Here is a 57,069-nt window from a genome sequence, read left to right on the forward strand (position 1 = left end):
ACGAGGGCGTGCTCATCACCATCAGCCACGACCGGCACTTCCTCAACTCCATCTGCACGCACATCGCGGACATCGATTACGAGGCCATCATCCAGTACAACGGTGGCTACGACGACATGGTGCGGCAGAAGGCCCAGCTGCGCACCCGCGTGGAGTCCGAGACGGCGGAGAAGAAGAAGAAGATCGCCCAGCTGCAGGACTTCGTCGCGCGATTCCACGCCGGCACCCGCGCCTCCCAGGTGCAGAGCCGCATCAAGCAGATCGAGAAGCTCAAGACCGATGACCTGAAGCGCTCCAACATCGCGCGCCCGTTCATCCGCTTCGACCAGAAGGTCGTCAGCGGCAAGCAGACGCTCATGGTGGAGGGCATCAGCAAGTCCTTCGACGGCCAGGCCGTCATCCGGCCCTTCAACGCGCTGGTGTGCAAGGGCGAGAAGGTCTGCGTCATCGGCCGCAACGGCGTGGGCAAGTCCACCCTGGTGCGCATGCTCGCCGGCCAGTTGGAACCGGACACGGGCAAGATCGGCTGGGGCCACCAGGCCTCCGTGGGCTACCTGCCGCAGGACCACCACGGCGTCGTGCGCAAGGGCACCACCTGCTTCGGCTGGCTGCGGGACCTGCACGACAAGCTCACCAACGAGGAGATCTCCGGCGTGCTGGGCCGCATGCTCTTCTCCGGCGAGGAGCGCATGAAGAACACGGACACCCTCTCCGGTGGTGAGACGGTGCGCCTGTTGCTCTCCAAGCTGATGATCATGCAGGACAACGTCCTGGTGCTCGACGAGCCCACCAACCACCTGGACCTGGAGTCCATCTCCGCGCTCGCCGAGGGCCTGCAGAAGTACGAGGGCACCGTCATCGTCGTGACGCACGACCAGGAGCTCATCTCCGAGGTGGCCACGCGCATCTGGTCGCTCCAGGCCGGCCAGGAGGTGCTCGACTTCAACGGCCCCTACTCGGAGTTCCGCGAGAAGCACGCGGACGTCACGGCCCACCGCCGCTGACGCACCGCTTCTTCGAGTCGAAGCGCCGGGGCCCTCACACCCCGGCGCTTGGCCCGCCCCGCGGAGGCTTGATAGAGGCCCGGCCATGGCTGAAGGCCCTTCCCCCGCACCGCAGGCCGCGCTCCTCGCGATGGAGGAGCACCGCACCGCGCTCACCGGACACTGCTACCGGATGCTCGGCTCCATCGCCGAGGCCGAGGACGCCGTCCAGGAGACCTTCGTGCGCGCGCTCGGCCACCTGGAGCACTTCGAGGGGCGCTCCAGCGCGCGCACGTGGCTGTACCGCATCGCCACCCACCGCTGCATCGACGTGCTCCAGGAGCGCGCCCACCGCGTGCGGCCCATGGAGCTGGGGCCGCCGGGCCCGCTGGACGCGCCCCTGGGCGAGCGCCCCGGGGAGGAGTGGCTGGAGCCCGTGCCAGACGCGCTCGTGGTGCCGAGCCACGCCACGCCCGCGGAGCTGGTGATGATGCGCCAGAGCATCCGGCTGGCCTTCGTCGCCGCGCTCCAGCACCTGCCGCCCCGGCAGCGCGCGGCGCTGCTGCTCACGGAGGTGCTGGACTGGTCCGCCGCCGAGGTCGCCGACGCGCTGGAGCTGACGGTGCCCGCCGTCAACAGCGCGCTGCAGCGGGCCCGCGCCACGCTGGCCACCAAGGACGTGAGCACGCCCAGGGCGCCGCTGTCGGAGAACCAGGCCTCGCTGGTGGACCGGTACGTGGACGCGTTCGAGCGCTACGACATGGCCGCGCTCACCGCCCTGCTCCACCAGGAGGTCAACATGTCCATGCCTCCGCTCGCGCTCTGGGTGCGCGGCCCGGAGCAGGTGGCCCTGTGGATGGAGGGACGGGGCGCGGCGTGCCGGGGCTCGCGGCTGGTGCCTGTGTCCGCCAACGGGGCCCCCGCGTTCGGCCAGTACAAGCCGGGCGGCCCGGACGGGACGCTCACCCCGTGGGCGCTCAACGTGCTCGAAATCGAGGGGGAGCGCATCGTCGGGCTCAACTACTTCCTCGACGCGAAGACGCTCTTCCCGCGCTTCGGGCTGCCCCCCTTCCTGCCGGCGCGCTGAGGGCCCGGGCCTTTTTCTGGGGGGCACCGATGATTCCGGGCCCCCTTGTCCGTCCATGCCAGGGAACCCACCCGAGGTGGAGGCATCCATGGCCATGACCGGCTCGCGCAAGCTCTTCGTCAACCTGCCCGTGAAGGACCTGAAGCGCACGAATGCGTTCTTCACGAAGCTGGGCTTCACGTTCGATGCCCGCTTCTGTGATGACCACGCGACGTGCATGGTGGTCAGCGAAGAGGCCTTCGTGATGCTGCTCACGGAGGCGCGCTTCCAGGACTTCAGCAAGAAGGCCCTGTGCGACACGCGCACGACGGCCGAGGGCATCTTCGCGCTGTCGGCCTCCAGCCGCGAGGACGTGGACCGGATGGTGAGGACGGCGGTGGCGTCCGGCGGCTCGACGGCGGGGGAGCCCCAGGACCACGGCTTCATGTACGGCTGGAGCTTCTTCGACCCGGATGGCCATCACTGGGAGGTCATCCACATGGACCTGAGCGCGCTGCCGCACTGAGGCTCAGCCGGACTGCCCGAGGGAGGGATTGAGCGCGCGGAAGCGGGCCTCCAGCTCCTCGGACATCTGGGCGACGGTGGTGCCCTCCAGGCTCTTCTTCAGCGCGGCCTCCGCGCGGCCGAAGACGCCTTCCAGGTACTCGGCCACGCACGGGCCGATGGTGCAGTCCGGCGCGGGGCCCACGGGGTGACGGCCGAAGAGCTCGCCCTCCTCCACCGACTCGTAGATGTCGCGGAGGGTGATGGCTTCGGGGCTGCGGGCCAGCGTCACGCCGCCCCGCGCGCCGCGCTTCGTCTCGATGAGCCCCGAGCGCGCCAGGTCGCCCAGGAGCCGCCGCACCACGACGGGGTTCGTCTGGATGCTGCGCGCCATGACCTCGGACGTGAGCGGACCCTCCGCCTTCGCCGAGCACTTCGCGAGCATCGCGACGATGTGCGCCGCCATGGTGAATCGGCTGTTCACTCACCCTCCGGGCTGGGATGCAGACACCTCCAGGTTACCTATCGTCCGCCCTGGCGGCGTGCAACCCGGCAAACCCCGGCCCTGGGGCGTCCGCCCGCTTCCGGACGGGCCTCAGCGAGACGTCTTGCGCAGGAAGAAGACGCCCAGCCCCAGGCCGGCGGCCCACTTGGCGGCGGCGGCCAGGGGCGTCTGCCCGAGCTTCGGGGGCGTGTTGGTGACGGGCTGGCCCGTGGCCGGGTCCAGTTGGGGTCGGAAGTCGCGCGAGCCGGGCAGGCCCGCGCCGCCCTCCTCCAGCTCCGTCTTGGTGGCCGTCAGGGCCTTGCCCTGGCCCGGCACGCGCTGGCCCGGCGCCTTCCCCTCCGGAGAGCGCTGCTCGAGGATGGCGTTGATCTCGGCGCCCAACAGGACCACCTGCGAGGACAGCCACATCCACAGGAGGAGCACGATGACGCCGCCGATGGCGCCGTAGTTCACGTCGTACTTGCCGAAGTTGGCCACGTACTTGGAGAAGGCCCAGGACGCGGCCACCCAGATGAGCACGCCCACGACGGAGCCCGGGGTGATGAACCGGAACTTCTGCTTCGCGTTGGGCAGGACGTAATAGAGCACCGCCCACAGGAACATCATCAGCAGGCCCGCCACCGGGAGGCGCAGCCACAGCGCCACGGTGGACACGGGCCCGGGCAGCTTGCTCGCCAGCGCGGGCGTGGCCACCGCCGCCAGCGCCGCGACGATGGCGACCACCGCGGCGATCAGCGTCGTGGAGACAGCGATGAGCCGCAGCTTCCACACCGGCCGCGTCTCCTCGACGCCGTAGGCGGTGTTGAGCGCGTTGATCAACGCGACGATGCCACCGGACGCCGCCCAGATGGCGCCCACGCCGCCTACCGTGAGCAGGCCCACGGGGTTGCTGCTGGCGAGCGACTCGATGCGCTGGCTCAGGATGGCGGTGACCTCCTTGGGAGCCACCTTGCCCAGCTCCTGGATGAGCACCTGCGCCTGGTTGGGGTCGATGATGACGCCCGCGAGTGACACCAGGAACAGCAGGAACGGGAACAGCGCGAGGATGGCGCGGAACGTCAACGCTCCCGCGACGTCGCCCACGTCATCGCGTTTCCATTCGTCCTTGAGGAGCTTGAAGAACTCCAGCCATCCCATGCCCTTGCCCGGCAAGACCATCGCGCAGTCCTCATCCCATGGAAGTCCCAGGGGATATTGGCCATGCGCGCCCTCGGTGGCGCCCCTGCCCGGAAGGACAGCCTCCTCGCCCGCTCCCCCAGGGAGGACGCCCGAGGGCAGGCATCCAGGGGAGCGCTCGCGAAGGAGGGCGCCTGGCTCAGCCCGCGGAGCGCTGTGCCGCGTCGCCGCTGGAGAGGCGGGCGTGGGCCTGGGCGAGCAGCTCGTAGGAGCGCAGCCGCGCGGTGTGGTCGAAGATCTGCGAGGTGACCATCAGCTCGTCGGGCTGGACCTCCGCGATGAAGGAGCGCAGCCCCTCCTCGACCTGCTGTGGGTTGCCGACGATGGAGCAGGCGAGCATGGACTCCACCTCCGCCAGCTCGTACTCGGTGATGCGTCCGTCCATGCTGTCCACCGGAGGCGGCAGCTGGCCGGGGCGTCCGCGGCGCAGGTTGATGAAGGCCTGCAGGAGTGACGTGAACAGCTTCTGGGCCTCCGGCTCCGTGTCGGCGGCGAAGACGTTGAGGCCGACCATGGCGTAGGGCTTGTCGAGCGCCGCGGAGGGGCGGAAGTTGGCGCGGTACACGCGCAGGGCGGACAAGAGCTGCTGGGGCGCGAAGTGCGAGGCGAACGCGTACGGCAGGCCCATGACGGCGGCGAGCTGAGCGCCGAAGAGGCTGGAGCCGAGGATCCACAGGGGCACCTTGAGCCCCATGCCCGGCACGGCGCGCACGGCCTGTTGGGGTTCGGGGTCCTGGAAGTAGGCCTGGAGTTCGGCGACGTCCTGGGGGAACGCGTCGGAGGTGTCCACGCGGCTGCGGCGCAGGGCGGAGGCGGTGCGTTGGTCGGTGCCGGGGGCGCGGCCCAGGCCCAGGTCGATGCGACCGGGGTACAGGGTTTCGAGCGTGCCGAACTGCTCGGCGATGACGAGGGGCGAGTGGTTGGGCAGCATGATGCCGCCGGCGCCCACGCGGATGCTCGAGGTGCCCTGCGCGACATGGCCGATGACGACGGCGGTGGCCGCGCTGGCGATGCCGGTCATGTTGTGGTGCTCGGCCAGCCAGAAGCGCCGGTAGCCCCAGCGCTCCGCGTGCCGGGCCAGGTCCAGCGTGGAGCGCAGGGCGTCCGCCGCGTCGCTGCCCTGGCGGATGGGGGAGAGGTCGAGAACGGAGAAGGGAATCATCGGAGGACCTCAGGGCGCGCACGCGCAACGAGGGACGGGCCCGTCCCTTCCCGGGCGGCGCCATCCCCGGAAAGCCCTTGCGTTAACGCAGGGCGCGCTCCCGTGCACGGGAAACGCAGGAGGGCTCGGACGCCCCCCTCGTCACCGCGTCGTCGGGGGCGACTCGAAGCGGTGGGGGGCGAAGAGCCCGGCCCGCTCGTGGTTGCGCACCCAGGGCCGCTCGCCCTTGTCCAGGGACACCGTCTCCTTCAACAGCCCCTGCTCGTACTCGTAATGCTGCTGAATGCGGTAGGTGTCGAAGGGCGCGAAGGAGCTCAGCTCCGGGTGGAACACCAGCTTCGCCTCCCGGAACGCGCGGTCGGTCGTCCCCTCGCCCGGGCCCAGCGTGGAGACCAGCTTCAGCGCCACGCTCCCCGAGGACTCCACCGCCCCCAGGTCGACCCGGAAGAACATCGTCTGCTCCCGCGGACCCGCGCTCCCGTCATAGTCCGGGTGCCGCCGACGCAGGTGCTTCACCGACTCCCAGTGGTTCCCGAAGCGACGCTGCTCCACCGTGAACTCGTAGTCGAACGCCGGCACCCTCTTCCACGCCCCCTCCTCGAAGCGCTCCGCCTGCGCCTCGCCCACCCACAACAACGTGACCTCCGGCTCCGGCCCCTTCTCCGCGCGCAAGGGCAACGCGCCCGGAACGGTGCTGGCGCAAGCAAAGGTGAACAGCAACCACGCGACGACGACCCAACGCTTCATGGGAGGCAACCTCCTCGGACTCGATGGCGCGACATGCGCGAGCCCCACCATGCGTCCGTCCTCCCCCATCAACAATGCGAGGAAACGCAACCCATCGTTGTAGAATCCGCAACGATGAACCTCAACCACCTGACCGTCTTCCTCGCGGTGGCGCAGACGCGCGGCTACACCCAGGCCGCGAAGCGGCTCGGCGTGGACAAGGGGCACGTGAGCCGGGTGGTCCGCGCGCTCGAGGCCGAGCTGGGCGTGGTCCTGCTCACCCGGACCACCCGCGCGGTGGCGCTGACCGTCGCCGGAGAGCAGCTCCTCTCGCGCATCGCCGAGCCCCTCGCCGCGCTCGAATCCGCCACGACCTCGCTGGAGGACCGGCCCGTGACCCCCTCGGGGCTGGTGACGGTGACGACGACGCCGGACCTGGGCCGCACCGTGGTGGCTCCCCTGGTCGCCGCCTTCCGCGCGCGCTACCCGCTGGTCCGGGTGAGGCTCATCCTGGAGTCCTCCGTGGTGGCGCTCGCGGCGACGCGCTCGGACCTGGCCCTGCGGGTGGGCGCGCTGCGCCCCGGGCCGTACAAGGCACGCAAGCTGGGCACCCTGGAGGCGGGCTTCTTCGCCTCGCCCCGCTACCTGGCCTCACGCGGGAGCATGAAGTCCGAGAGCGAGCTGGCCCGGCATGACGGCCTGTGGCCCTCCACCCAACCGGGGCGCAAGAGCTTCGCCGCGAAGAAGGACTCGCCTCCCCCAGCCGTCGAGTGCGAGGACTTCGGCGCCCTGTTGGAGCTGGCCCGGAACGCGGGCGGCGTGGCGCTGTTGCCCACGTTCCTCGCCGCGCGGGACGTGGCGCAGGGAACGCTCGTTCGGGTGCTGTCGGACCTCACCTTCCCCGGCACCCCACTCTCCCTCGTCACCCTCCCCGAGCGCCCCCTCGCGCCCCGCGTGGTCGCGATGCGAGACTTCCTCATCGAGCACGTTCCGACGGCGCTCACGATGAAGCCCCATTGAGCCTTCGAGCCCCATGTCCGACGAGATCACCCAACAACAGATGGTGGAGCAGCTCCGCGCGCTCGGCGTGCGCGAGGCGGGCGTGCTCCTGGTCCACACGTCCTTCCGGGCCGTGCGCCCCGTGGAAGGCGGTCCGCTCGGACTGGTGGCCGCCCTGCGCGCGGCCCTCGGACCTCGCGGGACGTTGGTGATGCCGACGATGACCGATGGCGAGTCCGTCTTCGACCCGCGCTCCACGCCCACCACGGACATGGGCATCACCGCGGAGCTGTTCTGGCGCCAGCCGGGCGTGGTGCGCAGCACGCATCCGGGCGGCTCGTTCGCCGCGGCGGGTCCCCACGCGGTGGAGATCTGCCGTCCCCAGCCCCTGTCTCCGCCGCACGGCCCCGACAGCCCCGTGGGTCAGGTGCACGCGCTGGGTGGACAGGTCCTGCTCCTCGGCGTGACGCACAGCGAGGACACCACGCTGCACCTCGCCGAGTCGCTCGCGGGTGTGCCCTACTCCATCTCCCATCCCTGCGTCGTCGAGGTCGACGGTGTCGCGAGCACGGTGGACATCGCCGAGACGGACCACTGCTGCATCGGCTTCCGACGCGCCGACGCGTGGCTCCTCGCTCGGGGACTGCAACGTGAGGGCAAGGTGGGCCACGCCGACGCGCGACTGGCGGACGCGCGGGACATCGTCGCCGTCGCGCTGGAGCAGCTCGCCTCGGACCCGCTCGTCTTCCTCTGCGGGCCAGACGCCGGCTGCGAGGAGTGCACGCTCGCCCGTGACAGCGTCTCGCGCTGAGTGCCCCGCACCCGGAAGCACGGCGCCCGACGCTCGCGCGCCCGAGTGAGCACAGGCGATCACCCCGGGTGTCGCCGAAGCGACAGGCACCAACTCCCACGCGGAATGCACGTGCCACGCGCGCCCGAGTGACCTCAATAGCTGCGCGCTTCGAAGCGCGTCAGCATTGGGGGAACAAGGATGAAGAAGAATCGTGGGAAGGTCGGCTGGGTGTTCCTGGCCACCAGTCTTGCCATGGCGCAGGGGGCCTGCTCGAAGAGCAAGGACAGCGGCCCGAACATCAACCAGAACCAGACGAAGGACGGCCCCGCGGACCAGGGCCCGGACCTGCCGCGCCTGACGGGCGGCGACAGCACCCGGGGCCAGCAGGTGTTCCGCTTCGAGACCTTCGGCAACGAGGGCTTCTGGACGGACGCGGTGCGCCTGCCCGCGGGCATCGTCGCCGCGCGGCTCACCCCGGTGCAGGCACTGCAGGCGGGCCTCAGCGTCAACGTGGACGCGCTCGATGACGCCACCAAGGCCGCCGTCGCGGCGGAGCTGGCCTCACAGGGCACCAGCGGTCCGCTGCTCAATGACCCGGCCACCACCGTGGCGCTCATCAACGCCAACGCGGTGATTGGCGTCGTGGTCAAGGACACCAACGGGGACGGCAAGCTGGACGTCGCCAGCGGCGACAAGGTGGGCGTGTCCTGCGCGCTGTGCCACGCCATCACGGATGGCTCGGTGGTGAAGTCGCCGAACAACCTGGGCGGCGGCTCCGTCGGCAAGCAGATCGACGGCCCCACGCCGCACAACCTCAACGTGGGCGGCATCTTCGCGGTGGCGGCCAACACGCGCGCGCTCTACCCGCTGCTCCAGGTGAAGCTGACCGCCAACGGCGACAGGTCCATCGGCCGCGCACCCTCGGAGCAGGGCCTCACGGAGAAGTCCACGGAGGCGGAGGTCGACGCCTTCGTCAGCAACCCGGCCTTCTACCCGCTGGGCTCGTTCGACGACGCGCCGGACGGCACGGGCGCGCAGCAGCACATCGCGTCGTTCTTCCGCACGGACCTGGCCGCGCCCTGGGGCACGCCCGGCGACATCGCGCGGCTCGAGAACTTCAACAACCTCGTCTACACCGTGCTGCTGGACCTCACGAGCCTGGTGACGCCCGGGGGGCGCACCTTCCTCCAGGCCCTGGGCGGCAAGGCCGCGGGCACCGAGCTGGCGGACGACTACCTGGCCATCCTCAAGGAGACGCAGGTGGTGGGCAAGGGAGGCGTGGTCGGCGAGGGCTTCCCGTACATCACCGCGACGGCCGTCCCCGCCGACCAGGTCGGCACCGAGGCCGCGCCCGTGGGCCTGCGCGTGGACGAGAGCGCGCTGAGGGACCTCAACGCGTACACCGACAGCCTCCAGGCGCCCGCGCCGGTCGCCTTCGACGCCACCCGCGCCGCGCGTGGGCGCGAGCAGTTCACCGCGCGCTGCACCAACTGCCACAACGTGGACCAGAGCAAGCGCGTCCCGTCCTTCATCGTGCCGATGAAGAGCATCTACCCGGGCTACAACCCGACGGTGCTCGCCGAGCGCCCCGTGGAGCCCGGCATCCGGACCATCGCCTTCGCGCCCATCCAGGACGACCCGACCACCATCTTCGACGACAAGACGGTCATCGTGGAGGCCAGCCGCCGCGGTGAGCCGCGTGGCTCCGCCCTGCCCCTGCTGTTGGACCTGGGGCGCAAGGACCGCTTCCTCCACGACAGCGAGGTGGCCGGGCTGGACTCGCTGCTGGACCCCGCGCGCGGCGACAAGGCACCCCACCCCGTCTACGTGCAGGACGCCACGCAGCGGGGTGATTTGGTGGAGTTCCTCAAGAGCCTGTAGCCGCGAGTCCAGCGGGCGTCAGTCGTCTTCCACGTCCCGCTTCAGCTTCGACAGGAGGCCCACCGCCTCCCGTGCATAGGGGGAGATCCACCGCTCGTGGATCTCCTGGAAGGGCGTGACGTCGAGGTAGTTCCAGCGCGTGCGCCCTTCCTTCACCGCGATGACCAGGCCCGCGCGCTCCAGCACCTTCAGGTGCTGCATCACCGTGCACCGGTCCAGCGAGCCCTCGAACCGCTCGCACAGGTCTCCCGTCGTCCGCGGCGCCTCCTTCAACAAGTCCAGCATCGCCCGCCTCCGCGAGTCCGCCAGCGCCTTGAAGATGAGGTCATCCCGCTCCGCCCTCGACATGTTATAGTTCTATAACATATTGTCCGGCCGAAACCCAGCGAGAGGAGCAACGAGATGGAGCCCAGGTTCCAGGTGCAGCTGAAGGTCCAGAAGCCGGTGGCGCAGGTGTTCGACGCGGTGGTGGACCCGCGCAAGCTCAGCGGCTACTTCGTCCAGACCGCGAGCGCGCCGCTGGTGGCGGGCACGACGGTGAAGTGGAGCTTCGCGGAGGTACCGGGCGAGCACGACGTCGTCGTCCGCGAGGTGGAGAAGGACGCCCGGCTCGTCTTCGAGTGGGAGGCGGGCCCGGGCGGCTATCAGATTCGGGTGGAGATGCGCTTCACGCCCATCGATGCCGGCAACACCATGGTCCAGATTCGCGAGTCCGGCTGGAAGGACACCCCGGCGGACGTCCAGGCGTCCTACGGCAACTGCGGCGGCTGGATGCACATGATGTCGTGCCTCAAGGCCTACCTCGAGTACGGCATCAACCTGCGCGCGGGCGGAGCGATGTGAGCGGGCCCGTCGCCCGCCCACCCGTCAAGGCGACGACTACAGCGAAGGCAGCACCTGCGCGTCCTTCAGCCGGGGGGCGCGCAGGTCCTTCGGGGACATGAGCGGCTCCGTCACCGGCCAGGGGATGGCGAGGTCCGGGTCGTCCCACGCGATGCAGCGCTCGACCTCCGGCGCGTACAGCGTGGTGCACTTGTAATGGAAGTCCGCGGTGGCGCTCGTCACGCAGAAGCCGTGCGCGAAGCCCGGCGGAATCCAGAGCTGCCGGCGGTTCTCCGCGGACAGCTCCACGCCCACCCACCGGCCGAACGTCGGCGAGCCGCGCCGCACGTCCACGGCCACGTCGAACACGCTGCCGGCGAGCACCTGCACCAGCTTCCCCTGCCCCTGCGGCTCCTGGAAGTGCAGACCGCGCAGGGTGCCCTTCGCCGAGCGTGAGTAGTTGTCCTGCACGAAGGGCCCGGGGATGCCGGCGTCCGCGTAGCGCTTCGCGTGGAACAGCTCCATGAAGAAGCCCCGGTCGTCACCGAAGACCTTGGGCTCGAGCAGCAGCAGCTCCGGAATCTCCTGGGGGATGACCTTCACGACACCGCCCCCCGGTTCTCCGCGACGGCCAGCAGGTACTCGCCGTACTCGTTCTTGCGCATCGGCTCGGCGAGCGCCACCAGCTGTTTCGCGTCGATGTAGCCCATCCGGTACGCAATCTCCTCGGGACACGACACCTTGAGGCCCTGCCGCCGCTCGATGACCTCGATGAAGTTGGAGGCCTCCATCAGCGAGCTGTGCGTGCCCGTGTCCAGCCACGCATAGCCGCGCCCCATCAGCTCCACGTCGAGCTGGCCCCGGCGCAGGTACTCGATGTTGACGTCGGTGATCTCCAGCTCGCCGCGCGGGCTCGGCTTGAGCTGCGCGGCGATGTCGAGCACCTGGTTGTCGTAGAAGTACAGCCCGGTGACGGCGTAGCTGGACTTGGGCTTCGCCGGCTTCTCCTCCAGGCTCACCGCGCGGTTCTTCGCGTCCAGCTCGACGACGCCGTAGCGCTGCGGGTCCTTCACGTAATAGCCGAACACGGTGGCGCCGGAGGACGTGCGGCGCGCGGCGTCGCGCACCAGGTTGCTGAGCCCGTGGCCGTAGAAGATGTTGTCGCCCAGGATGAGCGACACCGGGTCCTTGCCCACGAAGTCGCGGCCGATGATGAACGCCTGGGCCAGGCCCTCGGGCCGGGGCTGCTCGGCGTACTCGAAGCGCATGCCCCACTGCGAGCCATCCCCCAACAGCTCCCGGAAGCGCGGCAGGTCCTGCGGCGTGGAGATGATGAGCACGTCGCGGATGCCCGCCAGCATCAGCGTGCTGAGCGGGTAGTAGATCATCGGCTTGTCGTGCACCGGGAGCAGCTGCTTGCTGACCACGCGGGTCAGCGGATACAGCCGGGTGCCCGAGCCGCCGGCGAGGATGATGCCCTTCATGTCCACCTCTCCACGTCAGTGCCCCCGCGCGGCCTTCCACGTGGCGTGGAAGCGCGCGAGCGACTCGGCCAGCTCCAGGGGCTTCGCCTCGAGCTGGGTGCGAACCTTGTCCGTCCTCAGTCCCCCCTTCAGCGGACGGGGGCTGGGCAGCTTCAGCTCCGCCATGCGCGTGGGGACGATGAGCTTCGGGTCGAACCCGAACACCTCGCACAGCGCCCGGCCGTAGGCCACCCGGTCCACCACGGCGGCGCCGCAGGTGTTCCAGACGCCGCCGAGCTTGCGCTCTCCCAGCTCCACCAGCATGGCCGCCACGCTGTCCGCGAGGCTGGGCGAGACGACCTGGTCCTCGAAGAGCTTCGCGGGCTGGCCCTTCTCCAGATTCGTCACCAGCCACGCGCCGAAGTTGAGCCGCCCCTCCACCGGAGGCCAGCCGTACACCACCGCCGTGCGGGCGATGGCGCAGCCGGGCGCGAGCACCCGCGCCGCCTGCTCACCCATGTGCTTGGTCACCGCGTAGACGCCGCGCGGGTTGGGCACGGCGTCCTCGTCATACGGGCCCGCCTCGCCGTCGAAGACGTAGTCGGTGGACACGTGCACCAGGTGCGCCCCGGCCTTGCGAGCGCCCCGCGCGACGAACTCGGTGGCGCGCACGTTGCCCGCGTAGGCGGCCTCCGGGTCCTTCTCGCAGGCGTCCACCTCCGTCATGGAGGCGCAGTGGATGACGACCTCGGGCGCCGCGGCCTCCAGCGCCGAGGCCACCTCCGCCTCGCGCGTCAGGTCCACCGCCGCGTAGCCATACGCGCCGCCGGTGCGACGGGGACCTCGCCCCAGGCCCACCACGGTGTGGCCGCGCTGCTCCAACTGCAGACAGGCGCGGCTGCCCACCAGTCCATTCGAGCCCGTGACGAGCACGCGCATGTCACGCCCTCCCCTGGAGGCGGTGCTGGTACTGCGTCTCGAAGTACTGGCGATACGCGCCGCTCATCACGCGGCCCCACCACGCCGGGTGGTCCACGTACCAGCGCACCGTCTGGGCCAGGCCCTCCTCGAAGGTGTGCGCGGGCGTCCAGCCCAGCTCCGCGCGAATCTTCGACGGGTCGATGGCGTATCTCCGGTCATGTCCCGGCCGGTCCTTGACGTACTGGATGAGCGACTCGGGCTTGCCCACGAGGCCGAGGATGGCCTTCACGATGTCGATGTTGCGCCGCTCCGCGCCGCCGCCGATGTTGTAGACCTCGCCCGCGCGGCCCTTCTCCAGCGCGAGCAGCAGCGCCCGGCAGTGGTCCTCCACGTGGAGCCAGTCGCGCACGTTGGCGCCGTCGCCGTACACCGGCAGGGGCTTGTCGTGCAGCGCGTTGACCACCATGAGCGGGATGAGCTTCTCGGGGAACTGGTAGCGGCCGTAGTTGTTCGAGCAGCGCGTCACCACCACGTCCATCTTGAACGTGTGGTGGTAGGCGAGCGCCACCAGGTCCGAGCTCGTCTTGCTGGCCGAGTACGGGCTGGAGGGGTTGAGCGGCGAGGACTCGGTGAAGGCGCCCGTGGGGCCGAGCGAGCCGTAGACCTCGTCGGTGGACACCATGACGAAGCGCTGGATGCCGCGCGCGCGGCTGGCCTCGAGCAGCCGCTGGGTGCCCAGCACGTTGGTGGTGACGAAGACCTCGGGGCCGAGGATGGAGCGGTCCACGTGGCTCTCGGCCGCCAGGTGCAGCACGGCGTCGATGGCGTGCACGGACATCAGGTGCTCCACCAGCTCGCGGTTGCCGATGTCGCCGCGGACGAAGACGTGGCGGGGGTCGCCCTCCAGGTCGGAGAGGTTCTCCAGGTTGCCCGCGTACGTCAGCTGGTCGAGATTGAGCACCGTCCAGTCGGGTCGCTCGCGTCGCAGGTACCGCACGAGGTTGGAGCCGATGAAGCCACACCCTCCTGTCACCATTACGTTCATGTGCCGCGGGCCTCGGGTGCTCAGAGAGGGTGCCTGCGTATCGGAGAGGTTCTTGACGGTCAAGGCGCCAGGGGCCTCGGGCTTGTGTGCTCCCCCTCGCGGCGCTAAGGGAGCCTCCGCGTGAGTGAATCCAGACGCAGCCCCCCGACGACGGGTCTCCCGGCGGTCCACCAGCTCCTGCCCCGGCTCGCCTGGGGCGACGCGGTGGGCAACCAGGTGCGCTACCTCCAGGACCTGCTGCGTCGCTGGGGCCACGCGTCGGACATCTACGCCGAGGACTGGGACGACGCCTGCAAGGACCAGGTCCGCCACGCGCGCGAGTACGCGAAAGACGCCCGCCCGGACTCCCTCCTGCTGGTGCACCACAGCTTCCAGTCACGGCTGGTGCCGCTCATCGTCCGGGCGCCTGGTCGCAAGGTGCTCGTGTACCACAACGTGACGCCCGCCCGGCTGTTCGAGGGGTTCGAGCGGAAGGTGGCCGCCGCGTGCGACGCGGCCCGGGAGGAGCTGCTGGAGCTGCGGCCGCACATCGAGCGGGCGTTCGGCTACTCGCGCTTCAGCGCGGAGGAGCTGGTGGCCGCGGGCTACGGCTCCGTGGCGACGCTGCCCTTCGCCATCGACTGGAGTGCGTTCGACACGGCCCCGGACCCGGCGCTGCTCGCGGAGCTGGGTGATGGGTGCGCGAACGTCCTCTTCGTGGGACGCGCGGTGCCGAGCAAGAAGGTGGATGACGTGCTGCGCGTCTTCACCGCGTACCAGCGGCTGTACCAACCGAGGAGCCGGCTGGTGGTCGCGGGGTATCTGCATCGGGACGGGGCCTATGGTGCGTATCTGCACGGGCTCAAGGAGGTGCTTGGCGCGGAGCGGGTGCTGTTCCTGGGGCGCGTGAGTCCGGCGCAGCTCTCCGCGTGCTTCAGGACGGCGTCCGCGTACCTGTCGATGAGCCGGCACGAGGGCTTCGGTGTGCCCTTGTTGGAGGCGATGTACCGCGACGTGCCCGTGGTGGCGTATGGGGCCGCGGCGGTTCCGGAGACGATGGGTGGCGCGGGGCTGGCCACACTGACGGATGCGCCGGAAGAGGTGGCGCAGTTGCTCGCCGTGCTGGACCGAAACCCCGCCCTGCGCGCGGAGGTGCTCCAGGGACAGCGCGCCCGGCTGGCGTCGCTCTCGCAGGAGAGCGTGGCCGAGCAGGTGCGCCAGGCGTTCGAGGCGCTGCTCACGGCGCGCCCGGGCGGGCCCGCGCTGGGACACGAGAAGGCTGCTGTCGACGTGGTGTGTCCCGCGTTCACCGTGCGCCCCGAGGACGCCTCGTCGCGACTGGCGCGGCGACTGGTGGAGCGGTTGCCCGGAGCACGGGTGCTGGCGTTGCGGCCTCGGGGACAGGAGGCGTCCACCACGCTGGGGCCCGAGGACGTGGAGGGGGTGCCCGTGTGGCACTTCACGCCGGACCAGCCGGTGAGCCCGGGCCCTGATGCGCTGCCTGGGTCCTCGTCGCTGGAGACCGCGGCGCGCGTGTCCGCGGCGCCGGTGGTGCTGTTGGGAGTGGAGACGTTGGTGGCGCAGGCGCTCCTGCCGCACGTGGGAGCCAGGGCCTGTGGCACGCATGTTCCGTCGGCGCCGTCGACGGTGTTGGAGCCCGCGCGTCGTCAGTTGGGAGCGCGGCTGGTCGCCATGGAGCCTGCGCATCCGGAGCAGGCCGTGACGGCGTTGGTAGAGGCACTTTCTTCTGCCCGAGGTGGCTCGAATGCGCGCTGAGGACTTGTTGACCCGGGCGCCCTCCGCCGAGACGGTGGCGAGGGAGACCCAGAAGCTTCCGGAGCCCTCGGACGAGGCGAGGGAGTCGCTTCGCCAGGTGCTCGAGGCGTCCGCGAGGCCGGCGGTCACCACGCCCTGGCCCGCGCTGCTCACCGAGGCGCGCGGGAAGATGGACAGTCGCTACGCGGGCCCGGTGACGTCGCACCGCGGCGGCGTGACGGGGCCTGCGCTGGTGCTGGCGAAGCGCGCCTTCCGGCTCGTGTTCCAGCCGTTCATCAACGAGGCGCTGCGCAAGCAGGTGGAGTTCAACGAGTCCATCCTCGATGCGCTGGCGACGATTCACGACGTGCAGCGTGAGCACGCGCGGACCCAGGCCACCTGGCGGCAGGACGTCGAGCGGCGGCTCGCGCGCATCGAGGAGGCCGCGCGCGGAAGCGGCACGCAGGCGCAGTCCGCGTCGGCGCAAGGCAACGCGCGCGAGGTGGCTCAGGACGCGCCTTCGTTCACGTCACCGCAAGGCAGCGACGCGATGGATTCGTCTCGGACGCCGGAGCCCATCGCCAAGGGCACCGGCGCAGCCACGCCACGTCCGTCCGCCGACACTTCGCGACGTCGCCGTTCGGGTAAACGGTAGCCCTTCGCTTCCGAGGTCTTCGTGCGCATCTGCCTGGTCCGCCGAGCGCTGCCTGTCAGCCCCGCCGAGGGCATCGGCCACCATGCCCTGCCGATGAGCCGCGCGCTCGCGGCCTCGGGCCATGAGGTGCATCTGCTCACCGCACCGCATCCGGCCCTCGAACAGACACGGGCGCTGCTGCCCGGCGTCCGCATCCACACCGTACCGTCCGAGCTGACGCCGGGGTTCGCGGGGGCCTTCCCCTTCCCGCCCCTGCGTCACTCGATGGCGGTGTATCTCGCGCTGCGCGAGCTGCACGCGAGCCACCCCTTCGACGTCATCGAGTTCCCCGAGTACGAGGGAGAGGGCTACTTCTCGCTCCGCGCCCGACGCACCCTGGGCCACTTCGCTTCCGCCGTGCTCGCGATTCGGCTGCATGGCCCCACCCACGAAGCCCGTGCGCTCAATCGCGTCGCCACGATGGACATGGACGCGGCCCAGCTGGAGCACCTGGAGGACACGTCCATTCGCGAGGCGGACCTGCTGCTGTCCCCCACTCGCGCCCTGCTCGCGCAGGTGAGCACCCGGCTGAAGCTCGACACACGGGGTGTCGTGGTGCCCCCGCCGTTCGTCGCGCGAAACGACGCCTCCCCGACCCGGCGCACGCAGACGCCTCGGCCACGCGTCGTGTATGCCGGCCGGCTCGAGTATCGCGCGGGCCTCCACCTCCTCATCGAGGCCATGCAGGCGCTCTTCGAGCGAGGCGTGGACGCGGAGCTCCGCCTCATCGGAGACGACACCGAGACCGGCCCCTTCGGGCGCTCCTTGCGTGGCTGGCTGGAGCGGCAGGTCGCTCCCGCGTGGCACGAGCGCATCCACTTCGACTCCGCGCTTCCCGACGCCGAGCTGGCAGCGGCATTCGCCGCGACCACCGTGTGCTGTATCCCAGCGCCCTCGGGGCCAGTTCCGGATGCCTGTCTCGAAGCGATGTCCTCCGGCGTGCTCGTGGTCGGCGACGATGCGAGCGGACTGGCGGACCTCATCGAGGACGGCCGCAGCGGCCTGCTCTTCCGCTCTGGCGACGTGGGACAGCTGGCGGCCACGCTGGAGAAGGCACTCACCCGCCCCGAGCTTCGACAGACGGCACAGCGCGAAGCCCCGCTCCGTGTCGCCGACGTCCACGCCCCCTCGCGAGTCGTGAAGCAGTGGGAGACCGCCGTGGAGGGCGTGGCGCACGTGCGAAACCACGTGCTCCCCCGACCCGCTCGCGAGCGGTCCGACACGCCACGCGTCTCGGTGCTCCTGCCCTACTTCAACATGGGGCGATACCTGCCGGAGACGCTGCGCTCCATCCGCGCGCAGACCTTCACGGATTACGAAATCCTCCTCGTGGACGACGGCTCCACCGACCCGGAGAGCATCGAGCTGCTCGACAGGGTCCAGGCCCCCGACCTGCGCATCATCCGCAAGCAGAACGGAGGACTGAGCTCCGCCCGCAACGCGGGTTTGAAGGCCGCCCGAGGGCACTACATCCTGCCGTTGGACCCGGACGACCTCATCGCCCCGACCTTCCTGGAGAAGTGCCTCACGGTGCTGGAGGGCACGCCGGGGCTCGGCTACGTGACGTCCCTGGTGACCTACTTCGTCGAGGACGCCACCCACGTGACGGGGGGCTGGGCTCCGTGGGGCGTCGAGCGTGACGCGCTCTGGGTCGCCAACGTGGCCTCCACCTGCACCGCGCTGATGCGGCGCAGTCACCTGGAAGAGGTCGGCGGGTACGACGAGTGGCTCACCGGCTTCGAGGACTGGGATGTCTTCTGCTCCCTCGCGGAGCGGGGACTCGGCGGCTCCGTCATCCCGGAGCCCCTGTTCCAGTACCGGCTGAGACAGGACTCGATGACGCGGACGTCGATGGTGGCAGACCGCCCTCCACTGATGGCCTACCTGCGTCAGAAGCACCCACGCCTCGCGCTCCACCCCGAGCGCTCGCTGTGCATCCTCCAGGGCGAGGCCCTCAAACTGGAGTCATTGGCGCTCGCGAGGGCCGCGGAAGCAGCCCCCCATCCCCTGCTCGACAAGGTGGTCGACCGGGTGAACGGGACGCTGAAGCGCCTCGACTTCGTCCACCACGCGCTGCGCGGCGTCGCGACACGCGTGGTGGGGACGGAGGACACCTCGCGCCCGCTGCGTCAGCAGCTCGTGGACCGCCTGCGCGGTCGGCGCTGAAGGACGCCCGGAGGACACCGTGACGTGTCCTCTCCGGGCGCCGCCGGTTCAGCGACGGCTGAGCCCCCACTGGCTGGTGGTGCGAACCACCTGCTTCATGCGGGGATGCACGGCCGGCATCCGCTTGAGGGTTCGGTTGAGCAGGTCCACCAGCGAATAACGGATGGGCCGGACCTCCTCGCCCTCCGGCGTCAATCCGGCCGCGGCGACCTTGAGCATCCGGTGCACCACGGGCACGCGCTTCAATGCCCGGTTGACCTTGTCCACCACGTCGTAGCGCAGGGGCGCCTCGCTCGCCGCCGCCGTCGACACCGCCTCGGTGGTCGCCGCGTGGAGCGCGTGCTCCGGCTGGGCCAGCAACAGGAACATGGCCAGCTGCGTACCCGCGGGCAGCGGCCGGGGAAGGCCCTGGTGGAGCTGGTACAGGAGCTCCAGGTGCCGGTGCCGGTTGACCCCGGTAATCATCGAGCCCTTGCGCCGCCGGTAGTGGAAGTGCAGCGCGTTGGTGACCAGGAACCGGCTGCCGGAGTGGGCCAGCCGCAGGTAGAGGTCCCAGTCCTCGTAGCTCGTCAGCTGCTCGTTGTAGCGGATCCGCTCGAACACCGAGCGGCGCATCAGCGACGTGGCGCACGCCAACCGGTTGGCGACCATTCCAAGGGATGGGCAGTCACCGATGAAGAGCGCGTAGTCGATGAAGCGGCGCTGGGCCCGCGCTTCGTCGGAGTCGAAGTAGCCCGTGGACGGCACCACCACGTCGAACTCGCGGTGACGCTCGAGCGCCTCCACCGCCATGCGGATGAAGGTGGGGCTGATGCAGTCATCCGCGTCCAACGGCAGGATGTAGTCGCCCGTCGCGGCGCGCAGGCCGATGTTGCGCGAGGCCGGCAGCCCTCGATTGACCGGGTTGCGGATGAGCTTCACCCCGCTGTCACCGGCGCGGATGGCCTCCTCGATGTGCGCCAGCACCTCGTGGTCGAACGCCCCCGTGGAGGCGTCATCGACGATGATGACCTCGATCTCCGGATGGTCGCTGTCCGCGATGCTCTCGAGCGTCTCCGGGAGGAAGCGCCCCAGGTTGTGGTTGGTGATGAGCACGCTGACGCGAGGCCGCCGCTCGTCGGGCGGGTTCCCGGGCCGCTCGGGCTTCGGCTGGGGCCGCTCCCAGTACGGCGCGTCCGCCGTCCACTCCACCGGATGGAGCGCACCGGAGCGCCACGCGCGCTCCATGGCATCCACCAGCCCCTCCACCGAGCCATCGAAGGTGTGGCAGTTGACGCCGTCCACGAAGGGGCTGCCCGGGGCGAAGGCCACGCACGCCGCGTTGAGCACCAACGTGGCGCCCGCGCTGGCGGCCTCGTACGCGGTGAGGTTGAGGGACTCGTAGGCGGACGGGATGACGACGATGCCCTGTCGCATCAGCGCGTCCCGGTCCTTGCTGGGACCGGTGAAGACGAACCGCGGACGCAGGTCCTCCGGAATCAGCGCCTGGACCTGGGCCAGGTACGCCGCGCTCGCGACGTGGCAGGCCAGCACCGCCTTGCCGCGGTACTCGGAGCAGCGGCGCATGAAGGCGGCGGCTCCGCGCACGAAGACGTCCGCGCGCTTGATGCTCTGCACCTTGGTCACGAACAGCAGGTCCGGCTCACCCTCGCCTCGCAGCGGCACCAGCTCCCGCTTCGGCGCGACGGGCGGAAACTCCCGGATGACCTTGTCCAGCCAGCCACGCGCGAAGCCGTAGTGTGAGCAGTTGAGCTCGGCGACGCCGGGGATGTGCGCGACGATGAGGTCCGCGTCCAGCAGCGCCTTGCGCTCCAGCTCGTACTGGCCCAGGTGCTCGCGCCCCGGCAGCTGACGCTCGAAGGGCGCCAGCATCCCGGCCGTCGAGTGCAGCCGCACCACCATCCGCGCGCCCACGAGGCCACAGCCGAGCAGCTTCTCCTGGATGGCGCAGAAGCCCCAGCCCCGGTAGTCCGGGAACTCGATGACCTCGAAGTCGACGCCCTCGGACTCCAGCCGGCGCAGCTCGAGCAGCAGCTCCATCGACTGGGCATGACTGGAGGTGTCGGTGAAGGCCCCCGGAGGCGGATAGACGCCGCCCTCGTCGATGCTCGTCTCCCAGTCGGCGCGCGGCGCGGCGCGGTGCGCTCGCACGCGGCCCTGGAAGTGCTCCTCCACCTCGCGTGGGTCCAACGTCGCGTTCGACGGGAAGAGCAGGTGCAGCTCGATGTCCGCGTCGCGCTGGAGCGAGTCCTCGACCAGGTTGTGGAGGACCCGTCCGATGCCTCCCGCGGTGAAGGGATAGAGCTCGTCGGTGACGAGACAGACACGACGCGGGCTCATGACTGAACGAACTCCCCCAGGACGTCGACGGCCTCCGCCGTCAGGGCGCGCGCGTAGTCCGCCATCATCTGCGCCAGCTCCTCGGGCGCACGCTCGCGCAGCGACACCACCTGCTCGATGGCCGCGGTGACGGCCTCCACCGAGTCCACGCCGGCGATCTGCGAGAGCCGCTGATAGGGATGCGCGTCCAGCGCCCCCAGGCTCAGCGTGCCATGGACACACGGGATGCCCAGCGAGAGCGCCTCCAGCGCCGTCATCGGCTGGCACTCCGACAGCGAGGCGTTCAGGACGATGTCGCACCGGCGCACCAGCTCGAACAGCTCCGTGCGGCTGGGGCGCGCGACGTGGTGGATGCGGCGGCGGGCCTTGAGCGCCTCGGGCAGCTTGTAGCTCGCGGTGACGTAGACGTCGTCGATGCGCGTGGAGGCCTGGCAGGCGAAGAGGTTGGTGAAGAAGTTCTTGCGCCAGTCATTGGGCGTGGGGATGAGCGCGGCGCGCGTCATCCGCCGCGTCGGCGAGGTGCGCTCGGCGTCCGACACGCGCGGCGGCAGGTTGATGACCGTCTTGGGGAAGATGTCCGAGGACAGCAGGTGCATGCCCGGCTTGACGGTGGCCACCTCGTCGATGACGCCGCGCCGCTTCAGGTCCACGAGCTGCGCGAAGTAGTCGAGCTCCAGCGAGTAGTGGAACTGCGCCGACGAGCCGTGCCACAGCGAGAGGATGCGCACCGACGAGCCCATCGTCCGGCGCAGCAGCACCATGAAGTCGCGGGCGTTGGGCGAGTACGAGTGGACGATGACCGTGTCACAGCCGCTGCGCTGCACGAGCTCCAGGGCCGCGCGCAGCTCCCGCTCATCCAGCGTGCGCTCGCAGGCGATGGCCAGCTTCTGACCCGGCATGTAGCCGGCGGCGGCGCGGATGCCATGCCATTCCTGGTGGAAGACATGCATCAGCTTCCCGAAGCGGGGCATGATGGCCGCCCAACGCGTGTCCAGCGGCGCGTTGTGGAGGAAGCCCGGGATGCCCGCGGGCGGGGTGTACGCCGTGGGCGCGTCCGGGAACGCGACGCGCGAGGCCCGCAGGCGCGCCAGGTCGTCGGACAGCGCCTGGAGCCGCTGGCGGCGCGCGAAGCGCTCGGTCTCCGCCGCCAGCCGCGCGGTGAGCTCCTCCACCTTCGCCTCGGCGCTCGTGGCCGCGGCCCCCGACAGGGACTTGCTGGCCCGCTCCGCCCACGCCAGGAACTGGGGCATGGCGCGCTCGCGCAGCGCCTCCAGCGTCACCGGCCGCGACTCGTCCCGCGGCGACTCCAGCCCCGTGAGCTGGAAGTAGCGGCGGCCCTCGTCACCGTGGCGCTTGAGGACATAGACGTCCTGGCCGTCCACCAGACCGGGCCCGTGGTGCAGATCCCACCCCTGCGGCAGCAGGTCCGCGAAGGCGTGAAGCCAGCCGCCCGGGTGCTGCGAGGCGTCCCACACGCTCGTGGGCACCAGCGGGTTCTCCACCAGCACCAGCACGCCATCCGGCGACAGCAGCCGCCCCAGGCGTTCCAGCAGGCTGGAGATGCGGTCCCCCGGCGTGTGCAGCAGCGTGGCGACACTGAAGACCACGTCGAAGCGGCGCTCGCCCACCGCGGTGAGCGGGTCCTCGCCGAAGAAGATGCGCTCCTTCGCCAGGTGCGGCGCCTCGCGACGCAGCGGCTCCGTCATGGACTCGGAGGCGTCATACCCGTGGTACTGGACGTGCGAGAGCCGGGTGACATAGGCGGCGTGACGACCGAAGCCACAGCCGAGCTCCAGCACGGACAGTGCACGGTCCAGGCGCTTCTGCTCCGCGCGGATGAGCGTGCTCAGCACCCGCTCCTGCTGACCGTAAATCCTGGCGCCCTGCGCGTCGGCGTTCCCCGCCTCCCACTGCGCGCGGCCGGCGGCCGGCGTCCACAATGGAAGCCCCTTGCTCATTTGCGTCGAGTCCCCGCTGGGGCGCTCGCTCTTGATGTCTTTGTACATAGGCCGTTGAGAATTGACGCCGCCTACATGGACCGAGGGTCCGTTTCCAGCGAAGTTCGGTAAGTCCTGCAACCATTCCCATGACTGGCGGCGCTCAGGCAAGGGACGTGCTGGCAGTGAAGGGTAAAAGCCACGAGGTGCGCCCAGTCGCACGGGCACCTGTCTTATCCGACGCATCCGACGCCCGCCTGGCCCACATCCGAGCGAGCGGGCCGGGCGAGTGCCTCACTTGACGGCGGCGCGAGCGCTCCCGACGTCTGGCGTCAGCAGGTATTCAAGCAGCAGGTCCACCTGCTCCTCCCAGCTCGTGCGGCGAACACGCTCCGCCGCGCGCGCACCGATTCGCGCGCGCAGCGAGGCATCCGTCACGGCCGCGCGCAGCCGCGCGAGCACGCAGCTCACCGTCGGCGCGGACAGCAGACAGTTCTCCCCGTCCTCCAGCAACCAGTGGTTCGCGGGATTGTCATTGGTCACCACCGTCACGCCACACGCCATCATCTCCAGGGGCAGGTAGGACGGGTGGCGGGTGAACATGAAGCACAGACCCACGTCGCATTCCCGGTAGAGCGCCGCCGTGCGCTCCGCGGGCAACACGCCCAGGTTCGTCACCAGCCCGCGGACGCCGTAGGACTCCGGATGCCACTCGGCGCCCGCCGTGACGATGTCCACCGCCGGGCCCAGCTCCCGCTTGAGCCGCGCCAGCGCCGCCAGGCCCAGCTCGAAGCCGTTGCGCTCGTTGCCGGGCCGTCCGTAGAAGAACACCCGCACCGGGCCCTTGCGCGCCGGACGCCGGTCATGGAAGAGCGCCGAGTCCACGGCGGGCTCGAAGGCGAAGCCGTCCATGCCATGCAGCGCCTTCACCGTGTCGCGCAGGCCCGGCGTGTTGAAGATGCCCTGGAGCCCCAGCTGATAGGTCTGCTCCGCGAGCGCGGACTGGGTGCCGGCCGCGAAGAACATCGGCTCGTAGTCCTGCACGAAGTACGCGCGCACCGCCGCGCGCGGGTGGCGCAGCACCTGGTACGCGGACGTCCAGTACGTGGCGATGGCCAGGTCGCACTCGGGCAGCTCCGACAGCGCGGACGCCCCCGCCAGCACGCGGAAGGCCCCCGCCGCGCCGGGGAACACGGTGGCCGCCCTGGCCTCGAAGTCCCCGGGGCTCGCGCCCGGCTTGTCGTAGACGACGAAGTCGCTCTGCACGCCGTGACGCCGCTGCATCAGGTCCGCGAAGCGGAACAGCGTGTGGATGCCCGCGTAGACGTGGCCGAACGCGGGGATGAACCAGGTGGCCGTGCGCACCTTCCCCCGCGCGCGCAGGGCCGAGAGGGCCGCTCCCGACGACTCGCGGGACGCCGCCGCCTGCTCGGGCGTGAAGTCCAGCTCGCCCAGGTGCTCCACCAGATGGCGCTGCGCCCGCGCCCGCGCCTCCATGGCCGGGTCCTGCGCGCTGGGCACGTCGTGCGTCAGCGTGCGCAGGGCCAGCGTCTCGCCCGTCTCCGGGTGACGTCGGAGCGAGCAGTCCGTGCCCAGCAGCGAGAGGTTCGGGTTGTAGAACGGGTCTCCGCGCTCCCCCAGCCAGGGCCGGTAGGACACGTAGGACCACCAGTAGTCGGACTCCGGCACGGCGTCCGCGCGGCGGCTGGCGGACTCGTGGTGGATGAGGCGCGCGTGCGGCGTGTACACCACGCGCAGGCCGCGCTGGTTGAGCCGCAGGCCGATGTCCACGTCGCTGCCGCAGACCTGGAAGCGCTCGTCGAAGCCGCCCAGGCCCTCGAAGACGTCGCGCCGGAAGATGACGCACGCGCTGGTGACGGACAGCCAGTTGCGCGTCCACTCGGTGTGGCCGAACGGCGTGGAGATGGGGCCGTCCGGCAGCCGCCAGAACGGGTGGCCCGCCATGCCGGTGATTCCCACCACCGCGCCCGCGTGCTGCACCGTGCCCTCGGGGAAGAGCAGCTTACAGCCCACCGCGCCCACCTCGGGCCGCTGCGCCTGCGACACCAGCTCCGTCAGCCAGCCCGGGTCCACCACCTCCATGTCGTTGTTGAGGAAGAGCAGCAGCTCGCCCGTGGCCTGCTTCGCCGCCCAGTTGTTGATGGCCGGGTAGTTGAAGGGGAAGTCCCAGGTGAGCTTCACCAGCCGGGGGTCCGTCAGCCGCTCCAGGAGCGCGAAGGTCTCCGGCTTCGTGCTGTTGTTGGAGACCAGCAGCACCTCGAAGTGCGGATACGTCGTGCGCGAGAGCAGCCCCGGTACCAGCAGCTCCAGCAGGTCCGGCCGGTCCTTGAACGGGACGATGATGGACACCTTCGGCGTGCCCTTCACCGGATAGCGCACCCGGTACTGCGTGGGCGCGGGGCTGGACACCTCGGCCGCCTCGCCCTTGCGCGCCAGGTGCTCGCGCAGCGCGCGCTCGCCCGCGTCCGTCGCCTTCGAAAGCCCCGCCGCCTGGCTGGAGAACGACGCCGGGTTGGCGCGCCAGTGGTACAAGAGCTGGGGCACATGGCCGATGCCGCGCGCCGCCTCGCTCAGCCGCAGCATCAGGTCGAAGTCCTGCGAGCCGTCGAAGCCCTCGCGCACGCCCCCCACCGCCTCGAGCAACCGCCGCCGCGCGAAGAGGAAGTGGCAGACGTAGTTCACCGAGCGCAGCAGGTCCGGAGACCAGTCCGGCTTGAAGAACGGCGCCGTGCGCCGGCCCTCGGAGTCCAGCCGGTCCTCGTCGCTGTAGAGGACCTCGAGCGAGGGCTCCGCCTCCGCCGCGAGCACCATCCGCGCCAGCGCGTGCGGCGCCAGCGTGTCGTCGTGGTCCAGGAAGCCCACCCAGTCGCCCGTCGCCACCGCCAGGCCCGCGTTCGTCGCCCGAGCGATGCCGCCGTTTTGCTCCAACGTCACCACGCGGATGCGCGCGTCCCCCGCCGCCGCCTCGCGCAGCATCCCCGCCACGTGCGGCGCGGTGCTGGCGTCGTCGACGAGCACCCACTCCCACTCCGTGTAGAGCTGCGCCCGCACGCTGTCCGCGCACTCGCGGAAGAAGGACTCGGGCGTGTTGTAGACGGGCGTGACGAGCGTCACCCGGGGCCGCGAGGACAGCGTCCCGAGCGCCTCGCGCGCAGCCTCCAGGTCCGCCGGCTCCCGGCTCGCGCACCAGCCCTCGTAGTCACCCAGCTCCGGGGGACGAGGCGCGGGGGTGCGCGTGCCCAGCACACCCGCCAGCGCCAGCACCGCCTGCTCGTTGAAGCGCGTCTGCCGACGCAACAGCTCCGTCCACAAGGGCGCCCCCGCGCGCAGCGGGCGCGGCAGGGCCTCGGGCCGCAGCGGGTCGTTGTGCTCGACGAGCCCCGCCACCCACCGGGCGCCCGTGGCCTCGTCGGGCGGCGTGGGGCTGGCCGCCGCGACGACGGCCTCCACCATGGCCGCGTTCCAGGCCGACTGTCCCTTGAGCAGCCCCTCCAGCACGGGCCCCGCCGCGGACAGGTACGAGCGCTTGGCGGCCTCCACCACCGAGCCCAGCGCGCCGCCCCGGTGGGAGCGCGCCACCCGCCAGCGCGTCGGGTCCGCCTTGGGCGCCAGCTGTGCGCGAGCCCAGGCCGACACGTCCTCGCGCAGGCCCAGCGCGCGGTGCACCGTGAGGTACTCCAGCACGCGCACCACGGCCTTGTTGAAGTCGGCCTGGGGACGCAGTGACTCGACGTGGAACGGGTGCAGGCCCTCGATGAAGGCGCGCTTGGTCGCCGTCACCACGCGGCCCAGCGTGGCGCGGTGCGAGTCCGGCACCGCGAACTCGTGCGGCACCGCCAGCCGCGAGGCCTCCTGCAGCGGGGACAGCGCGTGCGCCCCCTCCGGCCGGGCCCGGTAGAGCTGCTCGGTGAGCAGCCGCAGCGCGCCCTCCAGCGCCGTCACGTCCTCGCAGGCCCCGGGCAGACACGGGCGGCGCGCATCCAACAGCGAGCGCACCACGGCCACCATCCGCGCCAGCTCCCCGGCGCCCGGCGCCGCGTCGGGCGCCTGTGAATCACCGGCGAGCTTCTCCAGCACTGTCTTCACCGCCGTACCGCCTCTCTCGTTCGCGTGCCGGCCGCACGGATACGCCCCCTGACGACTCCCGCCAACCCGAATGACTCAGGGACGGCCGCCACCCGCGAGCGCGGGGGAGATCTGCACCGCGACGGGCTCCACCACCCAGTGGTGGGCCGGACGGAACACCCCGCGCTCGGCCACCGAGGAGCTCACCTCGAAGGTGCAGCGCTCGCGGGACACCCCTTGCGCCGTGCGTGCCGACACCACACACACGTACGTGCCCGCCAAGAGGCCCAGCCGCTCCAGCACGAAGCGCATCCGCCCCGAGGACGGCAGCTCCTTCGGCAGCGGCACCGACTCCACGCGCGTGCTCGTCTCGTAGAGCGCCCGGCCCTCCGGGGACTGGAGCGACACCTCGAACTCCAGGTCCGCGCACGGGCCCTGGACGGAGAAGTCCACGCAGACCTCCACCGCCACCTCGGGGGACAGCCGCGCCACCTCCGCGCCGCCCGGCGACGTCAGCCGCAGGCCGGACAGGCGCACGGGGCCGTCCTCGACGGGCACGTTGACCTGGGGCAGCGCGCCGCCGTCCTCCGTCAGCGCCGGCGGCGTGAAGGTGGCGGACTGCGCCTCCGCCAGGGCGATGGCCTGCTTGTACTCGGCCACGACGTCCGAGGGGCGGCCCACGCGGCGGATGTAGCCACCGTCGATCCACGCGACCTCGTCACACCACTTCTCCACCGTGCCCAGGTCGTGCGTCACCAGGACGATGGTCTTCCCGCGCTTCTTGAACTCCGTCATCTTCGCGAGGCTCTTCTTGCTGAAGTGCTCGTCGCCCACCGCGAGAATCTCGTCGACGATGAGGATGTCCGGGTCCACGTGCGTGGCCACCGCGAACGCCAGGCGCATGTACATGCCGCTGGAGTACGTGCGCACCGGCTCGTCGATGAACTCGCCCAGCTCGCTGAAGGCGATGATGTCATCCATCCGCTCGCGCACCTCCGTGCGCGACATGCCGAGGATGATGCCGTTGATGAGGATGTTCTCCCGGCCGGAGAAGTCCGGGTGGAAGCCCGCCCCCAGGTCCAGGAGCGCGGAGATGCGGCCGTTGATCTCCATCACCCCCGAGGTGGGCGTGTAGATGCCGGTGATGAGCTTGAGCAGCGTGCTCTTGCCGGAGCCGTTGCGGCCGATGATGGCCACCGTCTTGCCGCGGGGGATGCGCAGGTTGATGCCGCGCAGGGCGGTGATGAGCCCCCCCTCCTTCGGCTTGTTCCTGCCGCGCAACCAGCGCAGCAGCTCGGACTTGAAGGTCGTGTACTCACCCCGGATGGTCCTCTTCCGGAAGCTCTTCACGACATCGCGCAGCACTATGGCGTCGAGGGGTTCCTGCATGGCGACGGCTCAGATGGATTCCGCGAAGTCCTCGCGGCGGGATTCGAAGAGGACGGACGCGCCCCACAGCAGCACCACCGACACGACGGCCAGCGCGGCCAGCGGGCCCGCGTCCGGCAGGCGGTGCTCGTAGAAGATGGCCTGGTACGACAGCATCAAACTGGCCATGGGGTTGGCCATCAGGATGGTCGTGCGCAGGCCCTCGTCGTGGATGGTGCTCGCCTGGTACAGCACCGGCGTGAGGAAGAACCACATGGTCAGCACGTTGCCGACGATGTGCTGCAGGTCCCGGAACGACACGTTGATGGCCGCGACGATGTACGTGAGCGCCAGCGTGAAGACGAGCTGGATGAGCACCACCAGCGGGAACGCGATGACGTGCCAGGTGGGGTACTGCCCGTAGATGAGCCCCAGGGTCAGCATCAGCGGGAGCGACAGCACGTAGTTGCTCAGGTTCGTCATCACCACCGTGGTCGGCAGCACCTGGGCCGGGAAGCGCACCTTCGTCATCAGGTCGCGCCGGTCACTGATGGCGCTGGCGCCCGCCGTCAGCGACGAGGTGAACCAGATCCACGGCAGCAGCCCCACGAACATGAAGTACGGGTAGTTGGGGATGTTCTGCCGCATCACCATGGTGAAGAGCAGCGCGTACACCAACATGTGCAGCGTGGGATTCAGGAACGTCCAGAGGAAGCCCAGGAACGAGCCGCGGTAGCGGGCCTTGAGCTCACGCTGGACGAGGCTGAGGAGCAGGCCTCGGTATTGGTACAGTTCTCGGACGAGGCGAATCATGAGGGGGCCCTTCATATAGCAGGGCCCGAGTGCGTGCGAGGCAAGCCATACACCCCGCACGATTCCCTCGTGCCCTCTCGCGAAGGGTCGTCTCCCCTCCGTCCAGCCGGCCCTGACGCACGCTTGGCCGTCCCACCCCGCGGGGCCGCCACGCATGCGATGCGAGTCATTGCGTGAGAAAACAAAAAGGCTCCCGGGTTTCCCTGGGAGCCTTCGTTCTGGAGCGGGAAAAGGGATTTGAACCCTCGACCCTCGCCTTGGCAAGGCGATGCTCTACCGCTGAGCTATTCCCGCATCACGTACCGCGACGACGTCTCAACCTTCCGGCGCCCGCACCTTCTCAGGTGAAAACAAAAGGCCCCCTGGTTTCCCAAGGGGCCTTCTTTTGGAGCGGGAAAAGGGATTTGAACCCTCGACCCTCGCCTTGGCAAGGCGATGCTCTACCGCTGAGCTATTCCCGCATCAGGCACCGCTTCAGCCGCGTCGCGTCAGCGCCGCGCCCGAAGTGAGGTGGGGTATACAGAGGCCTCCCAACGGCGTCAAACACTTTTCGCGATCGGCGCCTCGTCTCCCCGCTTCGCGAGCATGGCGAGGAAGGCCCGGAAGTAGACGACCGCGCTCCAGACGGAGAACGCGCCGGACAGGTAGACGAGCACCTTGCCCACGAGGTTGTAGTCCACGGGCGTGCTGAACGAGCCGAGCGTCAGCGGGTGCACGTAGTGGACGCACAGGGAGATGATGCCCACGAGCTGGAGGGAGGTCTTCCACTTCCCCTCCTGGCCGGCGGCGATGACCATGCCCTCGCTGGCGGCGATGGTGCGCAGGCCGCTGACGATGAGCTCGCGGGCGAGCAGGACGATGACGACCCACGCCGCGATGCGTCCGAGCCGCACCATCATCACCAGGGCCGCCATGGCGATGAGCTTGTCGGCCAGGGGGTCCATGAACTTGCCGACCACGGTGATGAGGTTCCACTTGCGCGCCAGGTAGCCGTCGATGACGTCGGTGATGGCGGCGACGGCGAAGACGAGCCCCGCGAACAGGGAGCTGAGCGGGTCCCCGTCGTACATGAGCCAGACGAACGGGGGGATGAGGAAGATGCGCCCCAGCGTCAGCATGTTGGGCAGGTTCCAGAACTCCTGCACCAGCACGCTCGGCTTGCGCTCGGCGCGCCGGCGCGCCCGCTCCTCCCGCTTGCGCTGTTTGCGAATCGCTCGGTCGGTGGCCATGGCGCGCCTTCTAGCGGACCCCAAGCGCGATGAGGGCAAAACCTTCGCCCCCCAGCTCCACCGCCGTGCGCAGCGACTCGCCGGAGGCGGACTTGAGCAGCGGCACCACGCGAGGCGTCAGGTTGCCCTGCCACCCGACCAGGTGTGTCAGCGGCACCGTCACCGGCGCCTCCAGGCGCACCGCCACCGAGCGCAGCGGCCCGGGCAGGCTCAGCAGCACCTGCCCCTGACCGCGCAGGTGGACCAGGTCCAGGTCCGGCGCGATGTCGGAGGGCACCCGGCCATTCTCGAACATCACCGGCTCCTCGAAGGCGAAGACGTTCTCGTCCCGGAAGTAGGCGGAGTCCTCGCCCAGGTCCACCGCCAGGAACGTGCGGCGCTCGGAGGGCTCCAGGTGGAGCACGCCCCGGCCCCGGGCGCGCACCATGCGCGAGGCGCCCTCACCGAAGGGCTTGTCCGTCGCCCGGCCCCGGAAGCGCTTCATCTCTGGCTGGAACGCGAGCTGCCCCTCGAGCGCCACCAGGCCGTCCAGCCGGGTGAGCAGCTCCGTCTCCACGGCGATGCGGAAGCGGCCCTCGCCGAGGGCGAAGGGACCACTCCCCCGCTCCGATTCGAGGGCCAGCGAGGGCGCCAGCACCGACAGGAGCGGCGCGGAGGAGGTCGCCTCACGCGTCGGAGCGGGCCGCGCGGCGACCTTGGTGAGCTGCAGCCGGGACAGCGGCACCGAGGAGGTCGCGGCGGAGGTCTCGTCCGAGGTGGGGCCCGTGCCCGCCGTGGCGGAGGAACCCGACGCGGGGGACGTGCTCGAGCCCGTCTGGAGGGACGCGCCCGCCGAGGCCGCCGCCCCGTGGATGGGCGGCGAACCCACCGCGGCACCCTGGCTCGCCACGTTCGACGCGCCCGAAGCGGTGACGGCTCCGACCGAGGCGGACGCGCCCAAAGAACCGACCGCGCCCGTCGCACCCGGCACACCACCCGCCGAGGACGCTCCCAGCGAGCTACCGACCCCGGACGGGCCTGAACTCCCCGGTGGGCCACCCGCTGCGAACGCTCCCGAGGCGCCACCCGCTCCGGACGCCCCCGAGGAGGAGAGCGCGCCCCCGGCCACCGAGGTTCCCGGCGCGCCAGTCGCTCCGGACGCCCCCGACGCGGAGAGAGCCCCCCCCGACGTGCCGACAGGGCCAGCGGTCGTGAACGGACTCCCCGCATCCTCGCGGGACTGCGACGCGGAGGACTCCGACTCACCACCACCGAGCGCGCTCGGCCCCTCGTCCTCGGCGAAGCGGATCTCCTCTTCCTCGGGCTCCGGGGGCCCAGCCCGCACGGGGGCAGGACTCTCCACCCGCGCCGCGGGCGGCGGCACGGGCGCGGGCGTGGCGCGGGCGAAGTTCTCCCCGGCGATGGCGCGGGACATCTTCTCCGCCATCGCGTCGCTGCCCGCGAGCAGGAAGTGCTCACGCGCGCGGCCGTACTCGCCCATCTGCGCGAGCGCCAGGCCCAGGTAGTTCTGCGCCTTCTGGTGCTCGGGCGACAGGTCCGTGGCCGTCTCGAACTCGCGCACCGCGCGCTGCAGCGCGTTCGTCTTCAGGTACACCAGGCCCAGGTTGACCCGCAGCGTCGGGTCCACCGGGTTGTCGCGCACGAGCATCTCGTAGAGCTCGGCCGCCCTGTCGAACATGCCGAGCTTGAAGAAGCACAGCCCGAGCAGGTTCTGCGCCTTCTCGTTGCGAGGCTGGAGCTGGTGGGCACGCTCCAGGAAGCTCCTGGCCTCGATGACCTTGTTGGCCGCCAGCAGCTCTCCACCACGCTGGAGCTGTTGGAGGAACTCGTCGTCAGCGGGGCTCGTCTCCGGCCGCCCCTTCACGCGCGTCGTCATTCTGGGATGTGAGCTCGCGGGGTCCGCTCTCGGCGGGTCGCTCGCGCTCCTTGTAGTGGTAGTAGAGCTGGAGCACCTTGCGCACGTACCCCTGCGTCTCTTCGTACGGGGGCACCTTGCCGCCGTAGCGCTTCACCGCGTCCGGGCCCGCGTTGTACGCGGCAATCATCTTCACCATGTCGCCGTCGAACATGTTGGCGAGCACGCGCAGATAGCGCACCCCGCCCTCGATGTTGTCGCGCTCGTCGAAGATGTCCTTCACGTACATGTCCGACGCCGTGGCCGGCATCAACTGCATCAGTCCGCTCGCGCCCTTGTGGCTCAGCGCGTTCTTATTGAAGTTGCTCTCCGCGTGCATGATGGCGCGCACGAGCGCCGTCGGGATGCGGTAGCGCACCGCCGCCGCCGCGATGTGCGGGTCCAGGTCCGGCGGCGTGCGGGAGCGCCCCACCACCGGCCGGCTCTTCGCCGGCGCCTGGGTGAACGCCCCCTTCATCTTCTTCGCGCCCTTGGAGCCCGTCGGCGGCACGTTCGTGTAGACGATGGTCCCGTCCTTCTCCACGTACCGGTAGATGGACTCGGACGCGCCCGCCCAGGACGGGAGGCCCAGCACGGCACAGAGCATGAGCGCGGGAATGGCTCGCATATCGGCCCTCGAACCTTAGACACACGCCGGAAAGTCCTCAAGAAAACGCCTTGTTTCCAGCACTTACAGTCGTTAAGGCTGTTGGCCATGCCCCATCGGTTCGACTTTCTCGTCCTGGGAGGCGGCGTGGCGGGCCTCTCCTTCGCCCTCCAGGCGGCCCGGCATGGCACCGTGGCGGTGCTGACCAAGCGCGAGCGAGGCGAGAGCAACACGGCCTACGCCCAGGGTGGCATCGCCAGCGTGCTGGCCCCCACCGACTCCTTCGACGCCCACATCGAGGACACCCTCGTCGCGGGCGCGGGCCTGTGCCACCGGGACGCGGTGGAGGTCACCGTGCGCGAGGGCCCCGAGCGCGTGCGGGAGCTCGTCACGCTGGGCGCGGAGTTCAACCGGCAGACCTCCGGCGAGTTCGACCTGACGCGCGAGGGCGGCCACTCCGCGCGGCGCATCATCCACTCGGGTGACATCACCGGGCGCGAGGTGCAGCGCGCGCTGCTCGCCAGGTGCGACGAGACGCCCAACATCACCTTCTTCGCCAACACGGCCGCCATCGACCTCATCCTGGACCGGCGCCAGCCCAGGCCCGGCGGCAGCCGCTGTCTGGGCGCGTACGCGCTCCTGGAGAACGGCGGCATCGAGCGGTTCCTCGCGAAGGTGACGGTGCTGGCCACCGGCGGCGCGGGCAAGGTGTACCTGTACACGTCCAACCCGGACGTGGCCACGGGGGACGGCGTCGCCATGGCGTACCGCGCGGGCGCGCAGGTGGCCAACATGGAGTTCTACCAGTTCCACCCCACCTGCCTCTTCCACCCGGAGGCCAAGAGCTTCCTCATCAGCGAGGCCCTGCGCGGCGAGGGCGGCAAGCTACGACTCAAGGGCGGGCAGACGTTCATGGAGCGCTACCACCCGCTGGGCGCGCTCGCCCCGCGCGACGTGGTGGCGCGCGCCATCGACGCGGAGATGAAGCGCACCGGCGACGAGTGCGTCTACCTGGACATGACGCACATGGGCCGGGCGTTCCTCACCGAGCGCTTCCCCAACATCTACGCCACCTGCAAGGCGTTCAACATCGACATGGCCGTGCAGCCCATCCCCGTCGTCCCCGCGGCCCACTACCAGTGCGGCGGCGTGGTGACGGACCTGCACGGGCGCACGTCGGTGCCGGGCCTGTACGCCATCGGTGAGGTGTCCTGCACGGGACTGCACGGCGCCAACCGGCTCGCGTCCAACTCGCTGCTGGAGGGGCTCGTGTTCGGTCAGCGCGCCGTGATGGTCGCGGCGGAGGAGCTGGCGTCGCTGCCCACCCCGCGCGAGGACCCGCCGGAGTGGGATCCGGGCAGCGCGGTGGAGTCCGACGAGAGCGTCGTCGTCAGCCACAACTGGGATGAGATCCGCCGGCTCATGTGGAACTACGTGGGCATCGTCCGGACGGACAAGCGGCTGATGCGCGCGCGACGCCGGCTGGAGCTGTTGCGCGAGGAGATTCGTGATTACTACTGGCGCTTCGAGGTGACCCGGGACGTCATCGAGCTGCGCAACATCGCCGATGTGGCCCTGCTCATCGTCGACTGCGCCAGCCGTCGCAAGGAGAGTCGGGGACTGCACTTCACCCTCGACTATCCGCATCCCGATGACCACCACTGGCTGCGAGACACCACCCTTTCCCGGGAGCTGTGAGGGACATGTCCTCCGGACCGCGACACATCCTCGACGCGCCAGGTGGCGGGACTGAGCCTCGCGGCGGAGGCCATCCGTTCGGCACGCCTCCCCCGCCCCAGGCCCCGCAGCCGCGCCCGTGGGTCTGCTACGCCATCATCGGGCTGTGCGTGGCGGTCTTCCTCCTGGAGGAAGCCGGACAGCTGCCGTCCTTCACCGCGCGGCAGCTCCCGCTGGGCGCGCTGTACGGCCCCGCGGTGCAGGAGGGCCAGTACTGGCGGCTGCTCGCGTGCGCGCTGGAGCACGGCGGCATCCTCCACCTCGTCTTCAACATGTCCGTCGTCGTGACGCTGGGCTTCACGCTGGAGCGCGGCATCGGCTCGCTGCGCTTCCTCGGCCTGTCGCTCGTCACGGCACTGGGCTCGTCCGTGTTCTCGCTGCTGTTCAACTTCAACACGCCCATGGTGGGCGCGTCCGGGATGATTCTGGGCTGGGCGGGCGCCATGCTGCCCATCGCCACGCGGCAGGGGCGCCGGGAGCTGGGCATCTGGCTGGTGCAGGTGGCGGTGCTCAGCCTGTTGCCCTTCGTGAGCTGGTCGGGCCACCTGGGCGGCTTCCTCTTCGGCCTGCCGTGCGGCATCGCCCTCCGGCAGGGCCGGCAGGTGTACGCGCTCGCGCTGCCCATCATCCTGTTCCTCTCGGCCCTGGTGGCGCTCTACGCGGCGCACCCCGAGCGGCGCGGAGCCTTCTGACATGTCCGTGCGCAGCATCTGCGTCTTCTGCGGCTCCAGGCCGGGCACCCACCCCGAGTACACTGAGGCCGCGCGCGAGCTGGGCACGGAGCTGGGCCGCCGGGGGATGACGCTCGTCTACGGCGGCGCGAGCGTGGGCCTCATGGGCACCGTCGCCGCCGCCACGCTCGCCGCGGGCGGCCAGGTGGTGGGCGTGCTGCCCCACTTCATGGGCGCGCGGGAGATTGCCCACCTGGGCCTCACCGAGCTCATCCGCGTGGACTCCATGCACGAGCGCAAGGCCCTGATGGCCACGCGCGCGGACGCCTTCGTCGCCCTGCCCGGCGGCTTCGGCACCCTGGACGAGCTCTTCGAAATCGTGACGTGGGCGCAGCTGGGCCTGCACCAGAAGCCCATGGGCCTGCTCGACACGCGCGGCTTCTTCCAGCCGCTGGTGGCGCTGTCCAGGCACCTGGCCACCGAGGGCTTCGTCCCCGAATCCCAGGCCCTGCCCTTCGCGGTGGAGGCCTCACCGGCCGGGCTGCTGGAGCGGCTGCAGGCCGGCCCCACGCTCACCGTCACCGAGAAGTGGCTCAAGCGCCCCGAGCAGACCTGAGGCGCGAGCTGTCCTGCTACTGCGCGGAGACCTTCATCTCCGCCTGCCCCAGCGACGAGGCCAGTCGGAAGGTGACGTGCTCGGTGCCCGGCGGAATCACCGGCTGACCGCTGGCCATCACCGTGGGGAACTGCACCTCGTACCCCACCCAGAAGACGTTGGTGTACGGGTAGTAGGCGCGCATCTCCAAATCGGCGCGGCCCAGGCGGCGGATGCGCACGGGCGTCACCTCACCCGCGGGCGTCACCAGCGCCAGGCGCCAGATGGAGCGACGGAAGTCGAAGTCGAGGTAGCGGTAGTCATTGACGTGCACGCCCAGGAAGAACTCGTGCACCTGGGACGACTCGGCGCGCTCCTCGGCGAGCAGCTCCGCCACCTTCGCCTCGGGCAGCACCTGGAAGGCCGCCTGCCGCTTCACGCGCGCCTCGCGGAAGGTCCACGTCTGCAGCGTCGCCCCCGCGAACAGGCGCGTGTCGAAGCCGTCGTAGATCTCCTGGTGGCCCGTGTACTTCGCGAGCAACGCCCGGTAACGCGACTCCGCGTTCTCGTCCTTCAGCGTGGGGGCCTGCTCGCCCACGGCGATGGGAGGCAGGGAGGAACAGCCGACCAGCGCTCCCAGCAGCGCTCCCGTCGCGAGCAGCTTCTTCAAGGGATGAAGTCCTTGCGGGTGAACAGCGTGGTGAGTCGGTGGCCCGCGGCCTCCACCGCCTCGCGCCCTCCCTCCAACCGGTCGACCAGGGCGAACGCCCCGAGCACCGTGAGCCCCTCGGCCTGGGCCCGCTCGATGGCCTTCAGCGTGGAGCCACCCGTCGTCACCACGTCCTCGACGATGGCCACCTTCGCGCCCGTGCCCAGCCCGCTCAGGCCTTCGATCCACTGGCCGGTGCCGTGGCCCTTGGGCTCCTTGCGGACGATGAACGCGGACAGCGGGTAGCTGGAGAGGTAGCCGGTGAGGCTCACCGCCGAGGCGAGCGGATCCGCGCCGAGCGTCAGCCCGCCCACGCCCACCGCCTCCGGGGCCTCGCGGCGGATGGCGTCCAGGAACAGCCGACCGATGAGGAAGTGCCCCTCGGCCAGCAGCGCCGTGCGCTTGCAGTCGATGTAGAAGTCCGACTCCTTGCCGGACGAGAGCACGACGCGGCGACGCTCGAAGGAGCGCTGCGTGAGCAGCTCCAGCAGCCGGGCCCGGTCTCGGGCGAGAGCATCCACCATCACGACAGGCCCTCCAGGTACGCCACCAGCTCCGACGAGTACCGCAACTGCATCAACAGCTCCGCCCGGCGTGACTCGTCCAGCGACGCGAACACGTCCGCCAGCAGCGAGAGGTCCTGGTTGATGGCGCCCAGCCGCTGCGACACGTCCGAGGCCAGCTCGTCGGCGTCGATCTCCTCCTCGACCCCTTCGGGCGCCAGCGACTCGTCCGTGGCGAGCGCCTTGGCGAGCATGTCCGCCACGGCCGCGCTCAACCGCCCCTCGGACTCCAGCTGGTCGCGCTTGGCCTCGAGGACCTCCGGCTCCACCGGCGTGGCGTGGATGGCCTCCGCCAGCGACATGAGGAGCGCGTCCTCGTCCGACAGGTCGGTGTGCACGCGCGCCTGCACCGCGTCGCGCTTGAGAAAGCGCAGCGCCGCCACGCGACGGAACCCGCACACCAGCTGGTAGCGGTCGTTGCCCCGGGGACGCACGTCCACCGGGAACAGCTGCCCCAGCCGCGCGATGTCCGTGGCCAGCCCGGACACGTCCCCCTCGGGCCGCAGCCGGTACGCCGACTCGTCCTCCAGGCGCTCCAGCGGCATCAACACCGTCACCACCCGCCCCGCGAGGCGCTCCTCGGGCGCGGCGAGCAGCTCGGACTCCTCGTCCTCCTCCGCTCCGGACGCCTCGGCCCCGCCCGGGGCCCCCTCAGAGGACGCTGCCTCGGACTCCTCGCCTGGCGCTCCGGTGAAGGACGACGCCGCGGACTCCTGGCCGGGCGCCCCATCGGTGGACGACGCCTCCGCGGACTCCTGGCGGGGAGCGCCCTCGGAGGTCGCGGGCTCCGACGACGCCGCGGACTCGCTGCTCGAGGCCTCCGACGGGGACTTCTCCTGGGACTCTTCCGACGAACCCACCGACGACTCCATGCTCCGCTCGGGCTCGCCCGTGCTGGGCGCGCCTTCGGCGGCGATTGCCTGGGACTCCGGTGAACCGCCTTCCGGCGCCGACGCACCCGCTTCGGGCGCGGGGGAATCGACCGGGGCGGACTCCCCGACGGCTCCCTCTATACGCGACGACTCTGACGGCGCGCCGTCCTGGCTTGCGCCATCGCCCCGCGCCGACATCGCCTCGGGCGCGGACGACGAGCCACCCTCCGGAGAACCCGGCATCCCTTCCTCTCCGTCAACCCTGTGCTCGGCGTCCATGGTGGCACCCCTGGTCTGCCCACTCCCGCGCCACCGACTCCGGCGGCGCGGGCTGTGTGCTCTAGCGGGTCTTCTTCTTCACCACGACCTTCTTCTTGGCGCCAGCACCCACCGAGAAGGGCGTTGGCGGCTCGGCAGAAGTCGTCTGCTCCACGGGCGGCGGCGTCGGACGCGTCTCGGCCCGGGGGGGCGGAGGCGGCGGCAGAGGCTTGCTCGAGGGGCGGGCCACCGTCGTGGGCGCCGCGGCGGGCGTCGTGGGACGGGCCGGGGGCGCCGGCGGACGCGCGGGAGGCGTCGGCGGGCGGGCGGGCGTCGTCGTGGTGCGCACGGGGGTCGCCGTCGTCGGCCGCGTCACGGCCGTGGGACGGGCCACCACGGGGCGCTCCGAAGGCAGGCGGCCGGGCTCCACGTCACCCATGTCCACGCGGCCGCGGAAGCTGGCGCCGTCCACGATGATGACGCGCGGGGCGTGGATGTCGCCCACCATGCGGCCCTCGCGGGTCAGCTCCACGCTCTCCGTGGCGTTGATGTTGCCCACCACCACGCCGCTGACGATGGCGTTCTTCACCGCCACGTTCGCCTTCACCACACCCGAAGGCTCCACGATGAGGGTGCGGCTGAGCGTCAGCTCTCCCTCCACGCGGCCCCGGACGGTGAGGTCCTCGTCGCCCGTCAACCGGCCGCTGATGAGGATGGAAGGCCCCACCACGGTGTTGTTGACGGCGGTGCTACCGCTCAACTCCTTCGGGGTGGCCACGAATCAGCGCTCCTTCATGTCCATGTCGACGTTGCCCTTGAAGGAGGCACCATCGGCGATGAGGATGCGCGGCGCCTTGATGTCGCCCACCACGCGGCAGTCCGTCTTCAGCTCGACCTTGTCGCTGGCGACGATGTTGCCCGTCACCCGGCCGGCGATCTCCACGTTCTGCGTCTCGATGTCCGCCTCGACGACGCCGCTGCCCTCCACGTAGAGGCTCTCCTTGAGGGAGATCTTCCCCTTCACGGTGCCCTGGATGACCAGGTCCTCGTCTCCGGAAATCTCTCCGTCGATGACGATGCTCGAACCAATGACCGTATTCGCCATGAGTGTTGTCCGCCCTCTCGAAAGGTGTGTGCCGCGTCCGCCCGCGGCGTGAGCTTCAGATGTCGTCCGGCAGCCGGACGTCCATCTCGATGGAGCCGTTGAACACGGCGCCATCCTCGATGACGACGCGCGGCGCCTTGATGTCGCCAGCCACCTTCGCCGAGGCGTTGATGGCCACGCGGGTCGAGGCGTCGATGTTGCCGCTCGCCTCGCCGTTGATGGTCAACTCCTCGGCCCGGATGTCCGCCTGCACCTTCCCGGTGCTCTCGATGGTGAGGTGGTTCTTCAGGGCAATCTGCCCCTCCACCCGCCCCTCGATGACAAGGTCCCCACCACCCGTGAGGTTCCCCTTGATGACGATGCCCTTGCCGATGATGCCCGTTTCACCCGTTGCCATGCGGTGACCTCACCCAGAGCCCGCTCCTCCCGAGGAGCCGAGCGCCTTGATTATGTCAGAGATGCGCGGAGATCCAGCCGGAGATATCCCGGAACACCTCGGCGCGCCCCACCTCGTTGAGCGGCTCGTGCTTCATGCCGGGGTACTCCTTGAACTTCTTGTCCGCCGAGCCCGCCGTCTCGAAGAACACCCGCGCCGCCGCGGGCGCCGCCACCCCGTCCTCCGCGCCGCACAGCACGAACAGCGGGACTTGAATCTTCGGGGCGAGCAACATCGCCTCCGCCTGCGCCTTGGTGGATTCGATGAACCAGCGCGGCGTGGCGATGGACAGGTAGAGCGGATCCTCCCGGGTGGCGCGCTGGACCTCCGTGTCCCGGGTCAGGTCCTCCACCTTGAGCCCGGAGGCGATGCCCAGCCAGGGCACCAGCGCTCCCGCCGCCTTCGCGGCCATCACCTTCACGGCGGGCGGGGTGATCGCCAGCTTGAAGTACGGGCCCGACAGCACCAGCCCGGAGAGGCCCTCCACCTTGCGGGCGCCCACCCAGTGCGCGGCCATCAGCCCGCCGTGGCTGTGGGCCAGGGCGAACGTCTTCGCGCCGCCGGCCGCCGCGCGCACGCGCTCCCAGAACACCTCCAGGTCGTCCACGTAGTGCGGCCACTTCTCCGCGTAGGCGCGGCGTCCCTCCGCGCGCCCGTGGCCGCGGTAGTCGAAGCCGTGCACCGCGAAGCCGTCCGCCACCAGCGCGTCCGTCACGTACTGGTAGCGGCCGAAGTGGTCTCCGTAGCCGTGCACCACCGCGACGTGCGCTCGCGGCTCCGCGTCCGGCAGGTGCGTCTTCCAGAAGAGCCGCGTCCCGTCCCGGCCGGTGAAGTAGCCCTCGTCATGGCGAGCCATAGGCCCAGCAACTTAGCGGCCCGCCGCACCCGTGGATAGCGCCTTGAGCTTGCGCTCCAGGGCCTCGCGCTGGCCCGGGGGCTCGGCGGACTCGGGGTCCAGCGACAACACCTCCAGCGCCCGGCGCCACGCCCCCGCCGCCTCCGGTCCCCGGGCGGCGCGCTGATAGGCGTCCCCCAGGTGCTCGAGGATGACGGGCTCGTCCGGCGCCAGCGTGGAGGCCCGCTCCAGCACCTCCACCGCGCGAGGGTAGTCCCCGCGGCGGAAGTAGACCCACCCCAGCGAGTCCAGGAACGCGCCGTTGTCGGGGCGCAGCTCCAGCGCGCGCAGCACCAGCCGCTCGGCCTCGTCCAGGTGACGTCCGCTCTGCGCCAGCAGGTAGCCCAGGAAGTTGAGCGCGGGCGCGTGGTCCGGCTCCACCTCCAGCACCGCGCGCATGCGCGCCTGCGCGCCCGCCATGTCCCCCTGCCGCTCGAAGGCCGCGCCCATCACGTACTGGAGGGCCGGGTCCTTCGGCATCCGAGCCAGGGCCTCGCGCAGCAGCACCAGCGCCTCCGCCCCCCTTCCCTGCCGCTGCAGCGTGGCGGCCAGCGCGTCGTAGAGCGCCGCGGACTGCTGCCGGGACAGCCCTTCCTTCAGCACGGACTCGGCGCGCGCGGGCGTGCCGCCCCGCTCCAGCGCCCGGGCGTACTGCGCGCGGACCTCCAGGTCATCGGGCGAGTCCTGGAGCGCGGCCCGCAGGAGCGCCAGGGCACGCGGGTGCTGGCCCGACAGCGACAGGCACTTCGCCAGGCGCACCCGCGCGTCGGGGTAGATGTCCGAGCCCTCCGGCACGGAGGCGAATGCCTTGGCCGCCTCGGGGAAGCGCCGCAGGCGCTCGTGCACCAGGCCCACGTAGTAGGCCAGCCGGGGCTCGCCATCGCTGGCGCTCCGAGCGGCCTCCAGCACCTGCACGGCGGCGTCCGGCTCGCGCTCGGACAGGTAGCTGAAGGCCACCCGCACCGCCGTCTCCGGCTCACCCGACAGCGACAGGAGCCGGTCGAAGTACGCCCGCGCCCGCACCGGAGAGCCCGCCTTGAGCGCCGAGCGTCCCGCGGCCAGGAGCACCTCCTGACTGTCCGGCTCGCGCTCCAGCGCCTTCGCCAGCGTCTCCTCGGCCTTGCCTGGACGCCCCGTCTCCTCGTACAGCTTCGCCAGCGTGCCCAGCACCTCCACGTCCCCGGGGTCCCTCGTGGCCGCCTCGGCGAGCAGCCGCTCGGCGCGGGCCGTGTCGCCGCGCTCGGCCAGGGCCAGCCCCAGCCGCCGGTAACCGGAGGCCTCTCCCGGCAGCGCGCGGGACAGGGACTCCACCACCTTCACGGCCTCCGCCGGGGAGCCGGACTCCAGGTAGAGCTGGGCGAGGACCAGGTACGCCTCGGGCTCGCGCGGCTTGAGGGCCACGGCGCGGCGCAGGTGCAGGCGCGCGCGGGTGAAGCGGCCCGACTCCATCAGCACGCGGCCCAGGAGCACATGTGCCGGGTAGTACGCCGAGGAGCGCTCCACCGCGCGGCGCAGCTCCCGCTCCGCCTTGTCCAGGTCTCCCAGCCGGGCGTACTCCTCCGCCAGCCGGGTGAGCAGCAGCGGGTGGCCGTCATCCGTGGCCAGCGCCAGCCGCAGCGCATCCACCGCGCCCCGGTGGTCTCCGGCGTGGTGGAGCAACCGGGCCCGCAGGTACTGGGTGTAGCTGGCGGACGAGGAGAAGGCCCCGTCGTCCGTGGCCGCCGCGTCCATCGCCTCCCGCATGGCCTCCCGGTCGACGCGGGGACGCCGCGACGCGGGCGCCGTCGCCAGGGCCTGGGGCCCGGACAAGGCGACGAGCAGGACGGCGACGAGGAGGCGGGAGGGGCTCACGCGAGGTGGAAGTCTAGCGCGGCCCCAGCCGCCTTGCAGGGTCTCAGGTCTCCTCGGGAGGCGGCGCGCCCAGCTTCTCGAGCAGCTTCTCCACCGGGTCGCTGTCCTGGCTCACGTCCGCCACCGCCGAGCGGTACTCGGTGTCCGTCGCCTTCTCCACGTCGGGCATCAGGCGGCTGATGACGGCGCGAGCGGCCTCCGCGTTGCACTCGGGCAGGACGACGACGAAGACACCCGCGCCCAGGTGGGAGATGGCATCCGGGTGGCGCACCCGCTTGCGCATCACGTCCGCGATGTTGTTCGGGACGGGCTCCACGGGCCGGTCGGGCCGCAGCACCGCCAGGCTCAGGGCCCGGTGGTAGCGCCGGCTGCGGGCCAGCTCCTGCTCCAGCCGGAGCAGCAGCCCGCGCCGGTCATGCAGCCCCGTGGCCGGGTCGCTCCCGGTGCGGCGCTGGAGCGAGGGCTGGGAGCGCTCCCGCTCCTGCTGCTCGCGCTCACCCTGGCGCAGCTTGAGCGCGCGGTCCGTGCGGTTGAGCAGCTCCACCGCGTTGAACGGCTTGCTCATGTAGTCCACCGCGCCCAGGTTGAGCGAGCGGACCTTCTCCGCGACGCCCTGGTGCGCGGACAGCAGGATGACGGGGATGTGCGCCGTGTCGGAAGACGACTTGAGCGCCATGGCCGCGTCCAGGCCGTCCAGCTTGGGCAGGAACACGTCCATGACCACCAGGTCCGGCCGCTGCGCGCGCGCACGGGCCAGGCCCTCCGCGCCGTCGCGAGCCACCTCCACGCGGTACTTCGAGCGCAGCACCTCCGACAGCACCGCGGCGATCTCGGGCTCGTCCTCCACCACCAGCACGCGCGGCTGCTCCGTCACCGACGACGTGGCGACCACGGGTCGGGGGTTGCGCGGCGCCTCCTGCGCGAGCGGCAGCGTGAAGACGAAGAGGCACCCGTGCTCGGGCGGGCTCTCCGCCCAGATCTCGCCGCCGTGCAGCTCCACGAACTCCTTGCAGATGGCGAGCCCCAGCCCCGTCCCCTTGCCGCCGTGACGGTACCGGTCGAACACCAGGTGCAGCTCGTCCTGGGGGATGCCCACGCCGTCGTCCTGCACGCACACCTTCGCCGCGTCACCGTCCGGACGGCCCAGCCGCCGCGTGGACACGACGACCTCACCCGCGTCGCGCGCGTGGTGGATGGCGTTGGTGATGAGGTTCTGCAGCACCTCGTGCAGCTTCACCTCGTCACCGATGAGCATCAGGCTGTCGGGGCAGTCCGCGCGCAGGGACACGCCCCGCTCGGCCGCCAATATCTCCAGCTCGTTGACCGCGTCACGGCACAGCTGCGCGACGTCCAGCACACGGGGCTCGATGGACAGCCGCGCCGCCTCGCCCTTGCCCTTCTCCAGGAGCGACTCGACCAGGCCGAGGATCTTCTTGCCCTGGCGGATCATCGCCTCCGCGGACTGCTTCTGCTGCGACTCCAGCGGCCCTTCCAGCAGCAGGCGGCCATGGCCCAGCAGCACCTGGAGCGGCGCGCGCAGGTCGTGGCTCACCACCGCGATGATCTCATCCTTCAGGCGGTTGAGCTCCTTGAGCCGGCGGTTCGCCTCGAGCAGCTCGTGGTAGCGCTCGACGTACGCCAGCTCCAGGTCCTCGCGCTTCTTCTTCACCGCGGTGTGCAGCCGCGCGTTGCGGATGGAGTTGGCCAGCACGCCGGCCACGGCCTGGGTGAACTCCTGCTCGTCGCGGCCGAAGGACGCGTCCATGCGCGACACGCGCAGGAACAGCGCGCCCAGCAGGTCGTCCTGGCAGATGAGCGGCTGCACCAGGATGGACTTCACGCCCAGGGGCACGATGGATGTGCGCACCTCCGCCATGAGCGGATCCCGCTGCGCCTCCTCGATGAGCACCGGCTCTCGCGTCTCCAGCGCGCGGCGCAGCTCCGGATAGCGCGCCACCTCGATGTCAAGCTGCACGAGGCTGGGGTCCTCCTGCGTCGCCACCACCTTGCCCGTGCGCGCGTGGCTGCCCTCCACCAGCACCACCGAGCAGCGGTCCGTCCCGGTGACGCGCCCCACCTTGTCCACCGCGATGCGGAGGATCTCCTCCAGCTCCAGCGAGCTGGTCGCCGCCTGGGTGATCTCCAGCAGCATCCCCATGCGCAGCCGGACGCGCTCCTCGCGGTCCTTCAGCCGTCCCGCCCTGAGCGCGGCCTCCAGCCGGGGCACCACCTCGTCCGCGCCGCGAATCCAGTCATCCACCGCCAGGCGCTTGAAGGCCTCCGCCGACCGGGACTTGCCCAGGTCCACCACCACGGGCAACCGCTGCAGCCGCTCCACCCGACGCAGGGACTCGAGCAGCTCCGCGGCGCGCTTGGCCGTCACCGACAGCAGCACGACCTCGGGTTGCAGCGAGTCCGCCAGCTCCGCCAGCCCGGTGTCCTTCTCGGCCGCCGCGCAGTGGTAGCCGCTGGCGGTCAGCCGCTCCATCAAGGCGTCGCCGGACTCCTTCCCGGCCACCACCAGCACGCGTCCCCGCTGATCCGCCTGCATCTCGACTCTCACAGTGAACCTCGCGCCGCGGCGGCCCTGTGCGGGCGCCACTGGGGAGGCTGCAAAAACCCGTTGAATGCGGAAGGGTTCATGGTTCGGTTTCCGAATCTTGCCGCCGTTCACGTCCGTGGGCCAGAGCGGCGCACGGCCGGTGGCGACCGGGACTGTGAGTGGAGATGCCCGGGCGCCACGCCCATCGTGGCTTCCCACACCCACGCCCCTGGAGCACTTCCACCCCATGTCCCCCACTCCGGGGGCAGAACGGGCGCGCGCCAACACCGCGCGGTGGGAATCCTTCCCACGCCCGCCATGACCTGGCGCCGCTCGTCCGGCCGGACTCCGTCCCTTCGAGCAGCCAACCACCCGTCATCGCAAGCTCCCACCCGTTCCCGTGTGCCCTGGAGTGGTGGAGGACCCGAGGTCCCCACCCACGGGAATCGCCGGGCTATCACGTCATGGGGCCCTGGAGGGCCGCAATCTTCGGGGGCGCGGGGGCCGGGCCGTTTTGCGGATGGGGGAGGATGCCGGGAATGGTGCGAGCGAGGTAGAGTGCGGTGCCATGCTCCACCCTCCCGTGACTCGGCGTGCATGGCGCACTGCCCTCGTACTCGTCTCCAGTCTGGCCATCGCCTGTGGCGACGACCCGCCACCGCCCACGCCGGATCCGCCGCAGGTGGCCCTGACGGTTCCCCAGGGCAACGTCGCGGGCACCAGCCTCAAGCTCATCGCGACCATCGCCGGCTGCGAGAAGGTCAACACGCTCAACCTCTACGACCGGACCACCTTCCTCAAGGCGTTCCCCTCGGGCGGTGGCACCACCAACTTCGAGCTCCTGGCGTCGGACATCCCGTACGCCAACCCGCTGGTGGGGCTCGCCGCGAGCCTGTCCCTCACCGCCGAGGTGGTGTGCGACGACGGCCGCAAGAACACGTCCCTGCCCCAGCCGGCCACGTTCTTCCCGGTCTCCCGCGCCAACGATGATCCGCAGGGCCTGCAGGTCTACGCCATGCCGCTGGCCATCGACGGCTCGGGCTCCACGGCGACGTTCCTGAGCTGCGCCAAGACGACCACGGGCGGCATCGAGACCATGTACCGGCACAACGCCTCGGGTGGCGCCGCCGGGACGCTGCAGGCCCCGACGCTCTGCAACGCGTCCACCGTCATCACGCCCCGCAACGCGCAGAGCGGCAAGCGCTGGGTCTACACGCCCGGGTACGGCGCGTTCGCCATCGACCGCGACTTCAAGATGACGGCGCGCACGCCGGTGGACCTGGAGGTCAACGACCTGGTCGTCTTCCCCAACGGCGACGCGTTGATCCGCTCCGTCCAGGGCCTCATCTACCGCATCACCCACGACACCCAGGACGGCCTGAAGATCGGCGTCACGCGCTGGGAGTACCAGCGGGAGATCTCCGTGGGCACCCCCGTCGGCCAGTTGTTGATCCGCGGGGATGGCCGCGTGCTCTTCGCCAGCCACATCGAGTACAGCGAGAACCGCGCGGACATCATCGTCGAGGAGCTGGACGGCGGCACGGACTCGGCGGGCGGGACGCTGCAGGCCACGCACATCATCCGGCAGCTCTTCACGTCGAACACCGCCACGCCGCGCCCGGTGGGGCAGTTCAGCAGCGACGGCAGCATCCTCTACCTGGGCTTCGCGCTGCCCGAGGACAAGTCCCAGGTCCTCGCCTGTGTCGCGAACCTGGAGGGCTGCGAGGGCAACGCGTCGAAGTGGGCCACGGGCGTGCTCACCGGAAAGGTGCAGCAGATTGCCACCTACGCCAACGGCAGCCGGGTGGCCGCGGCGACCACGCAGCGCGTGTGGCTGCTGGATTCGAACACCGGCACCATCCGCAACCGGGAGCTGCGCTCGGTGGACGCCAACGGCGCGCTCCACGTGAAGTACCTGCTGCCGGCGAACCCGACCTCGGACCTGTTCTTCCTGAACGCCCCCGCGGCCCAGGGTTCGACGGCCACGCTTCCCGTGGAGCTGGTGGGTGTGGACCAGACGCTGGGGAGCTCGGCCGAGGGCCGTGAGCTCTTCCGCTACCAGGTCTCCGTGTCCATGGGCGCGGCCTTCGACGACAGCGGCCGGCTCTGGATGCGCACCAACCAGAAGCTGCTCGAGCTGCAGACGTCGTCGCAGTACCGCAGCGCCCGGCCGTAGCCGAAGGCCACCGGGAAGGGCGAGCCCTCCGCCGCCCTTCCCTCCGTGCCGCGTCAGGGCCGCTCGGCGACGAGCAGCGCCTCCACGTTGCCCGCCGGCCCTGGCACCGGCGAATCCATGACGCCACGCACGGTCAGCCCCTGCTCGCGCACGAAGGCCGTCACGGTGTCGATGGCGTCCTGCCGCGCGGCGGCGTCCCGCACCACGCCTCCCTTGCCGACGCGGTCCGGGCCCACCTCGAACTGGGGCTTCACCAGCGCGGCCAGGACACCGCCCGGCTCCAGGAAGGGCAGCACCGAGGGAAGCACCTGGGTGAGCGAGATGAAGCTCACGTCGATGACGACGACGCCGACCTTCTCCGGCAGGTCCTCCTCCGTCAGGTAGCGCGCGTTGACACGCTCACGGGAGCGCACGCGCGGGTCCTTGCGGAGCTTCTCGTGGAGCTGGCCGTAGCCCACGTCGATGGCGTGCACCCGCACCGCGCCATGCTGGAGCAGGCAGTCGGTGAAGCCGCCCGTGCTCGCGCCGATGTCCGCGCCCACCTTGCCGCGAACATCCAGGCCGAAGTGGTCGATGGCGCCCTTGAGCTTGAGCCCACCGCGCGAGACGTACGGGAGCACCTCACCCTTGAGGCGCAGCTCCGCCTCCACGGGGATGAGGGAGCCGGGCTTGTCCACGCGCTGGTCATCCACGACGACCTGGCCCGCGAGGATGAGCGCCTGGGCCTTGGTACGCGACTCCGCCAGCCCCCGCTCCACCACCAGCACGTCCACCCGCTCCTTGCGAGGCTTCATCGTCATGTGCCCTCCAGGAGCGCCCGGCCCGCGCGTCGCAAGCCCTCCGCGTCCAGCCCCAGCTCCGCGCGCTGCACCCGCGCATCGCCATGGGGGACGAATACGTCCGGCATGCCCACGAGCCGCACGCGCTGGGACACGCCCTTCTCGGCGAGCAGCTCCAACACCGCGCTCCCCAGCCCTCCGCGCACCGTGCCCTCCTCCGCCACCACCAGCGGCCCCTGACGCGCGGCCTCCAGGAGCGCGCCCTCATCCAGCGGCGACAGCTCCCGCGCGTCGAGCACGTTCCATCGCGGCTCGTGTCGCGCCGCCTCGAGCGCGGGGAGCGCCAACGGCCCCAGCGTCACCAGCGTCAGCTCCGGCTGCTTCGCTCGCACGAGCCACCGGGCGCCCTGGACCGGCGCCTCGCCCACGTGCACCTCGGGAGGCAGCGCAGGCAGCGTGCCGCGAGGGAAGCGGAGCACGGAGGGCAGCGGCGAGGCGAGCGCGGTCCGCAGCATGGGCGCGAAGTCCTCGCCCACCACGGGGGACCACAGCCGGAGCCCGGGCAGCGGGCGCAGTGAGGACACGTCGTAGGTGCCCTGGTGCGTGGCCCCATCGGCGCCGACGAGCCCCGCGCGGTCCACCGCGAAGACGACGGGCAGGCCCGGAAGACACACGTCGTGGATGATCTGGTCGTACGCGCGCTGAAGGAACGTGGAGTAGATGCAGCACACGGGACGCGCGCCCGCGGCGGCGAGCCCCGCGCAGAACGTCACCGCGTGCGGCTCGGCGATGCCCACGTCGTGCACGCGGTCCGGGAAGCGGGCCTTGAGCGCGTTGAGCGCCGAGCCCTCCAGCATCGCGGGCGTCACCGCGACGACGCGGGAGTCACGCGCCATCGCGTCCTCCAGCGCCGAGGCCAAGGCCTCGCTGTACGTGCGATGCCCTCCGCGCGAGCGCACCAGCTTGCCGTCGCGCCACTCGTAGGGGCCCATCGCGTGCCCACGCGTCTGGGCATCCGCCTCGGCCGGAGGAAATCCCTTCCCCTTGAGCGTCAGCGCGTGCACCACCACGGGGCGCATGGACGCGCGCGCCTCGCGCAGCGCGTGGGTCAGCGCACCCAGGTCGTGCCCATCCACGGGACCCAGGTACGTGAAGCCCAGTCCCTGGAAGAAGTCCCGCGCGCCGCGCGTGCGCAGGAGCGAGGGAACGGCGCCCACGTTCGCGCTGATGGACATCTGGTTGTCGTTGAGCACCACCACGAGCGGCAGGTGGCTGCCTCCCGCGTTGTTGAGCCCCTCGAACGTCAAGCCGCCGGTGAGCCCGCCATCCCCGAGCACCGCCACCACGTGGCCCCGGTGCCCCAGCATCCTCCGCCCCTCAAGCACCCCCAGCGCCGCCGACACCGCGGTGCAGGAGTGTCCCGCGAGCAGCGCGTCATGCGGGCTCTCGCGCGGGTCCAGGAAGGGCGCCACACCGCCGGCCTGCCGCAGCGTGTGCATCTGCTCGCGCCGACCCGTGAGCAGCTTGTGCGCGTACGTCTGGTGCCCCACGTCGAAGAGAATCGCGTCCGTGGGCGAGTGGAAGACCCGGTGCAGCGCGACGATGAGCTCCACCGCGCCCAGCGAGGCGCCCAGGTGGCCGCCCACGCGGCCGCAGATGGAGATGATCTCCTCCCGGAGCTCCGTGCACAGCTGCGGCAGCTCCGCTTCGGGAAGCGCCCGCAGGTCCGTCGGCGAGGCGATGCGGCTCAGGACCTCCGCCGTCAAAGCTTCCGCTCCACCACGTACCGCGCGAGCGCCGCCAGGGGCCCATCCTCACCCTCGAGCGGCCGCACCGCCTCCACCGCCAGCCGCACCTGCTCGTCGGCCAGACGGCGCGACTCCTCCAGGCCCACCACGGCCGGGAAGGTGAAGCGTCCCGCGTCGGCGTCCGCGCCCACGGGCTTGCCCAGCTGCTCCCGCGTCGACGTCACGTCCAGCACGTCGTCGGCGATCTGGAACGCCAGACCCACCGCGTCGCCGTACATCTGCGCGCGCACGAGCGCCTCCGCATCGCCTCCACCCGCGAGCACGCCCATGCGGCACGCCGCGCGAATGAGCGCGCCCGTCTTGAGCCGGTGCATGCGCACCAGGTAGTCCAGGTTCGCGGGTCGGTCCTCGGCGGTGTCCAGCACCTGGCCGCCCACCATGCCCGCGGCGCCCGACGCCACCGCCAGCTCGCGGCACAGCGCGCCCCGCACGGGCTCCGGCCCGTCGGCGAGCAGTCCGAAGGCATCCGTCAGCAGGCTGTCGCCCGCGAGGATGGCCATCGCCTCACCGTAGACCTTGTGGTTCGTCGGCCGGCCGCGACGGAAGTCGTCGTCGTCCATGGCCGGCAGGTCGTCATGCACCAGCGAGTACGTGTGCACGAACTCCAGCGAGCACGCCGCGTCCGCCGCCAGCGCCGACACGAGCGAGGCTTGCGCCACGGTGTCCGCGAAGGTGAGGCAGAGCACGGGCCGCAGCCGCTTGCCGCCCGCGAGCAGCGAGTAGCGCATGGACTCCACCAACCGGGGAGGAGCCCCCGAGGAGGCGAGCCGGTCCGCGCGCTCGAGCAACAGCGACTCCACCCGCGCCTGCTGGGTCCGCAGGAAGGCATCCAGGTCGAACTGAGCCATGAATCGATACTCCTCTGCTGGATGAGCGCTAGGGCGCGGCCGGGGTCACCAGCTCACGGATGCGTCGGACGAGCTTGTCCGTATCCAGCGGCTTGACGAAATAGTCCGCGGCGCCGACCTCGCGACCGCGCTTCTTGTCCTCCGAGTCCCCACGCCCGCTGATGAAGATGATGGGGATGTCCCGGAAGTGCTCGTTCTTCTTCACCGCCTTGCACAGCTCGAAGCCGTCGATCCAGGACATGTTCACGTCCAGGAGGATGGCCTGCGGCCGGTGCAGCTGCAGCGACGCGATGAGCCGCAGCCCGTTGGCCGCCAGCGTCACCTCGAAGCCCTCGTCCTCCAGGGCCGCCGCGAGCAGCTCCCGCGTGTCGCGGTCATCGTCGACGATGGTGATCTTCGGCTTCGACATGCCCGAGCGCGCGTCCCGCACGACCTAGAACGGGACGTCATCCTCGGGTGGAGGTCGCGGTGCGGGCGCCCGGGGGGCCGCCGCCTGCGCCGGAGGTCGGGCCGCCACCGACAGCGGCGCCACCACGTCGTTGCCATCCTCGTCCTGGAGGAGCTGCTCGATTCGCTGCTCCGCCTCGGTGAGCAGCTTCTCACCCCGACGTACCAGCCGGATGCCCTCCTCGAACGCCTTGAGCGAATCCTCCAGCGACAGGTTGCCGCTCTCCAGCCGGCCCACCGTCTCCTCGAGACGGCTCACGACGTCCCCGTACTGACCGGGAACCTCGGCCTCACCTGCCTTGTCCGCCTTGGACGCCTTGTCCGCCTTCGCCACAGCCTTCCACCTCCCCGTTCGGGGCGCGGGACTCTAGAGGGTGGCCCGTTAGCAGTCCACCGGCCCTTTTACCGATGTCACGGTGGCTTCGACTTCTTCACACCCGCCGAGTGTCCTCGCGCCATTCGCCGCGAGCTTGATGCCCAGCTTCTCCCCCACCTCGACATCCGCGACGGAGCGCACCACGCCCCCGTCGCGCTGACGGAACACCACCGAATAGCCGCGTGACATCACCTTCAACGGGCTCATCGCGTCCAGTCGTCCCTCCAGACGCTGGAAACGCCGCTGCGCGTCCGCCAGCGTCCCCTGCTGCAGCGCTCGCAGCCGTGCCTGGTGCGCGGCCAGACGGGCGCGCTCCTTCGCCACGAGCGCCACCGGCGAGGCCCGCTCCAGCCCCAGCCGCGCCGCGGACAGCGAAGCCTGCCGCGTCGCCACGCCCGCGCGCGCCGCCTCCGCCAGCCGCATGGCCAGCTTCAACAGGTGCGCGCGCTGCTCGCCCAGCCGCGCCTGCGGGCGCGCGCGCTGCAGCCGCTCCGTCAGCGCGCGCAGCGAGTCCCGCCGCTCGCGCACCGCGGGCCGCAGCACCCGCATCATCGCCTCCACCTGCTCGGACAGGTGCAGCCGCTGGTGGTTGAGGGCCCGCCGCGGGTCCTCCAGGCGCGAGGCGAGCTGTCCCTGACGCTCGCGCAGCTCCAACACCCGGCGCTCCGTGGCCCGCCGCAGCCGCCCGGCCTGCGTCGCGAGCGACAGCTCCAGGTCCGCCAGCACCGGCGCCAGCCGCTCCGCCGCCGCGCTGGGCGTGGCCGCGCGCCAGTCCGCCACGAAGTCGGCGATGGTGAAGTCGATTTCGTGACCGATGGCGGACACCACCGGCACGGGCGAGGCGAAGATGGCGCGCGCCACCTCCTCCTCGTTGAACGTCCAGAGGTCCTCCACCGAACCTCCGCCGCGCGTCACCACGATGACGTCCACGTCGGAGCGGGAGAGCCGCGCGATCGCCCGCGCCACCTCGGCCGCGGAGCCCTCCCCCTGCACGCGCGCGTCCGCGAGCAGCACGCTCAACCGCGGGTTGCGCGAGTGGAGCACGCGCAGGAAGTCCTGGAGCGCGGCGCCCGTGCGGCTCGTCACCACGCCGATGCGCCGGGGAAGGAAGGGCAACGGCCGGGGCGCCCGCACGCGGCGGTCGCCGATGAGGCCCTCCGCCGCGAGCCGCGCCTTGAGCTGCTCGAAGGCCAGCGCCAGCGCGCCCTCGCCCACCGGCTCCAGCCGCGTGACGATGAGGCTGTAGCGGCCCTGCGGCTCGTACAGGTCGACGCTGCCCTCGGCCAGCACCTCCATGCCGTCGCGCAGCGCGAAGCGCATCCGCCCCGCCATCGACGCCCAGACCTTCGCGTCGATGGAGGCGACGGTGTCCTTCAGCGAGAAGTACCAGTGGCCCCGCGCGTTCGCCCCGCGAAAGCCCGTCACCTCACCGCGCACGATGACGCGCGCGAAGCGGGACTCAATCGTCTGCTTGAGCTGCCGCGTGAGCTCTCCCACGGAGAGCACCGAGCGCTCGGGCTTCGGAGGCGCCGAGGGAGCGCCCTCCAACGGACCCAACAGCCCGGTGCCGTCCGCGTCCACAGGAGGAGGAGGCGGCGCCTTGCGCGGCAGCGCCACCACCTTGGGCACGGCGGCCACGGCGGGCTCCACCGGCGCGAGCGTCCCGAACAAGTCCCCCTGGAATCCCGACGCGGCGGACGGCGGAACCTCGCCGCCCGCGCCCTTGCGCTTCTTCATCGCGAGAGCTTCTCGACCCAGGTCTTCGCCTTGTCGTGGTACTCGTCGTCCGGGGGCGTCATCGCCACCACGTCCTTGAACTTCGGCAGCGCGTCCTCGGGGTTGCCGTCCTTCATCGCGTAGGCCAGGAAGTACAGCTCCTTCGCCTTCGCCTTCAGCTCGCTGATGATGTTGGACGCGCCCGCGTGGCCCGGGTCCGCCTGCAGCGCGCGGCGCGCGTACTCCATGGCGCGCGCCCACTGGCCGGCGGCCTTCGCGCCCGTGGCGCTCTTGTAGAAGATGGTCGCCGCGCGGGTGCCCGCGTTGCGCGCCATCTTGCTCGTGCGCCCGTCGGTGATGTCCTTGTCCAGCGCCATCAGCTTCGTCAGGCCCTTGGCGTCCAGGTCCTCCAGCCGCTTGTACAGGTTGCTGAACTCCGACATCTGCCCGAGCAGCTTCTTGCACTGCGGCGCCTTCGACATGCAGGCGTTGAGGATGGCCACCGCGCCGGACATGTCGCCGTCGACGAAGCGCTGCACCGCGGGCTCCCACGGCTTGGGCGCGGGTCCGACGATGACGGGCCTGGGCGCGTCACGCACGGCGATGGCCTGCACCGCCTGCTCGTTGATGAGCTTGGCGTCGCGGTGGTCCGGGTACGCCTTGAGCACGTCGTCGGTGATGAACTTGGCCTGGTCCAGCTGGTTGGTGTCCAGCGCCTTGCGCGCCTCCACCGAGCGCTTGTCGGCCAGGTCCTTCAGCTCGCGCTTGGCGGCGTTCACCTGCTCGTAGAGGAACTGGCTCTCGCCGGCCTTCGCGAGCGCGGCGGCGGCGTTGCCCAGCTCGTTCTTGATGATGGCGGCGCGCGCCTCCGTCAGCCGCTCCTGGATGGGAATCTCGCGCTGGGCGTGGTCGAGGTAGTCCTTCACGCCGGGGTAGTCAGGCGCCGCGGCGGCCAGCTCCTCGAGCTTGGCCTTGGCCTCCACCCACTTGCCCTCGCGCACCAGGTTCTTGGCGTCCTGGAAGACGGTGCTCAGCTCCTTGCGGACGGCCTCCTGCTGGCCCTTCTGCAGGAGCAGCTGCTCGTTCTGCTTCGCCACCTGCACGCGCGCGACCACGAGGCCACCGAGCAGCAGCACCACCACGCCGCCGCCGATGAGCATCATCTTCTTCTTCTTCGCCAGGACCTCCGGGTCAGGAGGCGCCATGGCCGACGAGCGCGCGCTGCGCACACGTCCACCCTCCACGCGCGGAGGCGGACGCGCGGGGACTCCGCCTCGGCCCGCGGCGCTCGAGGGACGGCTGCGCGACGGCGGCGCGGCCACCATCATGGTGGAGTTGGCCACGTCCTCGAAGCGCAGCTCCGTGTCGCCCAGGGTGATGATGTCCCCGGTGGCCAGGGGCGTCTCGTCGCCAATGGCCTCGCCGTTGACGAGCGTGCCGTTGCCGGACCCCAGATCACTCACCGTCCAGCCACCGCCCGACTTGCGCACCATGACGTGCTTGCGCGACACGGAGGTGTCCGGGATGCAGATGGGGTTGTCCGTGGCGCGGCCGATGACGTACTCGCCGTCCTCCAGGGAGAACTCCTCACCCGCCTTGGGTCCCGCGATGCAGACGAGCCGGGGCGACGCCGCCACGGGCGCGGGCCGAGCAGCGGCCGGAGACGACCTGCGGGTGGCGGGGCGAGCTCCGGTCCCGCCCGAGGGCGTCCCGGAAGGAGGCCTGCGACGAGCAGGAGGGGAACCGTTCGACATGACCAATCACCGACTTCCTGAAAAGAGCACGAGAGCTACAGCTCGTGCTCGAACGCCTTTTCCTTGGCCAGATTGTGGCAGCGATGCTCTGTCGTAGGGAAGCGCCTGCTGACTTCCTGCAAAGCCGCCCGGGCCTTCTTCGCGCTGCGGAACTGCACACTGCGTTGGAATTCGAGCATGAGCTGGGCACATTGGTGGTCCAGCTCGGAGGAGACCTGGGAAAGCTGATACCGGACGTCCTCGTACAGCTCCGGCCGCGTGTCCAGGGCCTCCAGGGTAATCCAGGCGAAGCGGAACTGCTGCCAGGCCCGGAACAGGTTCTCCGCCCCCACCCCCTTCGAGTCGAAGAAACGCCGGCCCGTGGAGGCATATTCGCGCGCCTGCTCCAAAAGCTGCTCGGGCGGCAATTCCGGCACGGGGATGATTTCCAGCCGCAGGTTCCACACCCGCCACGTCTCGTTGCCCGGGGGGTTGCGGACGTTGTCGAAGGCGAAGGTGTTGACGACGCCGCGCTTGAGGGCGCTGGCGGGGAGGATGTGCTCCAGCTCCCGCTCGGCGGTGGTGGTGGTATCCGGTGGCACCCAGCCCAGGTTCACCCCGTTGAGCACCAGGGCGACCTCCTCCTTGGACACGCCGCTGGCCTGGTAGTGCAGCAGGGCCACCGCGCGGGTGGGCGCGACGAACTGGAACTCGAAGGACTTCTGGTCCGGGTGCTCCCAGCGCACCCCCTCCCCCAGCCCGAACGAGTCCGTCACGGCCTCCAGGCCCAGGCTCGAGGGCTCCGCGCGAGCGCCGCCCAGGCCCACCCCTCCGGGCAGGAACACGGCGGCGAGCCCCACCGACACGCCCCCCAGCACCAGGAGCAGCACCGCGCCCGTCAGCAGCTTGCGGGGCAGGGACAGCCCGCGCCACCCGAGCACCAACTGCCCTCCCCGGCTCCGCGACAGCGCCCGTCGCTCGCGCGCACGGTCCGCGGCGGTGGCCCCGGGAGCGGACGCGCTCTTGGCGACGACGGGAGGGGGCGCGAGCGTCGGCGCGTCCTCCACGCCAGGGGCGAGCGCGGCGACGGGCTTCGCGAGCCGGACGATGGGTCGGGTGGAGTCCTCGTCCGCGGGACTCTCCAGCAGCCCCACCGCCGCGAGCGTGGGCAGCGCCAGCTCCGTGCGCTCCTCCGGGATGGACTCCTCCAGCAACCCCGGAGGCATGGCGGTGGCGATGGGCGGCGACACCGCGGCCAGGAGCACGTCGGTGCGCTCCTCCACCGGCGGCGCCAGGGGCACGCCCAGCAGGGCGGGTGAGAGGGTCAGCTGCACCTCGGTGCGCTCCTCGACGGGGAGCACCGGGGGCATGGCGGCGCGGGCGGGAGGGAGGACCTCGGTGTGCTCCTCGCGTGGGAGCACGGGGGGCGGCAGGGGCCGCGAGGTGAGGACCGGCACCATCACCACCGGCGCCAGGTTCAGCTCGGTGCGGTCCTCCTGCGGCGGCGCTGGAGGGGGCACCAACACCGGGGGCACCGGCGGCACGGAGGGGCGCTTCGAGGCGGTCGGCGCCGGCTCGGACAGGGACGCGAGCGACGGCAGGATGGGGAGCGGCGCCGCGGGGGCCACGAGCGGACGCTTGCCGCTGGGCGGGTTCGACGAGGACGGCGCCACGGGAGCGACGGCGGGGAGCTCTCCGGTGGGCAGGTACTCCTGGTCCGGCTGCTCCAGCACCACCGAGGGCTGCGGGGGCGCGCGGCGGATGGGCCGCGTGGCGTCCACGTCCCCATCCGGCGGCACCCACAGGAAGGTGAACTCCACCGGCCCCACGCCGATGCGGTCCCCGTCGCGCAGCAGCTGCTCGCCCTTCAGCAGGTTGCCGTTGAGCACCGTGCCGTTGGAGCTGCCGTTGTCCTCGGCGTAGTACTGCCCGGCACGCAGGACGATGCGAGCGTGCTGCCGGGAGACGCCGTGGTCATGCAACACCACGTCGTTCTCCGAGGTGCGGCCGATCTTGACCTCGGCCTGCTCGAAGACGA

Annotated in this window: 48 protein-coding genes and 2 tRNA genes (2 of these 50 running past the window's edge); 14 read left to right on the forward strand and 36 right to left on the reverse strand. The window is 70.9% G+C overall.

What is annotated here, in order from left to right:
- The 3 genes from AC6JA9_RS27335 to AC6JA9_RS27345 form a co-directional block, all read left to right on the forward strand.
- On the forward strand, window positions 1–1,004 hold the 3' portion of the coding sequence (locus AC6JA9_RS27335) for an ABC-F family ATP-binding cassette domain-containing protein (protein WP_223752199.1). The gene continues 595 nt to the left of window position 1, outside the view; only the last 1,004 of its 1,599 coding nucleotides appear in the window; its start codon lies beyond the left edge, outside the window; its stop codon occupies window positions 1,002–1,004.
- Window positions 1,005–1,089: 85 nt separating this feature from the next.
- Complete coding sequence (locus AC6JA9_RS27340) at window positions 1,090–2,070, forward strand: sigma-70 family RNA polymerase sigma factor (protein ID WP_408889922.1); 981 nt, start codon at window positions 1,090–1,092, stop codon at window positions 2,068–2,070.
- Between the two features lie 88 nt (window positions 2,071–2,158).
- A complete protein-coding gene (locus AC6JA9_RS27345) occupies window positions 2,159–2,575 on the forward strand; it encodes a VOC family protein (protein WP_223785372.1) in 417 nt (138 codons plus the stop codon).
- A 3-nt stretch (window positions 2,576–2,578) separates the two neighbouring features.
- Here the strand turns inward: AC6JA9_RS27345 and AC6JA9_RS27350 are convergent, their stop codons facing one another.
- The 4 genes from AC6JA9_RS27350 to AC6JA9_RS27365 form a co-directional block, all read right to left on the reverse strand.
- On the reverse strand, window positions 2,579–3,037 hold the full coding sequence (locus AC6JA9_RS27350; protein ID WP_141324591.1) for an RrF2 family transcriptional regulator: 459 nt from the start codon (window positions 3,035–3,037) through the stop codon (window positions 2,579–2,581).
- Between the two features lie 111 nt (window positions 3,038–3,148).
- Window positions 3,149–4,216: a YihY/virulence factor BrkB family protein gene (locus AC6JA9_RS27355; protein WP_223752183.1), complete on the reverse strand. Its 1,068-nt coding sequence runs from the start codon at window positions 4,214–4,216 to the stop codon at window positions 3,149–3,151.
- Between the two features lie 157 nt (window positions 4,217–4,373).
- Window positions 4,374–5,396, reverse strand: a complete 1,023-nt coding sequence (locus AC6JA9_RS27360; protein WP_223752184.1) for an LLM class flavin-dependent oxidoreductase — start codon at window positions 5,394–5,396, stop codon at window positions 4,374–4,376.
- A 141-nt stretch (window positions 5,397–5,537) separates the two neighbouring features.
- A complete protein-coding gene (locus tag AC6JA9_RS27365) occupies window positions 5,538–6,143 on the reverse strand; it encodes a hypothetical protein (protein WP_267700383.1) in 606 nt (201 codons plus the stop codon).
- A 114-nt stretch (window positions 6,144–6,257) separates the two neighbouring features.
- Between AC6JA9_RS27365 and AC6JA9_RS27370 the strand changes: the two genes are divergently transcribed.
- From AC6JA9_RS27370 to AC6JA9_RS27380, 3 genes are all read left to right on the forward strand, one after another.
- Window positions 6,258–7,142 (forward strand): LysR family transcriptional regulator, encoded by an 885-nt coding sequence (locus AC6JA9_RS27370; RefSeq protein WP_497958076.1) that lies wholly within the window; start codon window positions 6,258–6,260, stop codon window positions 7,140–7,142.
- 13 nt (window positions 7,143–7,155) lie between these two features.
- Complete coding sequence (locus tag AC6JA9_RS27375; protein ID WP_223752187.1) at window positions 7,156–7,932, forward strand: AAC(3) family N-acetyltransferase; 777 nt, start codon at window positions 7,156–7,158, stop codon at window positions 7,930–7,932.
- Window positions 7,933–8,112: 180 nt separating this feature from the next.
- Window positions 8,113–9,795: a hypothetical protein gene (locus AC6JA9_RS27380; RefSeq protein WP_223752188.1), complete on the forward strand. Its 1,683-nt coding sequence runs from the start codon at window positions 8,113–8,115 to the stop codon at window positions 9,793–9,795.
- An 18-nt stretch (window positions 9,796–9,813) separates the two neighbouring features.
- Here the strand turns inward: AC6JA9_RS27380 and AC6JA9_RS27385 are convergent, their stop codons facing one another.
- Complete coding sequence (locus AC6JA9_RS27385) at window positions 9,814–10,143, reverse strand: ArsR/SmtB family transcription factor (RefSeq protein WP_046714711.1); 330 nt, start codon at window positions 10,141–10,143, stop codon at window positions 9,814–9,816.
- Between the two features lie 54 nt (window positions 10,144–10,197).
- Between AC6JA9_RS27385 and AC6JA9_RS27390 the strand changes: the two genes are divergently transcribed.
- Window positions 10,198–10,638, forward strand: coding sequence for an SRPBCC domain-containing protein (locus AC6JA9_RS27390; protein ID WP_223752189.1), 441 nt, complete (start codon window positions 10,198–10,200; stop codon window positions 10,636–10,638).
- Between the two features lie 36 nt (window positions 10,639–10,674).
- Here the strand turns inward: AC6JA9_RS27390 and rfbC are convergent, their stop codons facing one another.
- Genes rfbC through rfbB form a run of 4 tightly spaced genes read right to left on the reverse strand, consistent with a single transcriptional unit; the run spans window position 10,675 to window position 14,046 of the window.
- Complete coding sequence (rfbC, locus tag AC6JA9_RS27395) at window positions 10,675–11,220, reverse strand: dTDP-4-dehydrorhamnose 3,5-epimerase (protein ID WP_267700379.1); 546 nt, start codon at window positions 11,218–11,220, stop codon at window positions 10,675–10,677.
- Window positions 11,217–12,101, reverse strand: coding sequence for a glucose-1-phosphate thymidylyltransferase RfbA (gene rfbA, locus AC6JA9_RS27400; RefSeq protein ID WP_223752191.1), 885 nt, complete (start codon window positions 12,099–12,101; stop codon window positions 11,217–11,219). Before rfbA ends, rfbC begins: the two co-directional genes overlap by 4 nt.
- 15 nt (window positions 12,102–12,116) lie before the next feature.
- Window positions 12,117–13,019, reverse strand: a complete 903-nt coding sequence (locus AC6JA9_RS27405; protein ID WP_223785378.1) for an SDR family oxidoreductase — start codon at window positions 13,017–13,019, stop codon at window positions 12,117–12,119.
- Window position 13,020: 1 nt separating this feature from the next.
- A complete protein-coding gene (gene rfbB / locus AC6JA9_RS27410) occupies window positions 13,021–14,046 on the reverse strand; it encodes a dTDP-glucose 4,6-dehydratase (protein ID WP_046714716.1) in 1,026 nt (341 codons plus the stop codon).
- 120 nt (window positions 14,047–14,166) lie between these two features.
- Here rfbB and AC6JA9_RS27415 point away from each other — a divergent pair, with 120 nt between their 5' ends.
- Genes AC6JA9_RS27415 through AC6JA9_RS27425 form a run of 3 tightly spaced genes read left to right on the forward strand, consistent with a single transcriptional unit; the run spans window position 14,167 to window position 18,640 of the window.
- Window positions 14,167–15,801 (forward strand): glycosyltransferase, encoded by a 1,635-nt coding sequence (locus tag AC6JA9_RS27415; RefSeq protein ID WP_497958077.1) that lies wholly within the window; start codon window positions 14,167–14,169, stop codon window positions 15,799–15,801.
- A complete protein-coding gene (locus tag AC6JA9_RS27420) occupies window positions 15,791–16,435 on the forward strand; it encodes a hypothetical protein (RefSeq protein ID WP_497958078.1) in 645 nt (214 codons plus the stop codon). Before AC6JA9_RS27415 ends, AC6JA9_RS27420 begins: the two co-directional genes overlap by 11 nt.
- Window positions 16,436–16,456: 21 nt before the next feature.
- Window positions 16,457–18,640 (forward strand): glycosyltransferase, encoded by a 2,184-nt coding sequence (locus tag AC6JA9_RS27425; RefSeq protein ID WP_497958079.1) that lies wholly within the window; start codon window positions 16,457–16,459, stop codon window positions 18,638–18,640.
- 48 nt (window positions 18,641–18,688) lie between these two features.
- Here AC6JA9_RS27425 and AC6JA9_RS27430 read toward each other — a convergent pair whose 3' ends face one another.
- The 10 genes from AC6JA9_RS27430 to AC6JA9_RS27475 all read right to left on the reverse strand — a co-directional run bounded on the left by AC6JA9_RS27430 (window position 18,689) and on the right by AC6JA9_RS27475 (window position 32,935).
- On the reverse strand, window positions 18,689–20,980 hold the full coding sequence (locus AC6JA9_RS27430; RefSeq protein WP_497958080.1) for a glycosyltransferase: 2,292 nt from the start codon (window positions 20,978–20,980) through the stop codon (window positions 18,689–18,691).
- Entirely contained in the window at window positions 20,977–22,938 is a 1,962-nt protein-coding gene (locus AC6JA9_RS27435) for a class I SAM-dependent methyltransferase (protein WP_497958081.1), read from the reverse strand. The genes AC6JA9_RS27430 and AC6JA9_RS27435 overlap by 4 nt, the downstream gene beginning before the upstream one ends.
- A 273-nt stretch (window positions 22,939–23,211) precedes the next feature.
- A complete protein-coding gene (locus AC6JA9_RS27440) occupies window positions 23,212–27,024 on the reverse strand; it encodes a rhamnosyltransferase WsaF family glycosyltransferase (RefSeq protein ID WP_497958082.1) in 3,813 nt (1,270 codons plus the stop codon).
- Window positions 27,025–27,099: 75 nt separating this feature from the next.
- On the reverse strand, window positions 27,100–28,392 hold the full coding sequence (locus AC6JA9_RS27445; RefSeq protein ID WP_497958083.1) for an ABC transporter ATP-binding protein: 1,293 nt from the start codon (window positions 28,390–28,392) through the stop codon (window positions 27,100–27,102).
- Between the two features lie 9 nt (window positions 28,393–28,401).
- On the reverse strand, window positions 28,402–29,184 hold the full coding sequence (locus AC6JA9_RS27450; protein WP_408889911.1) for an ABC transporter permease: 783 nt from the start codon (window positions 29,182–29,184) through the stop codon (window positions 28,402–28,404).
- Between the two features lie 219 nt (window positions 29,185–29,403).
- Window positions 29,404–29,478 (reverse strand) — tRNA-Gly (locus AC6JA9_RS27455).
- 92 nt (window positions 29,479–29,570) lie between these two features.
- Window positions 29,571–29,645: transfer RNA gene (locus AC6JA9_RS27460), tRNA-Gly, on the reverse strand.
- A 78-nt stretch (window positions 29,646–29,723) separates the two neighbouring features.
- A complete protein-coding gene (gene pgsA / locus AC6JA9_RS27465; protein WP_141324607.1) occupies window positions 29,724–30,413 on the reverse strand; it encodes a CDP-diacylglycerol--glycerol-3-phosphate 3-phosphatidyltransferase in 690 nt (229 codons plus the stop codon).
- Window positions 30,414–30,423: 10 nt separating this feature from the next.
- On the reverse strand, window positions 30,424–32,289 hold the full coding sequence (locus AC6JA9_RS27470; protein ID WP_497958084.1) for a tetratricopeptide repeat protein: 1,866 nt from the start codon (window positions 32,287–32,289) through the stop codon (window positions 30,424–30,426).
- The gene (locus AC6JA9_RS27475) at window positions 32,246–32,935 is read right to left on the reverse strand and encodes a lytic transglycosylase domain-containing protein (RefSeq protein WP_223751659.1); all 690 of its coding nucleotides are present in this window, start codon (window positions 32,933–32,935) and stop codon (window positions 32,246–32,248) included. The genes AC6JA9_RS27470 and AC6JA9_RS27475 overlap by 44 nt, the downstream gene beginning before the upstream one ends.
- Window positions 32,936–33,022: 87 nt before the next feature.
- On the opposite strand from AC6JA9_RS27475, the gene nadB reads away from it, so the two are divergent.
- From nadB to AC6JA9_RS27490, 3 genes are read left to right on the forward strand one after another with little or no spacing between them, the layout of a single operon-like run.
- Window positions 33,023–34,612 (forward strand): L-aspartate oxidase, encoded by a 1,590-nt coding sequence (gene nadB, locus AC6JA9_RS27480; protein WP_223751660.1) that lies wholly within the window; start codon window positions 33,023–33,025, stop codon window positions 34,610–34,612.
- Window positions 34,613–34,617: 5 nt separating this feature from the next.
- The gene (locus AC6JA9_RS27485; protein ID WP_223785388.1) at window positions 34,618–35,343 is read left to right on the forward strand and encodes a rhomboid family intramembrane serine protease; all 726 of its coding nucleotides are present in this window, start codon (window positions 34,618–34,620) and stop codon (window positions 35,341–35,343) included.
- Window position 35,344: 1 nt separating this feature from the next.
- Window positions 35,345–35,938 carry an LOG family protein gene (locus tag AC6JA9_RS27490; protein ID WP_497958085.1) on the forward strand — a complete coding sequence of 198 codons (594 nt, stop codon included), beginning with the start codon at window positions 35,345–35,347 and terminating at the stop codon, window positions 35,936–35,938.
- 16 nt (window positions 35,939–35,954) lie between these two features.
- Here the strand turns inward: AC6JA9_RS27490 and AC6JA9_RS27495 are convergent, their stop codons facing one another.
- From AC6JA9_RS27495 to AC6JA9_RS27535, 9 genes are all read right to left on the reverse strand, one after another.
- Entirely contained in the window at window positions 35,955–36,587 is a 633-nt protein-coding gene (locus AC6JA9_RS27495; protein WP_223751663.1) for a hypothetical protein, read from the reverse strand.
- On the reverse strand, window positions 36,584–37,150 hold the full coding sequence (gene pyrE / locus AC6JA9_RS27500) for an orotate phosphoribosyltransferase (RefSeq protein ID WP_074955483.1): 567 nt from the start codon (window positions 37,148–37,150) through the stop codon (window positions 36,584–36,586). Before pyrE ends, AC6JA9_RS27495 begins: the two co-directional genes overlap by 4 nt.
- Window positions 37,150–38,049: a ParB/RepB/Spo0J family partition protein gene (locus AC6JA9_RS27505; protein ID WP_223751664.1), complete on the reverse strand. Its 900-nt coding sequence runs from the start codon at window positions 38,047–38,049 to the stop codon at window positions 37,150–37,152. Before AC6JA9_RS27505 ends, pyrE begins: the two co-directional genes overlap by 1 nt.
- A gap of 352 nt (window positions 38,050–38,401) precedes the next feature.
- Window positions 38,402–39,097: a bactofilin BacP gene (gene bacP / locus AC6JA9_RS27510; protein WP_223751665.1), complete on the reverse strand. Its 696-nt coding sequence runs from the start codon at window positions 39,095–39,097 to the stop codon at window positions 38,402–38,404.
- 3 nt (window positions 39,098–39,100) lie between these two features.
- Window positions 39,101–39,424: a bactofilin family protein gene (locus tag AC6JA9_RS27515; protein WP_002636698.1), complete on the reverse strand. Its 324-nt coding sequence runs from the start codon at window positions 39,422–39,424 to the stop codon at window positions 39,101–39,103.
- A 55-nt stretch (window positions 39,425–39,479) separates the two neighbouring features.
- Entirely contained in the window at window positions 39,480–39,821 is a 342-nt protein-coding gene (gene bacN / locus AC6JA9_RS27520) for a bactofilin BacN (RefSeq protein ID WP_046714731.1), read from the reverse strand.
- 55 nt (window positions 39,822–39,876) lie between these two features.
- On the reverse strand, window positions 39,877–40,716 hold the full coding sequence (locus AC6JA9_RS27525) for an alpha/beta hydrolase (RefSeq protein WP_223785391.1): 840 nt from the start codon (window positions 40,714–40,716) through the stop codon (window positions 39,877–39,879).
- Between the two features lie 12 nt (window positions 40,717–40,728).
- Window positions 40,729–42,606 carry a tetratricopeptide repeat protein gene (locus AC6JA9_RS27530; protein ID WP_497958086.1) on the reverse strand — a complete coding sequence of 626 codons (1,878 nt, stop codon included), beginning with the start codon at window positions 42,604–42,606 and terminating at the stop codon, window positions 40,729–40,731.
- Between the two features lie 43 nt (window positions 42,607–42,649).
- On the reverse strand, window positions 42,650–45,157 hold the full coding sequence (locus AC6JA9_RS27535) for an ATP-binding protein (RefSeq protein WP_497958087.1): 2,508 nt from the start codon (window positions 45,155–45,157) through the stop codon (window positions 42,650–42,652).
- 559 nt (window positions 45,158–45,716) lie between these two features.
- Between AC6JA9_RS27535 and AC6JA9_RS27540 the strand changes: the two genes are divergently transcribed.
- The gene (locus tag AC6JA9_RS27540) at window positions 45,717–47,324 is read left to right on the forward strand and encodes a hypothetical protein (protein ID WP_223785393.1); all 1,608 of its coding nucleotides are present in this window, start codon (window positions 45,717–45,719) and stop codon (window positions 47,322–47,324) included.
- Between the two features lie 53 nt (window positions 47,325–47,377).
- On the opposite strand, the gene AC6JA9_RS27545 is transcribed toward AC6JA9_RS27540, so the two are convergent.
- The 8 genes in view from AC6JA9_RS27545 to AC6JA9_RS27580 are tightly spaced (at most 48 nt apart) and all read right to left on the reverse strand, a layout consistent with a single transcriptional unit that may run on beyond the window.
- Entirely contained in the window at window positions 47,378–48,118 is a 741-nt protein-coding gene (locus tag AC6JA9_RS27545; protein ID WP_141324772.1) for a TlyA family RNA methyltransferase, read from the reverse strand.
- Window positions 48,119–48,120: 2 nt separating this feature from the next.
- Window positions 48,121–49,869: a 1-deoxy-D-xylulose-5-phosphate synthase gene (locus AC6JA9_RS27550; RefSeq protein WP_408889904.1), complete on the reverse strand. Its 1,749-nt coding sequence runs from the start codon at window positions 49,867–49,869 to the stop codon at window positions 48,121–48,123.
- Complete coding sequence (locus AC6JA9_RS27555) at window positions 49,866–50,759, reverse strand: polyprenyl synthetase family protein (RefSeq protein WP_223751670.1); 894 nt, start codon at window positions 50,757–50,759, stop codon at window positions 49,866–49,868. The genes AC6JA9_RS27550 and AC6JA9_RS27555 overlap by 4 nt, the downstream gene beginning before the upstream one ends.
- A gap of 28 nt (window positions 50,760–50,787) precedes the next feature.
- The gene (locus tag AC6JA9_RS27560; RefSeq protein WP_141324765.1) at window positions 50,788–51,168 is read right to left on the reverse strand and encodes a response regulator; all 381 of its coding nucleotides are present in this window, start codon (window positions 51,166–51,168) and stop codon (window positions 50,788–50,790) included.
- A 24-nt stretch (window positions 51,169–51,192) separates the two neighbouring features.
- On the reverse strand, window positions 51,193–51,540 hold the full coding sequence (gene xseB, locus AC6JA9_RS27565; protein ID WP_046714739.1) for an exodeoxyribonuclease VII small subunit: 348 nt from the start codon (window positions 51,538–51,540) through the stop codon (window positions 51,193–51,195).
- A 48-nt stretch (window positions 51,541–51,588) separates the two neighbouring features.
- Window positions 51,589–53,319 carry an exodeoxyribonuclease VII large subunit gene (gene xseA / locus AC6JA9_RS27570; protein ID WP_497958088.1) on the reverse strand — a complete coding sequence of 577 codons (1,731 nt, stop codon included), beginning with the start codon at window positions 53,317–53,319 and terminating at the stop codon, window positions 51,589–51,591.
- Window positions 53,316–55,052 (reverse strand): FHA domain-containing protein, encoded by a 1,737-nt coding sequence (locus tag AC6JA9_RS27575; RefSeq protein ID WP_223751673.1) that lies wholly within the window; start codon window positions 55,050–55,052, stop codon window positions 53,316–53,318. Before AC6JA9_RS27575 ends, xseA begins: the two co-directional genes overlap by 4 nt.
- Before the next feature lie 35 nt (window positions 55,053–55,087).
- Window positions 55,088–57,069: the 3' portion of an FHA domain-containing protein gene (locus tag AC6JA9_RS27580; RefSeq protein WP_473571196.1), read on the reverse strand. Its footprint extends 49 nt past the window's final position; 1,982 of the gene's 2,031 nt are visible here — the last part of the coding sequence; its start codon lies beyond the right edge, outside the window; its stop codon occupies window positions 55,088–55,090.

This window comes from Myxococcus sp. MH1, assembly GCF_059738865.1.

Bases quoted from the DNA above. Each gene is read 5' to 3' on its own strand.
- AC6JA9_RS27340 (WP_408889922.1), top strand. From the start codon at position 1,090: ATGGCTGAAGGCCCTTCCCCCGCACCGCAGGCCGCGCTCCTCGCGATG.
- AC6JA9_RS27345 (WP_223785372.1), top strand. From the start codon at position 2,159: ATGGCCATGACCGGCTCGCGCAAGCTCTTCGTCAACCTGCCCGTGAAG.
- AC6JA9_RS27355 (WP_223752183.1), bottom strand. From the start codon at position 4,216: ATGGTCTTGCCGGGCAAGGGCATGGGATGGCTGGAGTTCTTCAAGCTC.
- AC6JA9_RS27360 (WP_223752184.1), bottom strand. From the start codon at position 5,396: ATGATTCCCTTCTCCGTTCTCGACCTCTCCCCCATCCGCCAGGGCAGC.
- AC6JA9_RS27365 (WP_267700383.1), bottom strand. From the start codon at position 6,143: ATGAAGCGTTGGGTCGTCGTCGCGTGGTTGCTGTTCACCTTTGCTTGC.
- AC6JA9_RS27370 (WP_497958076.1), top strand. From the start codon at position 6,258: ATGAACCTCAACCACCTGACCGTCTTCCTCGCGGTGGCGCAGACGCGC.
- AC6JA9_RS27375 (WP_223752187.1), top strand. From the start codon at position 7,156: ATGTCCGACGAGATCACCCAACAACAGATGGTGGAGCAGCTCCGCGCG.
- AC6JA9_RS27380 (WP_223752188.1), top strand. From the start codon at position 8,113: ATGAAGAAGAATCGTGGGAAGGTCGGCTGGGTGTTCCTGGCCACCAGT.
- AC6JA9_RS27385 (WP_046714711.1), bottom strand. From the start codon at position 10,143: ATGTCGAGGGCGGAGCGGGATGACCTCATCTTCAAGGCGCTGGCGGAC.
- AC6JA9_RS27390 (WP_223752189.1), top strand. From the start codon at position 10,198: ATGGAGCCCAGGTTCCAGGTGCAGCTGAAGGTCCAGAAGCCGGTGGCG.
- rfbA (WP_223752191.1), bottom strand. From the start codon at position 12,101: ATGAAGGGCATCATCCTCGCCGGCGGCTCGGGCACCCGGCTGTATCCG.
- AC6JA9_RS27405 (WP_223785378.1), bottom strand. From the start codon at position 13,019: ATGCGCGTGCTCGTCACGGGCTCGAATGGACTGGTGGGCAGCCGCGCC.
- rfbB (WP_046714716.1), bottom strand. From the start codon at position 14,046: ATGAACGTAATGGTGACAGGAGGGTGTGGCTTCATCGGCTCCAACCTC.
- AC6JA9_RS27420 (WP_497958078.1), top strand. From the start codon at position 15,791: ATGCGCGCTGAGGACTTGTTGACCCGGGCGCCCTCCGCCGAGACGGTG.
- AC6JA9_RS27430 (WP_497958080.1), bottom strand. From the start codon at position 20,980: ATGAGCCCGCGTCGTGTCTGTCTCGTCACCGACGAGCTCTATCCCTTC.
- AC6JA9_RS27435 (WP_497958081.1), bottom strand. From the start codon at position 22,938: ATGAGCAAGGGGCTTCCATTGTGGACGCCGGCCGCCGGCCGCGCGCAG.
- AC6JA9_RS27445 (WP_497958083.1), bottom strand. From the start codon at position 28,392: ATGCAGGAACCCCTCGACGCCATAGTGCTGCGCGATGTCGTGAAGAGC.
- AC6JA9_RS27450 (WP_408889911.1), bottom strand. From the start codon at position 29,184: ATGATTCGCCTCGTCCGAGAACTGTACCAATACCGAGGCCTGCTCCTC.
- pgsA (WP_141324607.1), bottom strand. From the start codon at position 30,413: ATGGCCACCGACCGAGCGATTCGCAAACAGCGCAAGCGGGAGGAGCGG.
- AC6JA9_RS27470 (WP_497958084.1), bottom strand. From the start codon at position 32,289: ATGACGACGCGCGTGAAGGGGCGGCCGGAGACGAGCCCCGCTGACGAC.
- AC6JA9_RS27475 (WP_223751659.1), bottom strand. From the start codon at position 32,935: ATGCGAGCCATTCCCGCGCTCATGCTCTGTGCCGTGCTGGGCCTCCCG.
- nadB (WP_223751660.1), top strand. From the start codon at position 33,023: ATGCCCCATCGGTTCGACTTTCTCGTCCTGGGAGGCGGCGTGGCGGGC.
- AC6JA9_RS27485 (WP_223785388.1), top strand. From the start codon at position 34,618: ATGTCCTCCGGACCGCGACACATCCTCGACGCGCCAGGTGGCGGGACT.
- AC6JA9_RS27490 (WP_497958085.1), top strand. From the start codon at position 35,345: ATGTCCGTGCGCAGCATCTGCGTCTTCTGCGGCTCCAGGCCGGGCACC.
- pyrE (WP_074955483.1), bottom strand. From the start codon at position 37,150: ATGGTGGATGCTCTCGCCCGAGACCGGGCCCGGCTGCTGGAGCTGCTC.
- AC6JA9_RS27515 (WP_002636698.1), bottom strand. From the start codon at position 39,424: ATGGCGAATACGGTCATTGGTTCGAGCATCGTCATCGACGGAGAGATT.
- bacN (WP_046714731.1), bottom strand. From the start codon at position 39,821: ATGGCAACGGGTGAAACGGGCATCATCGGCAAGGGCATCGTCATCAAG.
- AC6JA9_RS27525 (WP_223785391.1), bottom strand. From the start codon at position 40,716: ATGGCTCGCCATGACGAGGGCTACTTCACCGGCCGGGACGGGACGCGG.
- AC6JA9_RS27535 (WP_497958087.1), bottom strand. From the start codon at position 45,157: ATGCAGGCGGATCAGCGGGGACGCGTGCTGGTGGTGGCCGGGAAGGAG.
- AC6JA9_RS27540 (WP_223785393.1), top strand. From the start codon at position 45,717: ATGCTCCACCCTCCCGTGACTCGGCGTGCATGGCGCACTGCCCTCGTA.
- AC6JA9_RS27545 (WP_141324772.1), bottom strand. From the start codon at position 48,118: ATGAAGCCTCGCAAGGAGCGGGTGGACGTGCTGGTGGTGGAGCGGGGG.
- AC6JA9_RS27555 (WP_223751670.1), bottom strand. From the start codon at position 50,759: ATGGCTCAGTTCGACCTGGATGCCTTCCTGCGGACCCAGCAGGCGCGG.
- AC6JA9_RS27560 (WP_141324765.1), bottom strand. From the start codon at position 51,168: ATGTCGAAGCCGAAGATCACCATCGTCGACGATGACCGCGACACGCGG.
- xseA (WP_497958088.1), bottom strand. From the start codon at position 53,319: ATGAAGAAGCGCAAGGGCGCGGGCGGCGAGGTTCCGCCGTCCGCCGCG.
- AC6JA9_RS27575 (WP_223751673.1), bottom strand. From the start codon at position 55,052: ATGTCGAACGGTTCCCCTCCTGCTCGTCGCAGGCCTCCTTCCGGGACG.